This is a genomic window from Spirillospora sp. NPDC048819 (genome assembly GCF_040650055.1).
Lineage (GTDB): Bacteria > Actinomycetota > Actinomycetes > Streptosporangiales > Streptosporangiaceae > Spirillospora.
Genome location: NZ_JBEZGN010000004.1, coordinates 229317 through 286987 on the forward strand (window position 1 = coordinate 229317; position 57671 = coordinate 286987).

General features: G+C 72.4%; 36 protein-coding genes and 1 pseudogene (1 of these 37 only partly in view). 18 read left to right on the plus strand and 19 right to left on the minus strand.

What is annotated here, in order from left to right; genetic code table 11:
* Positions 1–2 precede the first annotated feature (2 nt).
* From AB0C35_RS08885 to AB0C35_RS08895, 3 genes are read left to right on the plus strand one after another with little or no spacing between them, the layout of a single operon-like run.
* Positions 3–647 carry a class II aldolase/adducin family protein gene (locus AB0C35_RS08885; RefSeq protein WP_358452209.1) on the plus strand — a complete coding sequence of 215 codons (645 nt, stop codon included), beginning with the start codon at positions 3–5 and terminating at the stop codon, positions 645–647.
* A gap of 37 nt (positions 648–684) precedes the next feature.
* The gene (locus AB0C35_RS08890) at positions 685–1488 is read left to right on the plus strand and encodes an enoyl-CoA hydratase (RefSeq protein ID WP_358452211.1); all 804 of its coding nucleotides are present in this window, start codon (positions 685–687) and stop codon (positions 1486–1488) included.
* Between the two features lie 31 nt (positions 1489–1519).
* Positions 1520–1939: a TIGR03668 family PPOX class F420-dependent oxidoreductase gene (locus AB0C35_RS08895; protein WP_358452213.1), complete on the plus strand. Its 420-nt coding sequence runs from the start codon at positions 1520–1522 to the stop codon at positions 1937–1939.
* Here AB0C35_RS08895 and AB0C35_RS08900 read toward each other — a convergent pair.
* Positions 1936–2934 (minus strand): ADP-ribosylglycohydrolase family protein, encoded by a 999-nt coding sequence (locus tag AB0C35_RS08900; protein ID WP_358452215.1) that lies wholly within the window; start codon positions 2932–2934, stop codon positions 1936–1938. The two genes, AB0C35_RS08895 and AB0C35_RS08900, sit on opposite strands and share 4 nt — an antisense overlap.
* A gap of 15 nt (positions 2935–2949) precedes the next feature.
* Positions 2950–3756 carry an AraC family transcriptional regulator gene (locus AB0C35_RS08905; RefSeq protein ID WP_358452217.1) on the minus strand — a complete coding sequence of 269 codons (807 nt, stop codon included), beginning with the start codon at positions 3754–3756 and terminating at the stop codon, positions 2950–2952.
* A 63-nt stretch (positions 3757–3819) separates the two neighbouring features.
* Here AB0C35_RS08905 and AB0C35_RS08910 point away from each other — a divergent pair, with 63 nt between their 5' ends.
* The gene (locus tag AB0C35_RS08910; protein ID WP_358452219.1) at positions 3820–4230 is read left to right on the plus strand and encodes a DUF2000 domain-containing protein; all 411 of its coding nucleotides are present in this window, start codon (positions 3820–3822) and stop codon (positions 4228–4230) included.
* Here AB0C35_RS08910 and AB0C35_RS08915 read toward each other — a convergent pair.
* Together AB0C35_RS08915 and AB0C35_RS08920 are read right to left on the minus strand one after the other, a co-directional pair.
* Positions 4205–5302: an acyl-CoA dehydrogenase family protein gene (locus tag AB0C35_RS08915; RefSeq protein WP_358452221.1), complete on the minus strand. Its 1098-nt coding sequence runs from the start codon at positions 5300–5302 to the stop codon at positions 4205–4207. The genes AB0C35_RS08910 and AB0C35_RS08915 overlap by 26 nt on opposite strands.
* Before the next feature lie 92 nt (positions 5303–5394).
* Entirely contained in the window at positions 5395–5637 is a 243-nt protein-coding gene (locus AB0C35_RS08920) for a hypothetical protein (RefSeq protein ID WP_358452223.1), read from the minus strand.
* Positions 5638–5835: 198 nt separating this feature from the next.
* Here AB0C35_RS08920 and AB0C35_RS08925 point away from each other — a divergent pair, with 198 nt between their 5' ends.
* Together AB0C35_RS08925 and AB0C35_RS08930 are read left to right on the plus strand one after the other, a co-directional pair.
* A complete protein-coding gene (locus tag AB0C35_RS08925) occupies positions 5836–6150 on the plus strand; it encodes a metalloregulator ArsR/SmtB family transcription factor (RefSeq protein WP_358452225.1) in 315 nt (104 codons plus the stop codon).
* On the plus strand, positions 6147–6722 hold the full coding sequence (locus AB0C35_RS08930; RefSeq protein ID WP_358452227.1) for an SRPBCC family protein: 576 nt from the start codon (positions 6147–6149) through the stop codon (positions 6720–6722). The genes AB0C35_RS08925 and AB0C35_RS08930 overlap by 4 nt, the downstream gene beginning before the upstream one ends.
* A 12-nt stretch (positions 6723–6734) precedes the next feature.
* Here AB0C35_RS08930 and AB0C35_RS08935 read toward each other — a convergent pair whose 3' ends face one another.
* A complete protein-coding gene (locus AB0C35_RS08935) occupies positions 6735–7394 on the minus strand; it encodes a helix-turn-helix domain-containing protein (RefSeq protein WP_358452433.1) in 660 nt (219 codons plus the stop codon).
* Positions 7395–7582: 188 nt separating this feature from the next.
* On the opposite strand from AB0C35_RS08935, the gene AB0C35_RS08940 reads away from it, so the two are divergent.
* A complete protein-coding gene (locus tag AB0C35_RS08940; RefSeq protein ID WP_358452229.1) occupies positions 7583–8833 on the plus strand; it encodes an oxygenase MpaB family protein in 1251 nt (416 codons plus the stop codon).
* Between the two features lie 84 nt (positions 8834–8917).
* On the opposite strand, the gene AB0C35_RS08945 is transcribed toward AB0C35_RS08940, so the two are convergent.
* Entirely contained in the window at positions 8918–9676 is a 759-nt protein-coding gene (locus AB0C35_RS08945; RefSeq protein WP_358452230.1) for an SDR family oxidoreductase, read from the minus strand.
* 167 nt (positions 9677–9843) lie between these two features.
* On the opposite strand from AB0C35_RS08945, the pseudogene AB0C35_RS08950 reads away from it, so the two are divergent.
* Positions 9844–9960, plus strand: a pseudogene (locus AB0C35_RS08950) (XRE family transcriptional regulator); the annotation flags it as partial.
* A 131-nt stretch (positions 9961–10091) separates the two neighbouring features.
* Positions 10092–10670: a Uma2 family endonuclease gene (locus AB0C35_RS08955; RefSeq protein ID WP_358452232.1), complete on the plus strand. Its 579-nt coding sequence runs from the start codon at positions 10092–10094 to the stop codon at positions 10668–10670.
* Positions 10671–10675: 5 nt separating this feature from the next.
* On the opposite strand, the gene sbnB is transcribed toward AB0C35_RS08955, so the two are convergent.
* Positions 10676–11701 (minus strand): 2,3-diaminopropionate biosynthesis protein SbnB, encoded by a 1026-nt coding sequence (sbnB, locus tag AB0C35_RS08960; RefSeq protein WP_358452234.1) that lies wholly within the window; start codon positions 11699–11701, stop codon positions 10676–10678.
* Between the two features lie 28 nt (positions 11702–11729).
* On the minus strand, positions 11730–12698 hold the full coding sequence (gene sbnA, locus AB0C35_RS08965; protein WP_358452236.1) for a 2,3-diaminopropionate biosynthesis protein SbnA: 969 nt from the start codon (positions 12696–12698) through the stop codon (positions 11730–11732).
* Between the two features lie 233 nt (positions 12699–12931).
* Between sbnA and AB0C35_RS08970 the strand changes: the two genes are divergently transcribed.
* The 7 genes from AB0C35_RS08970 (at position 12932) to AB0C35_RS09000 (ending at position 37955) form a co-directional block, all read left to right on the plus strand.
* Complete coding sequence (locus AB0C35_RS08970; RefSeq protein WP_358452238.1) at positions 12932–14563, plus strand: amino acid adenylation domain-containing protein; 1632 nt, start codon at positions 12932–12934, stop codon at positions 14561–14563.
* Between the two features lie 448 nt (positions 14564–15011).
* Positions 15012–24620, plus strand: a complete 9609-nt coding sequence (locus tag AB0C35_RS08975) for an amino acid adenylation domain-containing protein (protein WP_358452240.1) — start codon at positions 15012–15014, stop codon at positions 24618–24620.
* Positions 24617–32389 (plus strand): amino acid adenylation domain-containing protein, encoded by a 7773-nt coding sequence (locus AB0C35_RS08980; protein WP_358452242.1) that lies wholly within the window; start codon positions 24617–24619, stop codon positions 32387–32389. Before AB0C35_RS08975 ends, AB0C35_RS08980 begins: the two co-directional genes overlap by 4 nt.
* Entirely contained in the window at positions 32386–36348 is a 3963-nt protein-coding gene (locus AB0C35_RS08985) for an amino acid adenylation domain-containing protein (RefSeq protein ID WP_358452243.1), read from the plus strand. The genes AB0C35_RS08980 and AB0C35_RS08985 overlap by 4 nt, the downstream gene beginning before the upstream one ends.
* 11 nt (positions 36349–36359) lie before the next feature.
* Positions 36360–36569 carry an MbtH family protein gene (locus AB0C35_RS08990; protein ID WP_358452245.1) on the plus strand — a complete coding sequence of 70 codons (210 nt, stop codon included), beginning with the start codon at positions 36360–36362 and terminating at the stop codon, positions 36567–36569.
* The gene (locus AB0C35_RS08995) at positions 36562–37221 is read left to right on the plus strand and encodes a GNAT family N-acetyltransferase (RefSeq protein ID WP_358452247.1); all 660 of its coding nucleotides are present in this window, start codon (positions 36562–36564) and stop codon (positions 37219–37221) included. The genes AB0C35_RS08990 and AB0C35_RS08995 overlap by 8 nt, the downstream gene beginning before the upstream one ends.
* Positions 37218–37955 (plus strand): alpha/beta fold hydrolase, encoded by a 738-nt coding sequence (locus AB0C35_RS09000; RefSeq protein ID WP_358452249.1) that lies wholly within the window; start codon positions 37218–37220, stop codon positions 37953–37955. Before AB0C35_RS08995 ends, AB0C35_RS09000 begins: the two co-directional genes overlap by 4 nt.
* A 68-nt stretch (positions 37956–38023) precedes the next feature.
* Here the strand turns inward: AB0C35_RS09000 and AB0C35_RS09005 are convergent, their stop codons facing one another.
* Positions 38024–39079, minus strand: a complete 1056-nt coding sequence (locus AB0C35_RS09005) for a S1 family peptidase (RefSeq protein WP_358452251.1) — start codon at positions 39077–39079, stop codon at positions 38024–38026.
* Positions 39080–39364: 285 nt separating this feature from the next.
* On the minus strand, positions 39365–40432 hold the full coding sequence (locus AB0C35_RS09010) for a S1 family peptidase (RefSeq protein WP_358452253.1): 1068 nt from the start codon (positions 40430–40432) through the stop codon (positions 39365–39367).
* Positions 40433–40706: 274 nt separating this feature from the next.
* On the opposite strand from AB0C35_RS09010, the gene AB0C35_RS09015 reads away from it, so the two are divergent.
* Positions 40707–41696, plus strand: a complete 990-nt coding sequence (locus AB0C35_RS09015; protein WP_358452255.1) for an ATP-binding cassette domain-containing protein — start codon at positions 40707–40709, stop codon at positions 41694–41696.
* A gap of 51 nt (positions 41697–41747) precedes the next feature.
* Here AB0C35_RS09015 and AB0C35_RS09020 read toward each other — a convergent pair whose 3' ends face one another.
* The 9 genes from AB0C35_RS09020 to AB0C35_RS09060 all read right to left on the minus strand — a co-directional run bounded on the left by AB0C35_RS09020 (position 41748) and on the right by AB0C35_RS09060 (position 56661).
* Positions 41748–43352: an alkaline phosphatase D family protein gene (locus AB0C35_RS09020; protein WP_358452257.1), complete on the minus strand. Its 1605-nt coding sequence runs from the start codon at positions 43350–43352 to the stop codon at positions 41748–41750.
* A gap of 93 nt (positions 43353–43445) precedes the next feature.
* Complete coding sequence (locus AB0C35_RS09025) at positions 43446–47126, minus strand: glycosyl hydrolase (RefSeq protein WP_358452259.1); 3681 nt, start codon at positions 47124–47126, stop codon at positions 43446–43448.
* Complete coding sequence (locus AB0C35_RS09030; protein WP_358452261.1) at positions 47123–47950, minus strand: carbohydrate ABC transporter permease; 828 nt, start codon at positions 47948–47950, stop codon at positions 47123–47125. The genes AB0C35_RS09025 and AB0C35_RS09030 overlap by 4 nt, the downstream gene beginning before the upstream one ends.
* Positions 47947–48897: a sugar ABC transporter permease gene (locus tag AB0C35_RS09035; RefSeq protein WP_358452263.1), complete on the minus strand. Its 951-nt coding sequence runs from the start codon at positions 48895–48897 to the stop codon at positions 47947–47949. Before AB0C35_RS09035 ends, AB0C35_RS09030 begins: the two co-directional genes overlap by 4 nt.
* A gap of 2 nt (positions 48898–48899) precedes the next feature.
* Positions 48900–50165 (minus strand): extracellular solute-binding protein, encoded by a 1266-nt coding sequence (locus tag AB0C35_RS09040; RefSeq protein ID WP_358452265.1) that lies wholly within the window; start codon positions 50163–50165, stop codon positions 48900–48902.
* Positions 50166–50308: 143 nt separating this feature from the next.
* The gene (locus AB0C35_RS09045) at positions 50309–53050 is read right to left on the minus strand and encodes a family 78 glycoside hydrolase catalytic domain (protein ID WP_358452267.1); all 2742 of its coding nucleotides are present in this window, start codon (positions 53048–53050) and stop codon (positions 50309–50311) included.
* Positions 53051–53357: 307 nt separating this feature from the next.
* Positions 53358–54782, minus strand: coding sequence for an FGGY-family carbohydrate kinase (locus tag AB0C35_RS09050; RefSeq protein ID WP_358452269.1), 1425 nt, complete (start codon positions 54780–54782; stop codon positions 53358–53360).
* Between the two features lie 38 nt (positions 54783–54820).
* Positions 54821–55828 (minus strand): 2-hydroxyacid dehydrogenase, encoded by a 1008-nt coding sequence (locus tag AB0C35_RS09055; protein ID WP_358452271.1) that lies wholly within the window; start codon positions 55826–55828, stop codon positions 54821–54823.
* A gap of 44 nt (positions 55829–55872) precedes the next feature.
* Positions 55873–56661 carry a DeoR/GlpR family DNA-binding transcription regulator gene (locus AB0C35_RS09060; RefSeq protein ID WP_358452273.1) on the minus strand — a complete coding sequence of 263 codons (789 nt, stop codon included), beginning with the start codon at positions 56659–56661 and terminating at the stop codon, positions 55873–55875.
* Between the two features lie 241 nt (positions 56662–56902).
* Here AB0C35_RS09060 and AB0C35_RS09065 point away from each other — a divergent pair, with 241 nt between their 5' ends.
* A protein-coding gene (locus tag AB0C35_RS09065) for an FGGY family carbohydrate kinase (RefSeq protein WP_358452275.1) crosses the window boundary here: on the plus strand, positions 56903–57671 show its 5' portion. The gene runs 707 nt beyond the window's last position; only the first 769 of its 1476 coding nucleotides appear in the window; its start codon is at positions 56903–56905; its stop codon lies off the right edge, out of view.

Genomic DNA, 57671 nt, shown 5'->3' on the forward strand with positions numbered 1-57671 from the left:
GCATGTTGCTGAAGGACGAGCGGGAGCGACTGTGCGAGGCCGGCCGCCGCCTCGCCGAGACCGGCCTGGTCACCGGCGCGTCGGGGAACATCAGCGTCCGGTCGGGCGACCTGGTCGCGGTCACGCCGGGCGGGATGATGCTCGACCGGATGGAGCCCGCCGACTGCCCGGTCGTGAACATGTCGGCCCGGCTGGTCGAGGGGGACCGGGCGCCGTCGTCCGAGACGCCCATGCACCTGGCCCTGTACGAGGCGACCCCCGCGGCGGCCATCGTCCACACCCACTCCACCTACGGCGCGGTCGTGGCGACGACCATGTCCGAGTTGCCGCCGATCCACTACAACACCCTCCTGCTCGGCGGCGTGGTCAAGGTCGCCGAGTACGCCACCTACGGGACGCCCGAACTCGCGGAGAACGTCCGCACCGCCATGGCCGGAGGGAAGCGCGCCGCGCTGATGGCCAACCACGGCGGCGTCACGATCGGCCGTGACCTGGACGAGGCGTTCGAGAACGCGCGCCTCCTGGAGTGGCTCTGCGGCGTCTACGTCAGGGCCAAGATGATCGGCGAGCCGCGCATCCTGACGGACGGGGAACTCGCGGCCGTCGTCGAGCGGGGCCTCACGCCCCCGGAGTTCCCCCGCGTGTAACCTAACGCTTGCTAGGTCACCGTGTGGGAGGTCCGCTTTGCCCTTCGTCCTGATCGACAAGCCGCGCCCGCACATCACCCTCATCACGCTCAACCGCCCCGAACGCATGAACGCGATGGCCTTCGACGTCATGGTCCCGTTCCGCGAGGCGCTGGAGGAGGTCAGCCGCGACAACGACACCCGCGTCGTCGTCATCACCGGCGCCGGGCGCGGCTTCTGCTCGGGCGCCGACCTGGAGAACCCGGGCGACCTCCCCGGCATCGACGGGCTCACGCTCCCCACCATCGCGCTCCGCTCGATGGAACTGCTCGACGACGTGATCCGCGCGATGCGCCGCGTCCACCAGCCGGTCATCGCCGCGATCAACGGCCCGGCGATCGGAGGCGGGCTGTGCCTGTCCCTCGCCGCCGACATCAGGCTCGGCGCCGACACCGCCCTGTTCCGCGCCGCCGGCATCAACAACGGCCTCACCGCGAGCGAACTCGGCCTCAGCTACCTGCTGCCCCGCGCGATCGGCGCGTCGCGCGCCTTCGAGATGATGCTGTCCGGCCGCGACGTGGACGCCGCCGAAGCCGAACGCGTCGGCCTGCTCTCCCGCGTCGTCCCGTCCGACAAGCTCCTCGACACCTGCTACGAGCTGGCCGAGCGGATCGCGGGGTTCAGCCGTCCCGGCACCGAGCTGACGAAGCGGATGCTGTGGTCCAGCCTGGACGCCGCGAGCATCGACGCCCACATGGGCCAGGAGGGCCTCGCCCAGCTCTACGTCCGCCTCACCACCCACAACTTCGAAGAAGCGATCAAGGCCCGCAAACAGAACCGCCCGCCCGACTTCAAGGACTGACGCGCGGGCGGCGGCGTGACAGGCTGAGGGAGTGCCGAAGCTCTCGCCGGACGACGCGCGCCACCTGCTGACGACCGTCCCCGTCGCGCGCCTGGCGACCGTCGGGGAGGACTCGCGGCCGCACCTCGTCCCCGTGACGTTCGCCGTCCACCGGGGGACCGTCTACACGGCCGTCGACCACAAGCCGAAGAGCACGCGGGATCTGCGGCGGCTGGCCGACATCCGCGCCAATCCGCACGTCGCGCTGCTGGCCGACCACTACGAGGACGACTGGACCCGGCTCTGGTGGGTCCGCGTGGACGGCCACGCGAACATCGTCCGGGAGCCGGAGAGGATGGCCGAGCCCGTCCGGCTGCTCGCCGGCCGCTACGCCCAGTACCGCGACCGGCCCCCCGAGGGCCCGGTCATCGCCATCGTGATCGAGAACTGGACGGGCTGGGCCGCGTCCTAGTCCCAGGCCCCGCCGATCTTCGCGAGGTCGCCCGCGTACTCGATGCGGGCGCGCCACTCGTCCGGCCAGGCGTCCATGCCGAGGTGCGCGCCGGCGAAGGCCCCCGCCAGGCACGCGATCGAGTCGGAGTCGCCGGAACTGGCGGCGCCGCGCCAGATCGCCTCGACGGGTTCGCCGGGGAAGAACAGGAAGCACAACAGGCCGGTGGCGAAAGCCTCCTCCGCGACCCAGCCCGCCCCCGTGATCTCACAGGGATCGGACGCACGGTCGCCGCGGGCTAGGGCCTCGTCCAGCCGGTCGAGGACGTGCAGGCACTCGTCCCAGCCGCGCGCGATGAACGCCTCCGGCGCGTCCATGCCGGGCCGCTGCCACAGGTCCCCGAGCCAGCGCTCGTGGTAGACGGCGCGCTGGTCGTGGCAGCGGTCGCGGAGCGCGGCGGGCAGGTCGGACGGGTCCATCCCGTCGGCCAGCCACCGGACGGCGAACGCGGTCAGCTCGCTGGCGGCCAACCCGGTCGGATGTCCGTGGGTGAGCGCGGCCTGAAGCTGCGCAGCGCCCGCCCGGGTCTCGTCGGTGAGCCCGGGCGCGAGACCGACAGGCGCGACGCGCATGTTGGCGCCGCAACCCTTGGAACCCGCCACGGTGGCCTGCACCCAGGGCTTCCCGGCGGCCAGGCCCTCGCACGCCCGCAGGCACGTGTTGCCCGGGGCCCGGTTGTTGTCGGGGCTGTGGAGCCAGTCGACGAACCGCCGCCGCCACATCGGCGTGATCAGCTCGGGGGTGAACGGCGGGTTCTCCAGCGCGTCCAGAAGGGCGAGGCCGACGGCGATCGCCATCTGCGTGTCGTCGGTGACCAGCGCCGGATCACCGTTGAGCTGCGTCGGCCCGTGCTCGCCGAAACGCCGGTGGATCTGCTTCATCGTGAGGAACTCGGTCGGCGCGCCCAGGGAGTCCCCGTACGCCGAACCGAACATCGCGCCGCTCGCCCGTCTCATGGGCGGCATTCTGCCTCAACCGGTAGAAGCTCCGCGGAAACCGCCGGGCGTCATCCCGTAGCAGCGGACGAACCAGCGCGTCAGATGGCTCTGGTCGGCGAAGCCCGTCGCCGCCGCGACCTCCCCGATCGCGTCGCCGCGCGCCAGCAGCCGGCGCGCCGCGCGCAGCCGCAGCTGACGCTGGTAGTCGCTCGGCGCCATCCCGTAGGCCCGCCGGAACGCCCGGTACAGCGCGAAGCGGCTGCACCCCGCCGCCTCCGCCAGCTCGTCGGCGCCGACGTCGTCCAGATACGACTCCTCAAGCCGCCGCCGGGCCCGTTCCACGACGCCGTTCGCGGACGAGGGGCGCAGCCGCCGCGTCGCGGCCCGGTCGACCATCGCCCCGACCGTCGCGATCAGCGACTCGTCCCGCCGCAGAGCGGACGCGCCGCCGAGCAGCGCGGCGTGCAGGCCGCGCAGATTCCGCGCCAGGACGGGATCGGCCACGACCGGCGACCCGAACAGAGGAAGCCCGGCCGGACGGTCCGTGATGTCGGCCAGCACCCCGGACACCAGCTCCGGCCCGATGTGCACGATCCGGTAGGTGAACCCCAGTTCGTCGGCGGCGTGCCCGTCGTGCGGATCGTCCGGATTGAACGCGATGACCATCCCGGCCGCGCTCGTGTAGGCGTCGCCGCGGCACCGGAACGCCTGATACCCGTCCTCGGTCACGCCGAACGAGTACGTCTCATGGCTGTGCCGGTGATACACGTGCCGCTCGAAATGGGCGTGCATCGCCTCCAGGGGACGGTCGGGGGACCGCCAGTACCGGCTCCATTCCACGTTCCCAGTCTGGCGCACGAGCGTTCAAGACGGTCCCCGGCCGGATCGGGCAATCTGGCGGGCATGCGTTTCGACACCAAGATCGGGATCGTGGTCCGGGACGACCTGGCCGCGTGGCAGCGGCTCAACGTCACCGCGTTCCTCGCGAGCGCCGTCGCCGGCGCCTTCCCCGGCGTCATCGGCGAGCCCTACGAGGACGCCTCGGGCAACACCTACCTGGCGATGTTCCGGCAGCCCGTCCTGGTCTACGAGGCCGGCGCCGAAGCGATCCGCAAGGCCCACGAGCGCGCTCTCGCCCGCGAGATGGACATCGCGGTCTACATCGAGGACATGTTCAAAACCGGCCACGACGAAGCGAACCGCGAGACCGTCCGCGCCGTCACCGCCGACGAGATGCCGCTCGTCGGGTTCTCCGTCCACGGTCCGAAGAACGGCGTGGACAAGGTGCTCAAGGGGCTGCGGCTGCACCCGTGAGCCCGGCCAGCTCGGCGAGCCGCTCACGATGACGCTCCGGCGCCCCGAACAACTGCCGCGACCCCTGGGCCCGCTTGAAGTACAGGTGCGCGTCGTGCTCCCACGTGAACCCGATGCCGCCGTGCAACTGGATCGCCTCGCTCGCCGTGTGGAAGAAGGCGTCCGAGCAGTACGCCTTGGCCAGCGCCGCCGCCGCCGGCAACTCCGCCGGGCTCTCGTCCGCGGCGGCCGCCGCGTTCAGCACCGCCGACCGCGCCGACTCCACCAGCACGAACATGTCCGCGCACCGGTGCTTGATCGCCTGGAACGACCCGATCGGACGCCCGAACTGGTGCCGCACCTTCGCGTACTCGACCGTCATGTCGAGGGTCTTCTGAGCCCCGCCGAGCTGCTCCGCGGCCAACGCCACCGCCGCCACGTCGAGGGCCCGCAGGACGGCGTCCTCCCCGCCCACCTTCCGAGCCGGAACGCCGTCGAACTCGATCCGCGCGAGCTTCCGCGTCTGATCGAGCGTGGGCAGGACCGTCCGGACGAGCCCTGCGACGTCCTCCACCGCGTAGACCCCGACACCGTCCGGGCCCTTGGCCGCCACCAGGATCAGATCGGCGACGTGCCCGTCCAGGACGAAGTCCTTCGCCCCCCGCAGCATCCCGCCCTCGAACGTCGCCGCCAACGCCCCGAGATCCCAGCGTCCGTCCTGCTCGGCCACCGCCAACGTCGCGATGGTCGACCCGTCTGCGATGCCGGCCAGCAGATCATGACCGCCGTCCCCGGCCTCCAGAGCCGCCGCGGCCGTGATCGCGGCGAGGAACGGCGCGCACACCACGGCCCGTCCCATCTCCTCGAACACGACGGCCAGCTCCCGCACCCCGAACCCGGCGCCGCCGTGCTCCTCACCGATCGCGAGGCCCTGCAGCCCGAGCTGCCCGGCCATCTGCGCCCACATCCCGGGGTCGTAGCCCTCGGCCGTCTCCATCAGCCGCCGCACCTCGGCGGAAGGCGACCGGTCGGCGAAGAAGCGCCGCAGCGCGTCCCTCAGCTCCCGCTGTTCCTCGGTGACGACGAGCTGCATTCCGGCGGCCTCCCACACGTGCTCACGCTTGCCCGGTCATCGTGCCGCACGCCCGCCGCCGGGCCGGCCGGCGTTCCCATCCACCGGGACGGTCAGGGCGCCCAGTCGTGCGGGCCGAGCATGTACCCCCGGCTGGTCGAATGCAGGTGGTTGATCGACACCAGATGCCCGAGCGCCGCCCACAGGTCCTCCTCGGGCGCGCCGACGAGCTCCTCGATCGTGTCGAAGTCCGCCGCGCCGCCGCCCTTGTCGATCGTCGCGACGGTCTCGTACACGGTCAGCTCGAAATCCGTCAGCTCCTGAACGTCCCCGCGCCTGTACCTTCGCTCATCCATAGCGAGAACGTGCCCGTTCCCCGGACCTTCTATCTGTCTGTTCGGGAAGACGCTTCCGCTGCCGGAGCCGTTCGGGATCGAGCTGGACACCTCCGGGTTCGCCTGAGTCGACCGGCGCCAGGACGTCGCCGCGCCTTCCATCCCCCTCGGGCAGGTATATGCCTTGACAGGTATATAACGGCGAGAGAATATAGAGCCATGTCCGTCGATACGTTCGCCGTCCTGTCCGAACCGACCCGGCGCCGGATTCTCGACCGGCTCCTGGCGGCCGAGAGCAGCGTGAACGAACTGGTCGAGGCGCTCGACGTCAGTCAGCCCAGGGTGTCCAAGCAGCTGAAGGTGCTCAGGGAAGCCGGTTTCGTCACCTGCCGCACGGAGGCGCAGCGGCGGATCTACCGCGTTCAAGCCGGCCCTTTCCAGGCGCTCGACGACTGGCTTCAGCCGTATCGCGCCCTGTGGGACCGGCATCTCGACGCTCTCGAGCGCCACCTCGACAACCTGGAGGAGTCATGACCACCGACGCATACCGTCCGAGCCCGCTCGCCCGGGCCGACTGCGAGGCGACCGAGGACGGCTGGACGCTCGTCTTCACCCGCGATCTGCGCCACCCGCCCGAGAAGGTGTGGGCCGCGCTCACCGAGCCCGGCCAACTCGCCGCGTGGGCGCCCTACACCGCCGACCGCGATCTCGCGGAGCCGGGAGACGTCACGCTGACGATGATCGACGACGAGAAGCCCGAGGACATGGCGGCCGAGGTCGTCCGCGCCGAACCGCCGGCGCTGCTGGAGCACACCTTCGGCACCGGCCTGCTGCGCTGGGAGCTCGCGGCCACCGGCACCGGCACGCGGCTGACGCTGCGGCACACCGTCGAGGACCGCGACTGGATCCCGAAGGTCGCGGCCGGCTGGCACATCTGCCTCGACGTGGCCGAGAAGCTGCTCGACGGGCGCCCGATCCCGCCGATCCGCGGCGCCGCGGCGGCGGACTTCGGCTGGTCCGAACTCAACGATCGGTACGCGCAGAGGTTCGGCATGCCCAGCACCGGTCTCCCCGAGCATCTGAAGGGCGAGAGCGAGGAGTCCTGACCGGGCGCACGGCTATCGCCGGTCGGCATGGGGTGACTCCAGCATGGGGACGAGGAAACGCCGGGCCACCGCGGCCAGCCGTTCGTCGTCGTCGAGGTCGATGAGGTGGCTGGGGATCGCCAGGAAGGAGGCGGAGACCCGCACCATCATCTCGGCCACCATGTCGACGTCCAGGTCGTCCGAGACGTTTCCGGCGCGTTGTTCGTGGCGGAGTTGGCCCGCGACGAACTGCCGCACCGTGGCGACGGTCCGGCCCCCGTCGTTGATCATGGAGGAGACGAGCAGGTCCGGTTCCGCCGCGATCATGCCGCCGATCAGCGGGTTGCGCTGGATGGCGCGCAACGAGCTCACGAAGCCCAGCACCACACGGTCGGCGACGGTCTCGGCCTGCTGGATGTCGATGAGGAACCGGTCGAAATAGCGGCGGTACTCCCGCAGCACCACCTGTTCGACCAGAGCGTCCTTGGTGGAGAACCGCCGGTAGACCGTGATGCGCGAAACGCCGGCGCGCCGGGCCACGTCCTCCATGGTGGAGCGCTGGATGCCCATCCGGCAGAACTGCTCATGGGCCGCGTCGAGGATGCGCGCACGGGGTTCGTCTGCGTCGTCGACATGGCCGACGGCGTCGGTGTAGGCCCGTTCGAGTAACGATTCCTGGCTCGATGTCGCCATGAGCGCGGACGGTGCAGGTTCCACGTTCTCCTCCCGAAGAGGCCGATTCCGCCTTAAATCACCGACACTCTGGGCCTTGTGATGGCCGACACACTGTGCTGTCATTGCTGCCGTGTCAATGATACGCAGATGCAGGTTGCGTATCACCATATCAGCAAGGCGCGCTCGGCCCGAGGAGGAGCGAAGGCATGGAGAGACCCAGCAGGCGGAACGTGCTGGTGACCGGTGGGACGCTGGGCGTGGTGGGCGCACTGAGCGCCGCCTCGCCCGCGCAGGCGTCCGCACTGTGGACGTGGTCGCCCAAGGGCTCGGTCGCGGGCGCGGGGCAAGGCGCCGACCCGCGGGGGGTGTGGGACGCGGAGGCCGACGAACTCGTCGCCGACCTGATCGACAGCGGTCATGTGGACTTCATCAACGCGCAGCTGCGCCAATGGACCAAGAATGGTCAGTTCCTGCCGCTCCTGCTGCCGTGGGAGCTGCGGAAGTTCATCGAGAAGGCCCGCGAGATGCCGTCGTGGGCCGACGAGAACAAGCTCGAGACCGCGGTGGACTTCAACGAGAAGCGCGGGCTCTACCTCGGCGTCACCTATGGCTTCGCCAGCGGGATGATGAGCACGGTCATTCCGAAGGAGGCGCGCGCGGTCTACTACTCCAAGGGCGGCGCGGACATGCGGGACCGCATCACCAAGACCGCCAAGCTCGGGTACGACATCGGCACGTCGAACGCCTACAAGGACCGCGGCGAGATGATCGTGACGTGCGTCAAGACCCGGCTGGCGCACGCGGGCGTGCGTCACCTGCTGCCGAAGTCCGCGCACTGGTCGAAGGTCGCCGACGAGAAGATCCCGATCAGCCAGGCGGACATGATGGTCACCTGGCACAGCCTGCCCACGACCGTCATGCAGAACCTGCAGAAGTGGAAGGTGCCGATCCCGGCCGGCGAGTCCGAGGCGTTCCTGCACTCGTGGCAGCTGTGCGCGCACATGCTCGGCATCAAGGACGAGTACATCCCCAACTCCTGGGCCGAGGCGAACGCGCAGGCCGCGCAGGTCCTGACGCCGGTCCTGGCGCCGACGCCCGAGGGCGTCAAGCTGGCCGACATGCTGCTCAACCTTGCCACGATCGTCCCGGGCGGCCCCCTCAGGTACGTCACCAAGCCCATCCTCGGCGCACTCACCCGCTACGTCCTCGGCGACGAGATCGCCGAATGGCTGAAGATCCCCCGGGAACCGTTCTGGGACGAGGTCTTCGAGGTCGCCTGGGAGCCCTTCATCGCCGTCCGCGAGGGCCTGCTCGCGCTCGAGGACGCGCCGGGCGCCCTGCAGAAGGCCTACTGGGCCTTCGACGAGATCCTCCGCCTGGCGGCCCTGCTCGTCCTGTCCGGCGGGAACCTGCCGATCAGCATCGAGATCCCGCACACCAACAACCCGCACTACTGACCGGGATCTCGGGCCCGGACTCAGCCGAAGTCCGGGCCCGAAACCGGGATTGCCCCCGCGAATGGTGGGCCAGAGAGTGTGAGGTCACTGGGCGGTCCAGCCGCCGTCGACGGTCAGGAGGGCGCCGGTGATGAAGCTGGACGCGTCCGATGCCAGGAAGGCGACGGCCTCGGCGACCTCCTCGGGGCGGCCGATGCGGCCGATCGGGTGGGCCGCGCCGAAGGAGGCGAGCATCTCGCGGCCGTTCTCGACGACGCCGTCCATGATGTCCGTGTCGATCACGCCGGGGAGGACGGCGTTGGAGCGGATGCCCTTCGGGCCGCCCTCGATGGCCAGCACGCGGGTGATCTGGGCCAGGGCGCCCTTGGACGCGGCGTAGGCCGTCTGGGTCTCGAAGGCGACCATCGAGGAGACGGAGGCGATCGAGATGATGGCGCCGCCGCCGGCGGCCTCCATGACGCGGAAGGCTTCGCGCGCCTGGACGAAATTGCCGCGGGCGTTGACGCGCAGGATGCCGTCGAAGTCGTCGACGGTGGTCTCGGTGACCGGTTTGTTCAGGGTGCGGCCCGCGTTGTTGACGAGGATGTCGAGGCGTCCGAAGCGGTCGGCGGCCAGGCGCATGGTCGATCGCGCGACTTCCTCGTCGGCGACGTCGCCGACGAGCGCGGCGACGTTGCCGGGATCGGCCGCGGCCGGCTTCTCGACGGCCGCGGATCGGTCGGTGACGACCAGGCGGGCGCCGCGGTCGCGCAGGAGGGCGGCGGTGGCGTGGCCGATGCCGCGTGCGGCGCCGGTGACGACGGCGACCTTTCCGGTGAGGTCCCAGGAGGAGGGCATGGTCATACCTTCAGCGTCGGCGGGCCGGGCCCGCGACGATCTCGTTTTGCCGGCCGGCTGGTTCGTTGGCATGACTCCGACGATGGCGGGGCCGGGCGGGAGATGGCAGGGCGGCGTCCTCCTGGGAGTGCCGCACCCAGGAAGCCCGCGGCTCCGCGACCTACGATGAGGGCATGGCTCGTTCCGACCTGGGTGACTACCTCGGTACCCGGCGGGCGCAGGTCACCCCGGAGGCCGTCGGCCTTCCCAGCGGCGGGCACCGCCGGGTGCCGGGCCTGCGGCGTGAAGAGGCGACGGTGCGGTGTCTGCCCTGCGTACGATGCCGCATCGTAAGCTAGGGATGCCTGGCTTGATTACCACGTTCCGTATGCGAAAGGTGGCGCTCTGCTTATAGGCTCGCTCGCGAGGAAAGGAGCAGGGCATGACTGTGATGGTTGATGAGCCTCTGTCGCAGAGAGACCACGGTCTCCTGGACAAATTCCTCGCCCTCGACACTCCCGAGGGACTCCGAGCCGAACTGATCGACAGAAAGATCGTCGTGAGCCCACCCCCCGGCAGCAGGCACGAGCGCACCATCGCCAGGATCAACAGGCAGGTCATGCTGCACAGCGCGACCGCCTTCGACTTCTCCGGCAACATGGGCTTGGTCCTGCCCGGCGCAGGGGGCCTTCCGGAGTACGTGATCCCGGATGGTACGTTCGCCCCCCTCGACCTGGATGTCTATGACAATGATGATTCGTGGTCGGTGGCGGACGGGATCGCCATGGTCGTCGAGGTGACATCGTCTAGGGCAGAGCCGGACCGAAAGGCCAAACGCTACGGGTACGCGCGTGCGGGGATACCGATGTACCTGCTGGTGGACCGCGATGAGGATCGAGTGATCTTGTTCAGCCAACCGGACGGCAAGGATTACGCGCGCACTGATCAGGCGCCTATCGGGAAGGGGCTGGTCATCCCCGAGCCGTTCGGCTTTGAACTGGATACTTCGGACTTCGTCTGACGGCGTCAGCCGTAGCGGTTGAGGTCGTGGAAGAAGCCGGGGACGGTCTGCAGGGCGCCGGAGGCGCTGAGTTCGTTGTAGACGTAGCTCGCCACGGCCAGGTCCAGGACGCCCAGGCCGAAGGGGGAGAAGACGACCGGCCTGCCGGCGGGCGGGGTCGTCTTTCCGGTGAGGACGTCGTAGAGGGTGCCGTCGACGAAGTCGCGGTGGCCGACCTGCTGCTCGGCCAGGTGGGGGGACGTGTTGGCCTTCATGCAGTGCTCGACGTCGTCGACGATGTTGCACGAGCCCAGGATGATCTCGGGGGAGAGGTCGCGCAGGGAGACGTGCAGGACGAGGGGGTTGTGCGCGAACCAGGCCGGGTCGGTGACGTGGGGTTCGCCGGCGACGGTGGCGAAGACGACCAGGTCCGAGGAGCGGATCAGCGACTCGGCCGTGTCGTGGATCGTGATGTGGCCCTTCTCGGTGCGTTCCAGGTAGCCCTTGAACCCCGCGGCGTGCTCCGCCGACAGGTCGTGGACGCCGAGGGCGTCGAAGGTGAAGCCGTTGCCCGCCAGGTAGGTGTGGATGTAGCGGGCGATGAGGCCGGCGCCGATGAAGCCGACGCGGCGGGGGCGGTCGCCGCGCGCGTCGGCGAGGGCGGCGGCGGCGAGCGCGGCGGACGCGGCGGTGCGGGCGGCGCTGATGATGGAGCTTTCCAGGCACGCGAACGGGTAGCCGGTCTCGGCGTCGTTGAGGATCAGCACGGCGGACGCGCGGGGGATGCCGTTCGCGACGTTGCCGGGGAAGCTGGAGATCCACTTGATGCCGTGCACCCCGACGTCGCCCTTGACGGAGGCCGGGAGGGCGATGATCCGGTCGGACGGGCGGTCGGGGAACCGGAGGAAGTAGGAGTCGGGGTTGACGGTCTGCCCCTCGCCGTGCAGCCGGTAGGCGGCCTCGACCATCCCGGTGACCTGCTTCTCCCGCCCGGCGACCGCGTCATGGACCTGGGCGCCGGAGATCACGGCGAATGAGGGGGCCTGTGTCATGGAAAGTGCTCCGTGTTTATCTGGGTGATCAGGCGTCGAGGATATCGGGCAGGTCTGCGCCGAAGTGCTCGCGCAGCCAGCTCTCCTCGTAGATGGAGTCCAGGTAGCGCTCACCGAGGTCGGGGGCGATGGCCACCGCGACCGGGTCCTCGCCGGGGTACTTGGCCTCCAGCCAGCGGGACGCGCCGGACACGACGGTGCCGGTGGAGCCGCCGAACAGGAACCCGCGCGACGACAGGGCGTGCACGGTGCGGATCGTGTCGGGCTCGGCGACGTGCACGACGTCGTCGATGAACGACTCGTCGACGAGGGCGGGCTTGCTGCTGGTGCCGAGGCCGGGCACCATGCGGCGTTCGGGGATGCCGCCGAACGTGACGGAGCCGACCGCGTCGACCGCCACGATCGTGACGGGGCGGTTCCGCTCGCGGAAGTAGCGGGCGCAGCCCATCAGCGTGCCGGTCGTGCCGGCGCCGACGAAGAGAACCTCCAGGTCAGGGAACTCCCGGTCGATGGATGGAGCGGTCCCACGGTAGTGCGCGAGCCAGTTGTTGCGGTTGGCGTACTGGTTGAGCCACACGTACTCGCGGCCCGACTCGCACAGCTCGCGGACGTAGGCGATGCGGCCGCCGAGGTAGCCGCCGTTGGCGTCCCGGTCGGACACGACCCGGACCTCGGCGCCGAGCGCCCGCATCACCCGCATGGACGCTGGGTTGCAGCGCGGGTCGGTGACGCACACGAACTTCAGCCCGCGGCTCGCCGCGATGAGGCTGAGCGCGATGCCGAGGTTGCCGGACGACGACTCGACGATGATCGAGTTCTCGGTGAGGGCGCCCTCCGCCTCGGCCGCCTCCACCATCGCGGCGGCGGCCTTCAATTTGACCGAACCCGCGAAATTGAATCCCTCGCATTTGAGGTAAAGCGGACGGTCGATGACGTGCCGCAGATCGACGTAAAGGTCGTCGACATTGAAATCCTGCGGCGAGGTGATTATCGGCACACTGTCACCCTCAAATGAAGAAACAATTCCCTCATCTTCCCCGATGTTCGCCGCGGGCTCGCGCCTGGCCATGGCGAGGCATCACCGTACCGGCGTGCATCTTCTTCACGCAACCCCCCACTTACCGGCGGGTAGGGGCGAATGCGAGATGCTTCTGTCGTACCACGGATAAGCTATGGCCTCCGCCGTTTTGTTGATGACGGTGGAGAAGTTCTACATCACGGAGAGTAATGATGAATGCTCGCGGACCCGCCGCGGACCGGCTGCTCCCCCTGGCCGGGCTGCCCGCCCTGGACGTGCCCGAGGCACAGGTCCGGCGGGCCAGGGAGCTGGCCGTCCGGCACGGGATGCTCCGCGAGGAGGACGTCGACATCGCCGACCCGGTGATCACGCGCGTGGAGCGGTTCGCCGCCGAGCGGGACGGGACCGCCGTCACCGACGGGACGCGCGCGGTGTCCTACGCCGGGCTGGCCGCCGAGGCCCGCAGGCTGGCGGCGCTGCTGGAGAACGAGGGCGTCGAGCCCGGCACGGTCGTCGGCGTCGGGGGGCCGCGCTCCGCCACCGTCATCGCCGCGTTCCTCGCCATCGAGCTGATCGGCGCCCTCTACGTACCGGCCGACGAGTCGTGGCCCGCCGGGCGCGTTCGCGACGTCCTCGCCCAGGCGGGCGCGTCCGTGCTGGTCATGGCGGACGACGCGGGCGCGCTGGCGGAGGGTGCGGCCGCCGCCGGCTGCCGGGTGGTGCGGGCCGCCGCGGCGGACGGCCTAGCGCCCTGGGCGGGCGAACCTCGCCTGAACACTCTGGACCAGCCCCGGTACGTGCTGTTCACCTCGGGTTCGACGGGCCGTCCCAAGGGCGCGGTCGTCGAGCACCGGGGCATGGTCAACCACCTCTGGGCCAAGATCGGCGACATGGGGCTGACCGGCGCGGACGTCGTGGCGTTCACGGCCCCGCTCGGCTTCGACATCTCGGTCTGGCAGATGCTGTGCCCCCTGCTACTCGGCGGCCGGGTGGACGTCGTCGACGACGAGGTCGGGCACGACCCCGTCGCGTTCGCGCAGGCCGTGGACGAGCGGGGCATCACGATCGTCGAGCTCGTCCCGACCATGGTCAGGCACCTCCTGGACGACCTGACCCCAGAACCCCGCCCTGCCGGGGGGACGACCCCCGAGACTCCCCGGCAACGGCCCGGTCATTCTGGGGGGACGACCCCCCAAACCCCCCGGCAACGGCCCGGTCATTCTGGGGGGACGACCCCCCAGACCCCCGGGCAACGGCCTTTGCAGGGACTCCGCTGGATGATCGCGACCGGCGAGGAGCTGCCCGCCGAGCTGTCGCGGCGCTGGCTGGAGGCGATGCCGCACACGCGCCTGCTCAACGCCTACGGCCCGACCGAGTGCTCCGACGACGTCACCCACCACACCGTGACGGCCGGTGACCTGCGGCTTCTCCGCCTGCCGATCGGAACGCCGGTCGTGAACGCGCGGCTGTACGTGCTGCGGGAAGAGGACGACGGGACCTGGGCCGCCTGCGACGCCGGCGAGACCGGCGAGCTGTTCGTCGGCGGCGCGGTCGTCGGGCGCGGCTACCTGGGCGACGACGAGCGGACCCGCGAGGCGTTCTACCGCGACCCGTTCGGCGACTCCCCGACGGGCCGCCTGTACCGGACGGGCGACGCGGTGCGGCTGCTGCCGGCGGGCGCGGGCGGCGAGGACCGCCCCACCCTGCAGTACCTCGGACGCGTCGACCGGCAGGTCAAGATCGCCGGGGTGCGGATGGAGCTGGGCGAGATCGAGGCGGTGCTGCAGCGGCATCCGTCGGTGGGGGCCGCCGCGGTCATCGTGCACGAGTACCCGGCCGGGTGATTATCACTCTGTGTGATCACGTCGGGTCGAATGTGTTGTGAACTTTTGTCACGCGGTGAGCGTCGCACCACACCGGGTGCAGGTCGCTCATCGGCGGTTTTGTCACTCCTGTTAGCAATGGGGCGGGTCAAGTTCTGCTTTTGGGGGGATTGCGAGGCATGTGACAGGCTGGTTGACTGTGGCTCCGCTACTCCTGAGTAGTGCATGGTCCAGGGCGGTCCCGGGCGAAGGCGGAACGTGGCGGCGCTCTGTATTGACCGGACCACAGGGCGTTGGGTCCCGCATTCATACGGGCCGATCGCGGTTCCGGAAGGGACTCGGGGTGAAAGGGGACGGGGAACAGCCCGATTTCTGTGGTCATTCTCTTTGATTTTCTGCCCGCCGGTGCCGATTCGGCCCCGATCCCGGGCGTAAAGCAAACCCCCTTCGACCGGGAAAGTGCCGCTTGATGTCCACCGAGTACGTTCCTCTTTCGGCCGCTCAGCGGAGCGTCTGGTACGCGCAGCAGTTGGCACCCGAAACGCCGATCCACATCGCGCAGTACATTGAGATCGAGGGCCCGGTCGACCACGAGCTGTTCGACCGGGTGGCGCGCATCGCCGCGCACGAGGCGCTTGCGCAGAACGCCCGGCTGGTCGAAGTGGACGGCGTTCCCCACCAGATTCTCGACCCCGACGCGACCGTGTCGATCCCCCTCGTGGACCTGTCCGGCGAGCCCGACCCGGACGCCGCCGCGCGCGCGTGGATGGCCGAGCGGATGGCCGAGCTGCTGCCGCTGGACGGCGAGCGGCTGTTCCGCACCGCGCTGCTGCGGCTGGCCCCCGATCTGCACCGGTGGTTCGTGCACGCCCACCACGTGGCCCTGGACGGCTACGGCGGCCTGCTGGTCAGCCGCCGCGCCGCCGAGGTGTACACCCTGCTGGCGAACGGCGGCGAGTACGAGCGGGGCGAGCGGGGAGAGCTGGGCGACTTCCGGAAGGTCCTCGCCGACGAGGAGGCCTACCGCGCGTCGGAGAAGTTCGAGCGGGACCGCGCGTACTGGACGGAGCGGTTCGCCGACAAGCCCGTCGCGGTGTCGCTGGCCGACGAGATGGCCGAGCCGACCGCCGACTACCTGAGCCGCATCGGCGTCATCCCCGCGGACGAGGCCGCCGGCCTCGCGGCCGCCGCGCGCCGCCTGCGCACCGCGGTGCCGGCGCTGGCGATCGCCGCGACGGCCGCGTACGTGGCGCGGATGACCGGCACCGAGGACGTCATCCTCGGCCTCGCGGCGGCCTGCCGCACCACCGAGGCCGCACGCGAGACCCCCGCGATGCTGTCGACGGTCCTGCCGCTGCGCGTGCACGTCGCCCCGGACATGACCGTCGAGGAACTGGTCCGGTCGGCGACCCGGGCGAGCGCGCGGGCGCTGCGCCACCAGCGGTACCGGCGCGACGACCTGCTGCGCGACCTGAAGCTGCTCGGCGAGCGCCACCGGCTGTACGGGCCGGTCATCAACATCATGGCGTTCGACTACCGGCTGGACTTCGCGGGCCTGCCGGCGAGGACGCACGCGATGACGACCGGCCCGATCGACGACCTGTCGATCAACATCTACGACAACTTCGACGGCGCCGGCATGCGCGTCGACTTCGAGGCGCACCCCGACCTCTACACCGAGGACGAGGTCTCCGCGCACCTGGACCGTTATGTCGGGTTCCTGCGCGCCCTGGGCGACGCCGATCCGTCCACCCCGCTCCACCAGGTGGACCTGCTGGACGACGCCGAGCGGTTCCGCGTCCTGGAGGAGTGGAACGACACGGCCCTGCCCGTCGCGCCCGGCGTCGTCCCGGACCTGTTCGAGGCCCAGGCCGCCCGGACACCGGACGGGACGGCGGTCGTCGCGGGCGAGACCCGGCTCACCTACGCGGAACTGAACGACCGCGCGAACCGCCTCGCCCGATGCCTGATCGAGCGCGGCGTCGGCCCCGAGGACTTCGTCGCCCTGTCCCTGCCCCGCGACGCCGACCTCGTCGTCGCGACGATGGCCGTCCTGAAGGCGGGCGCGGGCTACCAGCCGATCGACCTGGCGTACCCGCCCGACCGCATCGCCTACATGCTGGAGGACGCGGCCCCCGCCTGCGTCATCACGACCCGCGACGCGGACTTGCCCGGCGGGACGCCCCGCGTCGAACTCGACGCCCTCTCCCTCGACGGCTACTCCGGCGCGGACGTCACCGACGCCGAGCGCGTCCGGCCGCTGCACCCCGCCAACCCGGCGTACATCATCTACACGTCCGGTTCGACGGGCCGCCCCAAGGGCGTCGTCATCTCCCACGCGAACGTCATGGACTTCTGCGCCGAGTCGATGGCGGGCTACGGCCCCGGCCGGATGAGCCGCGTCCTGTTCTCCACGTCGCTGAACTTCGACGTGTCACTGTTCGAGTGGCTGGTGCCGCTCACGATAGGAGGCGAGATCGAGGTCGTGCGCGACCTCCTCGAGATCGCCGAACGCGGCGGCTGGTCCGGGACGCTGATCAGCGGCGTCCCGTCCGCGCTGGCGGTGCTGCTGGCGCGCGGCGGGCTGCGGCTGGACGTGGGCGACATCGCGTTCGGCGGCGAGGCGCTGCCGCCCCAGCTGGTCAAGGACGCCCGCGCGCTGCTGCCGGACGCGCGGATCTCCAACATCTACGGCCCCACCGAGGCGACGATCTTCGTCACCGGCTGGTACGACGACGGCAACCCCGACGGGATCGCCCCGATCGGCCGCCCGATGGCCAACACCCGCCTCTACGTGCTGGACGGGCGGCTCAACCCCGTCCCCGCCGGCGTCCCCGGCGAGCTGTACCTGGCGGGGGACGGGCTGGCGCGCGGGTACCTGCGCCGCGCAGCCCTGACCGCCGACCGGTTCGTGGCGTGCCCGTTCGGCGGGCCGGGCGAGCGGATGTACCGGACGGGCGACCTGGTCCGCTGGAACCGCGCCGGGGAGATCGAGTACCTCGGCCGGCTCGACCACCAGGTGAAGGTCCGCGGGTTCCGGATCGAGCTGGGCGAGATCGAGGCGGCGCTGTCCGCGCACCCGGCCGTGACGCAGAGCGTCGTCGTCGCCCGCCGCGACGCCGTCGGCGACGGCGTCCTCGCCGGCTACGTCGTCGGCGCCGTCGACCCGGGCGAGCTGCGCGCGTTCGTCGCCAGGACGCTGCCCGCCTACATGGTGCCGTCCGCGATCGTCGTGCTGGACGCGATGCCGCTCACCCCGAACGGCAAGCTGGACCGGTCCGCGCTGCCCGAACCGGACTTCGCCGCGTCCGTCACCGCCCGCGGCCCGCGCGACCCCCGCGAGGAGATCCTCTGCGGGATCTTCGCCGGCGTCCTCGGCCTGGACCGGGTCGGCATCGACGACGGCTTCTTCGACCACGGCGGCGACTCCCTGAAGGCGACCCGTGTCGTGGCCCGCGCCCGCGCCGCCCTGAACGTGGAGCTGCCGGTCCGCGCGCTGTTCGAGGCCCCCACGGTCGCGGGCCTGGCCGAGCGCATCGCCTCCGCCTCGGCCGCCGCGCGCCCGGCGCTGCGTCCCGCCGAACGCCCCGTCCCGCTGCCGGTGTCGTCCGCGCAGGAGCGCCTCTGGTTCCTGAACCGGCTCGAAGGGCTCACCGCCACCTACAACGTGCCGATCCCGCTGCGGCTGACCGGCGCGATCGACCACGACGCGATGCGGGACGCGCTGCGCGACGTCGTCGCCCGGCACGAGTCGCTGCGGACGCTGTTCGGCGACGGCGACGGCGAACCGCACCAGGTGATCCTCACTCCCGGCGAGGCCGAACCGCACCTGACGATCGGTGAGACCGACGACGTGCACGGCGCCCTGTTCATGGACGCCACCCGCGGCTTCGATCTGGCGAACGAGCTGCCGATCCGCGCCCACCTGTACCGGCTGGCCGAGAACGAGCACCTCCTCCTGGTCGTCCTGCACCACATCGCCGGGGACGGCTGGTCCCTGGCGCCCCTCGCCCGCGACCTCATCACCGCCTACCTGGCGCGCCGCGACGACCGCGCCCCCGAGTGGGCGCCGCTGGCCGTCCAGTACGCCGACTACGCCCTCTGGCAGCGGGAGCTGCTGGGCTCCGAGAGCGACCCCGGCAGCCTCGCCGCACGCCAGATCGCCTACTGGAAGGACGCCCTCGCCGGGCTGCCCGACCAGATCCGGCTGCCGCACGACCGGCCCCGCCCGGACCGCGCGTCCTACCGGGGCGGGCAGGTCTCCTTCGAGGTCCCGGCGGAGCTGGCGGACGGGCTCGCGGCGCTCGCCCGCGACCACCAGGTCAGCGTGTTCATGGTCCTGCAGGCCGCGCTGGCCGCCCTGCTCACCCGCCTCGGCGGCGGGACCGACGTGCCGATCGGCTCGCCCATCGCGGGCCGCACCGACGCGGCACTGGACGACCTCGTCGGCGTCTTCGTCAACACGCTCGTGCTGAGGACCGACACCTCCGGCGACCCGGCGTTCGCCGAGCTGCTCGCCCGCGTCCGGGAGACCGACCTCGCCGCGTACGCGCACCAGGACGTCCCGTTCGAGCGGCTCGTCGAGGTGCTGAACCCGGCGCGGTCCCTTTCCCGGCACCCGCTGTTCCAGGTCATGCTGACCCTGCAGAACAACCCCGAGGCGTCCGTCGAGCTGCCCGGCCTGAACGTCGCCGTCGAGCCGGTGGACGCCGGGGTCGCCAAGTTCGACCTGGAGTTCCTGCTGGAGGACGCCCGCGACGGCCGCGGCGGCCTCACCGGAACCCTCGAGTACGCCCTGGACCTGTTCGACCGGGAGACCGCCGAGCGGCTCACCCGCTGGTACCGGCGGACCCTGGAGGCCGTCGTCGCCACGAAGGCCGCCGTCACGGTCGACGGCCTCGACCTGCCCGGTCTGGCCGCGGCCGAGCCGGTCGAGGAGGCGGCCGAGGGTCCGCTGGAGAAGCGGCTCGTCGCGTACGTGGTCGCCGCGCCCGGCCAGACGCTCGACACCGAGGAGCTGCGCGCCCACATCCGGGAGAGCCTGCCCGAGTCGATGGTGCCCGCCGCCGTCGTCGTCCTGGACGAGATGCCGCTCACCCCCAACGGCAAGGTCGACGTCAAGGCGCTGCCGAAGCCGGAGCTGACGATCGCCCCGGCGACCGCCTACCGCGCGCCGTCCGGGGAGACGGAGGAGGCCGTCGCCGCCGTGTTCGCCGACCTGCTCGGCGCCGCCCGGGTCGGCGCCGACGACGACTTCTTCGCGCTCGGCGGCAACTCGCTCATCGCGATGCGGGTCGTCAGCCGCATCCGCCGCGTCCTGGACACCGAACTGCCCGTCCGCGCGCTGTTCGAGGCCCCGACCGCCGCGAGCCTCGCCGCCCTCCTCCGCGGCGGCGCCGGCGGGGAGCCGGGCCGTCCCGCGCTGGAGCCGCGCGAGCGTCCCGGCGTGATCCCGCCGTCGTACGCGCAGCAGCGGCTCTGGTTCCTCAACCGGTTCGAGGGCCCGTCCGCCACCTACAACATGCCGCTGGCGCTGCGCGTCCGCGGCCCCCTTGACGTGGACGCCCTCCGCGCCGCCGTCGGCGACCTCGTCGGACGGCACGAGACGCTCCGCACGATCCTGCCCGACAGCGGGGGAGTGCCGCGCCAGCTGATCCTGAGCCCGGCCGCGGCCCGCCCCGAACTGGAGGTCGTCGGCACGACGGAGGCGGAGCTGCCGACCCGGCTCGCCATGGCCGCCGGGTACGCCTTCGACATCTCCGCCGAGCCGCCGCTGCGCACCCACCTGTTCCGGGCCGCGCCGCAGGAGCACGTCGTGCTGCTGCTCATGCACCACATCGGCGGCGACGGCTGGTCGCTGGCGCCGCTGGCGCGCGACCTCATCACCGCCTACGCGGCCCGCGCCGGCGGTAAGGCGCCGCAGTGGGCGCCGCTGCCGGTCCAGTACGCCGACTACACGCTCTGGCAGCGCGAGCTGTTCGGTTCCGAGGACGACCCCGCCAGCCTGATCTCCAAGCAGATCGCGTACTGGCGGGACGCTCTGGCGGGGCTGCCGGAGGAACTGCCGCTGCCCGCGGACCGGCCGCGTCCGGCGGAGGCGTCCTACCGCGGCGCGACGGCCCGCTTCCGTCTCGGCGCGGACGTCCACAAGGCGCTGCTGGGCCTGGCCCGCGACACCGGCGCCAGCCCGTTCATGGTCGCTCAGGCCGCGTTCGCCGCGCTGCTCACCAAGCTCGGCGCCGGGACGGACGTGCCGATCGGGTCGCCCATCGCGGGCCGCACCGACGAGGCGCTCGACGACCTCGTCGGCATGTTCGTCAACATGCTCGTCTTCCGCACCGACACGTCCGGGGACCCGTCGTTCCGCGAGCTGGTCGGGCGGGTGAGGGAGACCGACCTCGCCGCCTACGCGCACCAGGACGTCCCGTTCGAGCGGCTCGTCGAGGTCCTGAACCCGCCGCGGCACCTGGCCCGGCACCCGCTGTTCCAGGTCGGCCTGACGTTCCAGAACAACCCCGAGGCGCGGCTGGAGATGCCCGGTTTCAGCGCCGAGGTGGAGCCGCTGACCGCCGGCGTCGCGCGCTTCGACCTCCTGATGATCCTCACCGAGCGGGAGGACGGGCTCGACGGCGAACTGGAGTACGCGCTCGACCTCTACGACCCGTCCACCGCGCGGCGGCTCATCGAGCGCTTCGAGCGGTACCTGTCCTCGTTGCTCGCCGACCCCGACGCGTCCATCTCCGCCGCCGACGCCCTCTCCCCGGAGGAGCGCGCCACGATCCTCGGCGACTGGGCCGGAGGCAAGGGCGGCGACGTCGAGCGGGCTACGATTCCGGCGCTGTTCGAGGCGCAGGCGGCGGCCCGTCCGGATGCGCCGGCGGTGACGTTCGACGGTGTGTCGTGGACGTACGGTGAGGTGAACGCGAAGGCGAACCGTCTCGCGCGCCGGCTGGTCGAGCAGGGTGCGGGGCCGGAGCGGTTCGTGGCGTTGTCGTTGCCGCGTTCGGCTGATCTGGTCGTGGCGGTCTTGGCGGTGCTGAAGGCGGGTGCGGCGTATCTTCCGATCGATCCGGATTATCCCGAGGATCGGGTCGCGTACATGGTCGAGGATGCCGGGCCGGCCCTCACCCTCGGCCCGGACGACCTGGACGCAACCGGATACGACGACACCAACCCCGGCATCGCCCTCGATCCGGACCACCCGGCGTATGTGATCTACACGTCGGGTTCGACGGGTCGCCCCAAGGGTGTGGTGGTTCCGCATCAGAACGTGGTGCGGCTGCTGCGCTCGACGGAGAGATGGTTCGACTTCGGTCCGGATGACGTGTGGACGCTGTTCCACTCCTATGCGTTCGACTTCTCGGTGTGGGAGTTGTGGGGTCCGCTGCTGTACGGCGGTCGTCTGGTTGTTGTGCCGTACCTGACGTCGCGTTCGCCGCAGGAGTTCTTGAAGCTGCTGTCGGACGAGCGTGTGACGGTGTTGAACCAGACGCCGTCGGCGTTCTACCAGCTGATGGCGGCCGACAAGGAGAACCCGGGCACCGACCTTGCGCTGCGCTACGTCGTGTTCGGCGGCGAGGCCTTGGAACCGGGCCGCCTTGAGGACTGGTACTCGCGCCACCCCGAGGACGCGCCGACGCTCGTCAACATGTACGGGATCACCGAGACCACGGTGCACGTGTCCTACGTGGCCCTGGACCGGGCTTTGGCGGCGACCGCGCCCGGTAGCGTCATCGGCACCGGCATCCCCGACCTGCGCATCTACGTTTTGGACGATCGCCTCCAGCCCGCACCGCCTGGCGTGGCCGGTGAGCTGTACGTCGCGGGCGCGGGGCTGGCGCGCGGTTATCTGAACCGTCCGGGCCTGTCCGCCGAGCGGTTCGTCGCCGACCCGTTCGGTGCGGCGGGCACGCGGATGTACCGGACGGGCGACGTCGGGCGCTGGCTCAACGACGGCCGCCTCGAATACCTCGGCCGCAGCGACCAGCAGGTGCAGCTGCGCGGCTTCCGGATCGAGCCGGGCGAGATCGAGTCGGCTCTGGCGCGGCACGACGCGGTCTCCGATGTCGCCGTGATCGTCCGGGACGAGCGTCTGGTCGCCTACGTGGTCGGCGGCGGCGTCGACTCCGCCGAGCTGCGCCGCTTCGCCGGGCGGGACCTTCCCGACTACATGGTCCCCGCCGTGGTCGTCGAGCTGGACGCCCTCCCGCTCACCGTCAACGGCAAACTCGACCGCAAGGCGCTGCCCGCGCCGGACTTCGCGGCGAAGGTGTCGTCGCGCGGGCCGCGCACGTCGGAGGAGGAGATCCTCGCGGGCCTGTTCGCGGAGGTCCTCGGCCTGGAGCGGGTCGGGGTCGACGACGGGTTCTTCGACCTCGGCGGCGACTCCATCATCGCGATCCAGCTCGTCTCCCGCGCCCGCCAGTCCGGACTGGTCATCACGCCGCGGGACGTGTTCCAGCACCAGACCGTCGAGGAACTGGCCGCGACCGCGCAGCCGGTCGGCGAGGGCGAGGAGATCGAGGCCGAGGCGCCCGGCGCCGGCGTCGGCCCGGTCCCGGTCACCCCGATCGTCGCGTGGCTGCGCGACCGGGTGGGCGGCGACCCCGCGCTCATCAGAGGCTTCCACCAGTCGACGCTGCTGCGCACACCGCCGGACCTCGGCATGGACAGGCTGACGGCCGCGCTCCAGACCCTCCTGGACCACCACGACATCCTCCGCCTCCGCCTGGACGTGAACGGCGGGCGGGCTGAGGGACGAAGGCCGGACGCCGAGGCCGAGGGCTCGCAGGCCGCGATGAACAGGGCGGGGGACGACTGGCAGCCCGTCGTCCGGCAGCCCGGCTCCTCCGGCGCCGCCGACCTCGTCACCCGCGTCGACGTCGCCGGGCTGGACACCGACAAGCTCCGCGCCGTCATCACCGAGCAGGCCACCGCCGCCCGCGACCGCCTCGACCCCGAGGCCGGGACGGTCGCGCAGCTCGTCTGGTTCGACGCGGGCCGGGACCAGGGACGCCTCCTCGTCGCGCTGCACCACCTCGTCGTGGACGGCGTGTCCTGGCGCATCCTGCTGCCCGACCTCGTCACGGCCTGGGCCGGGGGAGAGCTCCAGCCGGTCGGGACGTCGTTCCGCCGCTGGGCGCAGAAGCTCACCGCGTCCGGCGGGGACGCCGGGGAACTGGACGACTGGCTCGACATCGTCGACGGCCCGGACCAGAAACTCGCCGGCCGCGTCCTCGACCCGCGCGTCGACATCGCCGCACGCGCCCGGTCGCTCACCCTCGATCTGCCCGCCGGCATCACGGGCCCGCTGCTCACCGACGTTCCCGCCGCGTTCCACGGCCGCGCCAACGACGTGCTCCTCACCGGCCTGGCCCTCGCGGTCTCGCAGTGGCGGCGGCACCACGGCGGCCGCGGCACCGACGTCCTCATCGACCTGGAGGGCCACGGCCGGGAGGACGTCGTGCCCGGCGTCGACATCTCCCGCACCGCCGGCTGGTTCACCTCGATCCACCCCGTCCGGCTGGACGCGGGGAACACCGACTGGGCCGAGGTCCGCGACGGCGGCTCGGTCGTCGGCACCGCCGTCAAGAAGGTCAAGGAGCAGCTCAGGGCCGTTCCGGAAGGCGGGCTCGGCTACGGCCTCCTGCGCTACGGCGGCGGCGACGCCGCCGAGGAGCTGGCCGAGGCGCCGGCCGCGCAGATCGCCTTCAACTACCTCGGCCGGGTCGACGGCGGCGAGGGCGGCGACTGGACGCTGGCGCCCGAGGAGCCGCCCGCCGGGGAGGACCCCAGGATGCCGATGGCGCACGTCCTGGAGATCAACGCCGTCACCCGCGACCTGCCCGGCGGCCCCGTGCTGTCCGCGACGTGGACGTGGCCCGGCGGGCTGATGGACTCCCGCGACGTCCGGGAACTGGCCGAGAGCTGGTTCGCGGCCCTGCGCGGCCTCGTCGCGCACGTCGCCTCGGGCGACCGGGACGGGACGGCGGGCGGGTTCACCCCCTCCGACCTGCTCGTCGACCTGGACCAGGGCGAGATCGACAAGCTACAGGACGCGTGGAGGCGGCAACCGTGAACCGGGGGGACCTAGAGGACATCCTGCCGCTGTCGCCGCTGCAGCAGGGGTTCTTCTTCCACGCCCTTTTCGACGCTGGCGACAGCGATGTCTACACGGCGCAGCTCGTCATCGACCTCGAGGGGCCGCTGGACGCCGCCGCGCTGCGGACCGCCGCCGGGACCCTGCTGCGCCGCCACCCGAACCTGCGCGCGGCGTTCTGGCACGAGGATCTGTCGCGTCCCGTCCAGGTCGTTCCCCGCACGGTCGAACTGCCGTGGGAAGAAGTCAGCGCATCCGCGGGCGCCGAGGCGGACGCCGTCGTCGCGCGGGAGCGGGCGCGCGGCTTCGACATGACCGCGCCGCCGCTGCTGCGGTTCGTCCTCGTCCGGATGGGCGCGGCACGGCACCGCCTGATCTTCACCAACCACCACATCCTGCTGGACGGCTGGTCGACGCCGATCATGGCGACCGAGCTGTTCATGCTCTACATGCAGGGCGGCCACGACACGGGGATGCCGCGCGTCACCCCGTACAAGAACTACCTGGCCTGGCTCGCCAAGCAGGACCGCGCCGCCGCCGAGGAGGCCTGGCGCCGCGCTCTCGACGGCGTGGACGAACCCAGCCTCGTCGCCCCCGAGGCCGCCGGACGCGCACCGGAGCCGCCGAAGCGGACCATCACCGAACTCGACGAGCGCACCACCAGGAAGCTCACGCGCGCGGCCCGGCGGCACGGGGTCACGCTGAGCACCGTCTTGCAAGGCGCGTGGGGACTGGTCCTCGGGCGGCTGCTCGGCTCGAACGACGTGGTGTTCGGCGCGACCGTGTCGGGCCGTCCGCCGGAACTGCCCGGCATCGAGCAGATGATCGGCCTGTTCATCAACACGCTGCCGATCCGCGTCCGCTACCGGATGGACGAGTCGCTGGGCACGCTGCTGGAGCGGCTCCAGGACGAGCAGACCGAACTCCTCGCCCACCACCACCTGGGTCTCACCGACATCCAGCGCGTGGCGGGGCACGGCGGCGCGCTGTTCGACACGATGACGGTGCTGGAGAACTACCCGTTCGACCCGGCCTCGATGGACAGCTCCCTCAACGGCGTCCGCATCGCCGCCGCCGACTCCTACGACGCGACCCACTTCCCCCTGTCGTTCGTCGTCGCGCCCGGGGAGAGGCTGTCGCTGCGGCTGCACTACCGGCCCGACGTGTACGAACAGGCCGTCGTCGAGGCGCTCCTGGCCCGTGTCCGCCGCTTCCTGGAGGCGTTCGCCGAGGACGCGGAGCGGCTGATCGGCGCGGTGGACCTCCCCACGGACGCCGAACGCGCGGCCCTCGCCGCCTGGAACGGCACCGGCGGCGACATCGCGTCCGGCACGCTCCCGGCCATGCTGGAGCGGCAGGCCGCCCGCATCCCCGGCGAAACGGCCCTCGTCTGCGGCGACGCACGTCTCACCTACGCGGAGCTGAACGAGCGCGCCAACCGCCTCGCACACGAGCTCATCGCACGCGGGATCGGCCCGGAGGACCGCGTCGCGCTCGTCCTCCCGCGCACGCCCGAGATCGTCGTGGCGATCCTGGGCGTGCTGAAGGCCGGCGCCGCCTACGTCCCGGTCGATCCGGAGTACCCGTCCGACCGCATCGCCTACATGCTGGACGACTGCCGCCCGGCTCTCACCATCAGGGCCGGCGACTTCCCGGACACGGCCGGACGGCCCGCGCACGACCCGGCCGACGCCGACCGGGTGAGGCCGCTGCGAAGCGGCAACGCCGCCTATGTCATCTACACATCGGGGTCGACCGGCCGCCCCAAGGGCGTGACCATTCCGCACGCGGGCGTGCTGAACTACTTCGAGACGCACCGGGACGCGTTCATCGACCCCGCGATCGAGGCCGCCGGCGGGCGCAGGATGCGGTTCGCGCACCTGGCGTCGTTCTCGTTCGACACGTCCTGGATGGGCCTGCTGTGGATGATGTACGGCCACGAGCTGCACCTCATCGACGACGAAACCCGCCGCGATGTCGAGGCGTACACCGCGTACGTGGCGCGCGCGCAGATCGACCTGGTGAACACCACCCCGTCGCACTTCAGCTCGCTGCGCGAAGCGGGCCTGCTGAACGATGACGGACGGCACCTGCCGACGCACCTCCTCATCGGCGGTGAGGCCATCGGCGACGCCCTGTGGGCGGACCTGCGCGCGATTCCCGGCCTCACCACGCGCAACCTCTACGGGCCGACCGAGTCGACGATCGACACCATGAACCAGGTCGTCGCGGACAGCGAGCGCCCGTCGGTCGGCGGCCCCTACCGCAACGTCCGCTGCTACGTCCTGGACACCGCGCTCCAGCCCGCCCCGGCCGGCGTTCCCGGCGAGTTGTACCTCGCGGGCGCGCAGCTCGCCCGCGGCTACCTCGGCCGGCCCGGCCTGACCGCCGAGCGGTTCGCCGCCGACCCGTTCGGCGCGCCCGGCGACCGCATGTACCGCACCGGCGACCTGGCCCGATGGCTCCCGGACGGGACGATCGAGTACCTCGGCCGCACCGACGACCAGGTCAAGATCCGCGGCTTCCGGGTCGAGCCCGGCGAGATCGAGAACGTCCTCGCCGGATGCGCCGGCGTCGCGCAGGCAGCCGTCGTCGTCCGCGAGGACCGTCCCGGCGACAGACGCCTCGCCGCCTACCTCGTCGGCGCCGCCGCCGGCGGCGGCATCGACGTCGCGGCGGTGCGGCGGTTCGCGGCGGAACGGCTGCCCGACTACATGGTCCCCTCGTTCACCGTCCTGGACGCGCTGCCGCTCACCGTGAACGGCAAGCTGGACCGGGCCGCGCTCCCCGCGCCCGAGACCGGCGCGTCCGTCAGCCGCGCGCCGCGCTCCCCGCAGGAGGAGATCCTCTGCGGCCTGTTCGCCGAGATCCTCGGCGTGCCGAGGGTCGGCGTGGACGACGGGTTCTTCGACCTCGGCGGCGACTCGCTCACCGCCACCCGCCTGGTCAGCAGGATCCGCACCGCGCTGGGCGCGGAACTGCCCGTCCGCGCCCTGTTCGAGGCCCCGACCGCCGCGGGCCTCGCCGAACGGCTCGCGGACGCGGCCGGCGACGTGCGCCCGCCGCTGGTCCGGGCCGAGCGGCCCGACGTCGTGCCGCTGTCGTACGCGCAGCAGCGGCTCTGGTTCCTCAACCGCCTCGAAGGCGCCTCCGCGACGTTCAACATGCCCATCGCGCTGCGGCTCGACGGGGCCCTCGACCTCGACGCGCTCCGCGCCGCGCTCGCCGACGTGACGGCCCGGCACGAGTCGCTCCGCACGATCTTCCCGGACGGGTCGGGCAGCGCCCGGCAGCTCGTCCTGGACCCGGCCGCCGCCCGCCCCCGCCTCGACGTCTCCGAAACCGGCGAGGCCGCGCTGCCGATGGCGCTCGCCGCCGCCGTCGGGCAGGGCTTCGACCTGTCCGTCGAGCCGCCGCTGCGGGCCCGGCTGTTCGCGCTCGGCGCGGACTCCCACGTCCTGATGCTCGTCCTGCACCACATCGCGGCGGACGGCTGGTCGATGGCGCCGCTCGCCCGCGACGTGATCCTCGCGTACGCGGCCCGCGCGCAGGGACGGGAACCGCAGTGGGCGCCGCTGCCGGTCCAGTACGCCGACTACACGCTCTGGCAGCGCGAGCTGTTCGGCTCCGAGGACGACCCCGCCAGCCTGATCTCCAAGCAGATCGCCTACTGGCGGGACGCTCTCGCCGGGCTCCCGGAGGAACTCGCGCTGCCCGCCGACCGGCCGCGTCCGCCGGAGGCGACCTACCGGGGCGCGACGCACGCGTTCGAACTGGACGCCGGACTCCATGCCGGGCTGCTGGGCCTGGCCCGCGAGAGCGGCGCGAGCCTGTTCATGGTCATGCAGGCCGCCTACGCCGCGCTCCTCACCCGCCTCGGCGCCGGGACGGACGTGCCGATCGGGTCGCCCATCGCGGGCCGCACCGACGAGGCGCTCGACGACCTCGTCGGCATGTTCGTGAACATGCTCGTCCTGCGCACCGACACGTCCGGGGACCCGTCGTTCCGCGACCTGATCGGGCGGGTGAAGGAGACCGACCTCGCCGCGTACGGGCACCAGGACCTTCCGTTCGAGCGGCTCGTCGAGGTGCTCAACCCGGCCAGGTCGATGGCCCGGCACCCGCTGTTCCAGGTCGTCCTGTCGTTCCAGAACAACCCCGAGGCCCGTCTTGAGCTGGACGGGCTCAGCGGAGGCGCCGAACCCCTCGGATCGGGCGCCGCCAAGTACGACCTGTCCCTCTACCTGGAGGAACGGCACGGCGACGACGGCGCGCCCGGCGGGATCGAGGCCGGCCTCGAATACGCCCTCGACCTCTTCGACCCCGCCACCGCCGAGACCATCGCGGACCGGTTCGAACGGCTCGTCCGCGAACTGATCGCCGCCCCGGACGCGCCCATCGGCGCCGCCGAGATCCTGAGCAGCGGCGAGCGCCGGACGCTGCTGCGCAGATGGGCCGGAGGCAAGGGCGGCGACGTCGAGCGGGCTACGATTCCGGCGCTGTTCGAGGCGCAGGCGGCGGCCCGTCCGGATGCGCCGGCGGTGACGTTCGACGGCGTGTCGTGGACGTACGGTGAGGTGAACGCGAAGGCGAACCGTCTCGCGCATCGCCTCATCGAGGAGGGCGTCGGGCCAGAACAGTTCGTGGCGTTGTCGTTGCCGCGTTCGGCTGATCTGGTCGTGGCGGTCCTGGCGGTGCTGAAGGCGGGTGCGGCGTATCTTCCGATCGATCCGGATTATCCCGAGGACCGTGTCGCGTACATGGTCGAGGATGCCGAGCCGGCCCTCACCCTCGGCCCGGACGACCTGGACGCGACCGGCCGCCCCGACACCAACCCCGGCGTCGCCCTCGATCCGGACCACCCGGCGTATGTGATCTACACGTCGGGCTCGACGGGCCGCCCGAAGGGTGTGGTGATCCCGCATCAGAACGTGGTGCGGTTGCTGCGCTCGACGGAGGGGTGGTTCGGCTTCGGTCCGGATGACGTGTGGACGTTGTTCCACTCTTACGCGTTCGACTTCTCGGTGTGGGAGTTGTGGGGTCCGCTGTTGTACGGCGGTCGTCTGGTTGTTGTGCCGTACCTGACGTCGCGTTCGCCGCAGGAGTTTTTGAAGCTGCTGTCGGACGAGCGTGTGACGGTGTTGAACCAGACGCCGTCGGCGTTCTACCAGTTGATGGCGGCCGACAAGGAGAACCCGGGCACCGACCTGGCGCTGCGCCACGTCGTGTTCGGCGGCGAAGCCCTCGACCTGGGACGTCTCGAAGACTGGTACTCGCGCCACCCAGAGGACAGCCCGACGCTTGTCAACATGTACGGGATCACCGAGACCACGGTGCACGTGTCCTACGTCGCCCTGGACCGGGCTTTGGCGGCGACCGCGCCGGGCAGCGTCATCGGCACCGGAATCCCCGACCTGAAGGTGTACGTCCTGGACGATCGCCTCCAGCCCGCCCCGCCCGGTGTGGCCGGTGAGCTGTACGTCGCGGGCGCGGGCCTGGCGCGCGGTTACCTGAACCGTCCGGGCCTGTCCGCCGAGCGGTTCGTCGCCGACCCGCACGGCAGGCCCGGCACCCGCATGTACCGGACCGGCGACCTCGGCCGCTGGCGTCGCGACGGGACGCTCGAATACCTGGGACGCGCCGACCAGCAGGTGCAGCTGCGCGGCTTCCGGATCGAGCTGGGCGAGATCCAGGCGGTGCTGACCAGGCACGAGGCCGTCCGGGACGCCGCGGTCGTCGTCCGCGACGACCGCCTGGTCGCCTACGTCGCCGGTGCCGGTGCCGGTGTCGACGCGGCCGAGCTGCGCCGCTTCGCCGGCGGGTATCTGCCCGACTACATGGTCCCGGCGGCCGTCGTCGAACTGGACGCCCTGCCGCTGACGTCCAACGGCAAGCTCGACCGCAAGGCGCTGCCGGCGCCGGACTTCGCGGCGAAGGTGTCGTCGCGCGGGCCGCGCACGTCCGAGGAGGAGATCCTCGCGGGCCTGTTCGCGGAGGTCCTCGGCCTGGAGCGGGTCGGGGTCGACGACGGGTTCTTCGACCTCGGCGGCGACTCCATCATCGCGATCCAGCTCGTCTCCCGCGCCCGCCAGTCCGGCCTGGTCATCACGCCGCGCGAGGTGTTCCAGCACCAGACCGTCGAGGAACTGGCGGCGGTGTCGCGTCCGGTCGGCGAAGGTGAGCGGGTCGACGCCGAGGCGCCCGGCACCGGCATCGGCCAGGTCCCGGCCACCCCGATCCTGCGCTGGTTCCAGGACCTGAACGGCCCGGTCGGCGGCTACAGCCAGCGAATGCTGCTCCAGGTCCCACCGGACCTGGGCGTGGACAGGCTGGCGGCCGCGCTTCAGACCGTCCTGGACCACCACGACATGCTCCGGCTCCGCGTGCGGAGCGGTGGGCGGACCGAGGGACGAAAGCCGCACGCCGAGGGCTCGCAGGCCGCGGTGAACGGGAGCACCGAGTTCGAGGTCGCCGAGCCCGGCACGGTCGACGCGGCGGAACTCGTCCGCCGCGTGGACGTCGCCGGCCTGGACACCGGCGCGCTCCGCGCCGTCCTCGCCGCCGAGTCCGAGGCCGCCCGCCGCCGCCTCGACCCGGCCGCCGGGACGATGGCGCAGCTGGTCTGGTTCGACGCCGGCCCCGCCGAGTCCGGACGCCTCCTGCTCACCCTCCACCACCTCGCCGTGGACGGCGTGTCGTGGCGGATCCTCCTCCCCGACCTGGTCACCGCGTGGGCCGGGGAAGAACTCGACCCCGTCCCGACCTCGTTCCGCCGCTGGGCGCAGCGCCTGGCCGCCGAGGCGTCCGACCCGGCCCGCACGGCGGAGCTGCCGCTGTGGGACGACATCCTCGCCACCCCCGACCCGGTCCTCGGCACCCGCCCGCTCGACCCCGGGGCCGACACCTTCGGGACGGCGCGGCACCGCACGCTCGACCTGCCCGCCGACGTCACCGCGCCGCTCCTCGCCGACGTCCCGGCCGCCTTCCACGGACGGGTCAACGACGTGCTGCTCACCGGCCTCGCCCTGGCCGTCGCCGAGTGGCGGCGCGACCGCGGCACCTGCGACGAGACGGCCGTCCTCATCGACCTCGAAGGACACGGCCGCGAGGAGATCGTCCCCGGCGTGGACCTGTCGCGCACCGCCGGCTGGTTCACCTCGATCTACCCGGTGCGGCTCGACGCCGGATGGGTCGAGCCCGCCGACGTCCGCGAGGGCGGCCAGGCCGTCGGGACCGCGCTGAAGCGGGTCAAGGAGCAGCTCCGCGAGATCCCCGACAACGGCATCGGGTACGGCCTCCTGCGCTACCTCAACCCCGCGGCGGGCGCGCGCCTCGCGGGGCGCCCGCAGATCGCGTTCAACTACCTCGGCCGGTCCGCCGCGCCCGAGGCCACCGACTGGGGACCGGCCGGCCAGGCCGACGGCGACGCCCTCGCCGCCGGGCAGGACGACGCGCTCGGCCTCGTCCACGCCATCGAGGTCAACGCGCACACCCGCGACCTGCCGGACGGCCCCGAGCTGTCCGCGACGTGGACGTGGGCGGGCGGCCTGTTCGACGAGGCCGCGATCGAGGACCTCGCCGAGCGCTGGTACACGGCGCTGCGCGGCCTGGTCGCGCACGTCGTGGACGGCGCGTCCGACGGGCCCGTCGGCGGGTTCACCCCGTCCGACCTGTCGCTGGTGGACGTCAGCCAGGACGAGATCGACGAGCTCGCCGCCGAGCTCGACGGTGAATGGGAGCTGGATTGAGCAAGTCGCAGCTTGAGGACATCCTCCCGCTGTCCCCGTTGCAGCAGGGGCTCTTCTTCCACGCGCTGTACGACGCGGGGCAGGCGAGCGCGACCAGAGGGGACGTCTACACCGCGCAGATCGTGTTCGACCTGCGCGGCCCCCTCGACGTGGACGCCCTGAAGGCCGCCGCCGCGACGCTCCTGCGGCGGCACGCCAACCTGCGGGCCGGGTTCCGGCAGCGCAAGGAGGGATCACCGGTCCAGGTCGTCCACCGCGAGGTACACCTCCCGTGGGACGACGCCGACCTGTCCGCCATGCCCGGGGCCGAGCGCGAGGCGAAGGCGGCGGAGCTGGCCGTCGCCGAACGCGCCCGGCCGTTCGACATGACGCGACCGCCGCTGCTGCGCTTCCTGCTGATCAAGCTCGCGGACGGCCTGCACCGCATGGTGTTCACCAACCACCACATCCTGCTGGACGGCTGGTCAACGCCCATCCTGCAAACGGAACTGTTCGCGCTCTACCTGGCCGGCGGCGACGACACCGGGATGCCGCGCGTCACCCCGTACAAGAACTACCTGGCGTGGCTCGCCGCCCAGGACCGTCCCGCCGCCGAGGACGCCTGGCGCCGCTCCCTCGACGGCTTGGACGAACCCACCCTCGTCGCGCCGGGCGCACCCGAGCCCGGCGCGGACACACCCGGACGGGTCCGGACCCGCCTCACCGAAGACCTCACCGCGGCGCTCAGCGCGCGCGCCCGCGCCCAGGGCGTCACCCTCAACACCGTCCTGCAACTCGCCTGGGGGACGCTGCTCGGCCGTCTCACCGGCTCGACCGACGTCGTGTTCGGCGCCGCCGTGTCCGGCCGCCCACCGGAGCTCCCGGGTGTCGAGCAGATGATCGGCCTGTTCATCAACACGCTGCCGATCCGCGTCCGCGTCCGCCCCGCCGACACCGTCGCCGAGGCGCTCATCCGCCTCCAGGACGAGCAGGCCGCGCTGATGCCGCACCACCACCTCGGCCTGGCCGACATCCAGCGCCTCAGCGGCACCGGCACCCTCTTCGACACGATGACCGTGCTGGAGAACTACCCGTTCGACCCGGACGCCGCCGGCGCCGACCTCGGCGGCCTGTCCCTGCACGACGTGGACGGCTACGACGCGTCCCACTACCCGCTGACCTTCGCCGCCGTCCCGGGCCGCGGCCTGTCCCTGCGGATCGACCACCGCGCCGACCTGTTCACCGAGGACGACGCGCAACGCCTGATGCGCCGCTTCGTCCGCATCCTGGAGGCCGTCGCCTACCGCCCCGACCTCCCGCTCGGCCGCATCGACGTCCTGGACGGCGACGAACGCGACCACGTCCTGGAGACGTGGCAGGGACCGGCGACGGACCGCGTGCCGGGCACCGTCACAAGCCGCTTCGCGGAGCAGCTGGCGCGCACGCCCGGCGCCGCGGCCGTCCGGGCGGGCGGGGAGACGGTCACCTACGCCGAGCTGGACGCGCGGGCGAACCGGCTGGCGCGCCGCCTCATCGGGCTCGGCGTCGCGGCGGAGACACCGGTCGCCGTCCTCCTAGAAAGGTCCGCCGCCGTCGCCGCGGTGTCGCTCGCGATCCTCAAGGCGGGCGGCGCTTACGCGCCGATCCACCACGGCTACCCGCCGGAGCGGATGGCGTGGGCGGTCGCCGAGGTCGGCGCGCCCGTCCTGGTCGTCGACTCGGCCATGCGCGACCGCGTCGCCGGACTCGACACGGCGGCGCGGATCCTCGTCGTGGACGACGACCCCGAGACGGCCGCGCTTCCCGGCACCGACCCGGGCGTGCAGTGCCATCCCGAAAACCTCGCCTGCGTGCTGTTCACGTCCGGCTCGACGGGCGTGCCCAAGGGCGTCATGCTCCGCCACCGCGACGCCGTCGACCTCGCCACCGACGGCCGGCTCAGGGGCGGGGCGCACGACCGGGTGCTCGTCCACTCGCCGCACGCGTTCGACGCGTCCGTCTACGAGCTGTGGACGCCGCTGCTGCACGGCGGCACGGCCGTGTTCGCGCCACCCGGGCACCTGAACGGCGAGGCCCTCGAAAAGGTCGTCACCGACGAGGAACTCACCGGCCTCTTCCTCACCACGACCCTGTTCAACCTGGTCGCGGACGAGCGCCCGCACGCGTTCGCGGGGCTCCGCGAGGTGCTGACCGGCGGGGAGGCCGGATCACCGGCCGCGATGCGCAAGGTCCTCGCCGCGTGCCCGGACACCGAGGTCGGCCACGTGTACGGGCCCACCGAGGCCACCACCTACACGACCCACTCCGCGCAGCGCGCCCCGCTCGCCGACCCGTCCGAGACGACCCCGGCGCTGGGCCGCCCCCTCGACGACATGCGCGTGTACGTGCTGGACCAGGGGCTGCGTCCCGTCCCGCCCGGCGTGGTCGGCGAGGCCTACATCGCCGGCGCGGGCCTTGGCCGCGGCTACCTGCGGCGGCCCTCCCTGACCGGCGAACGCTTCGTCGCCGACCCGTTCGGCGCGCCCGGCGGCCGCATGTACCGCACCGGCGACCTCGTCCGGTGGCGGCCGGACGGCGCCCTCGAATACGTCGACCGCGTCGACTTCCAGGTCAAGGTCCGCGGCTTCCGGATCGAGCTCGGCGAGATCGAGGCCGCCGTCGCCGCCCACCCCGCCGTCGCGAACGTCGCCGTCATCGCCCGCGAGGACATCCCCGGCGTCAAGACCCTGGTGGCCTACGTCATCGCACCGGCTCTGCCGTCCGGTGGGGACGAGTCCCCCGAGCCCGCCGGTGACGTGCGGGGTGCGGCGGGGCTGCGGGAGTTCGTCGCCGAGCGCGTGCCCGAGTACATGGTGCCCGCCGCGTTCGTCCGGCTCGACACGTTCCCCGTCGGCCCGACCGGCAAGCTCGACCGGCGCGCCCTGCCCGCGCCCGACTACGGCGAGGCCGCCGCCGGACGCGATCCCCGCACGCCCGAGGAGGAGCGGCTGTGCGCCATCGTCGCCGACGTCCTCGGCCTCGAACGCGTCGGCGCCGACGTCAGCTTCTTCGACCTCGGCGGCGACAGCATCGCCGCCCTGAAGCTCGTCACACGCGCCCGGCAGGCGGACATCGAGCTGACCCCCCGCGACGTGTTCACCCACCAGACGGTCGAGGCCCTCACGCGGGTCGGCGAGCCCGAAGACCGGCTCGGCTTCGAGATGCTCCTGCCCATCCGGACGGCCGGGGCCCGGGCGCCGGTCTTCTTCGTCCACCCGGCCGGCGGCCTGTCGTGGAGCTACCTGCAGTTCCAGCGGCACCTCGCCCCCGACCAGCCGATCTACGGGCTCCAGGCCGCCGGGTTCACGCGGCCGGAGCTGCCCGGCTCCGTCGAGGAGACGGCCGGGGACTATCTGGAGCAGATCCGCGCCGTCCAGCCGTCCGGCCCCTACAACCTCGCCGGCTGGTCGCTCGGCGGGCTCATCGCCTACGAGATGGCCGTGCGGCTCCAGGCCGCCGGCGAACGGGTCGGGCTGCTCGCCCTCATCGACGCGTACCACACCCAGGACCTCGAATCGGAGCGGCGCGAGATCCTCCCCGAGCTTCTGGAGAGCATCGGCATCGACGCCGGCATGATCGCCGCCGACGGCAACCCCGACATGGAGCAGATCATGGCGGTGCTCGCCGCACGCGACGACGCCCTCGCGACCCTCGGCGAGGACGACCTGGTCAACGTCTACCGCAACTACGAGAACGGCCTCCGGCAGGCCGAGGAGTACCGGCCCGGACGGTTCCGCGGCGACATCGTCTTCTTCACCGCGCTCCAGGGCCGCACCGGCGACTCGCCGACCGCACGCTCGAACTGGGGTCCCCTCGTCGAGGGCGAGATCGAGGACTACCCCCTCGACGTCGACCACCACCTGCTCATGGAGCCGGGCCCGGCCGCCGAGATGGGCGCCGTCCTGGCCGCCAAACTCGACAAACTACAGAGCACGCAGTGAAAGGGACGCAGATGACCAACCCCTTCGAGGACCCCGACGGCACCTACGTCGTCCTCGTCAACGACGAGGGCCAGCACTCGCTGTGGCCGTCGTTCGCCGAGGTCCCCGCCGGCTGGACGGTGGCCAAGGACGAGGACACCCGGCAGGCGTGCCTGGACTACATCAACGAGAACTGGACGGACATGCGCCCCAAGAGCCTCATCGAGGCCATGGGTGAATGACGGCGGCCCGCCGGCGCTCCGCGGGGACGCGATCGAGATCCCCGCGGTCACCGAGTGGACGATGGAGATGCTGGACGCGGCGGACCTGCGCCCCGCGCCGCTGCCCGGCGTCGAGATGACGTTCACGCTGGCCGGGCAGCCGTCCCCCGAGGTCAACCGCGCCATGTACGCGGCCGTCGGCGCCCCCGTCTGCTGGACGGACCGGTTCCCGTGGACGCACGCGGACTGGCGGGCGTGGGTGGAACGCTCCGAGCTGTCCACGTGGATCGCCATGGCCGAGGGCACCATCGCGGGCTTCTTCGAGATCGAGGCGCAGCCCGGCGGGGACACCGAGATCCACCTGGTGGGCCTCACCCACGCGTTCGTCGGCCGCGGCTACGGCGGGTACCTCGTCGAGCAGTGCACCCGCCGCGCCTGGCAGCGCGGCGAGCTGTGGGCCCGGGGCAGCGGCCCCGCCACCCGGGTGTGGCTGCGCACCAGCAGCCTCGACCATCCGAACGCGATCGCCAACTACCGGCGCCGGGGCTTTAAGGTGGCCGCGGAGACCACCGCGTCCAAGCTCGTCCCGGACCCGCGGGTCGCGCCGTGGCCGCTGCCGCACGATCCGCGCGTGGCCTCCCGCCGCCACGAGGAGGAGGAGTTGATCACGTGACCTGGTTCCGCTGCCCCGAGAACCGTCCCTGGGCGTCGATGCGGCTGTTCTGCCTGCCGCACGCGGGCGGGTCGGCGGTGTTCTACCGGACGTGGGCCAAGGAGATCAGCCCGGCCGTCGAGGTGCACGCCGTCCAGTACCCGGGCCGCGCCGACCGGATGGCCGACGCGATGGTCACCGACGCCCACCAGCTCGCCCGCCTCGTCGCCGGTGCGATGGCGCCGCTGATGGACCGTCCCGCCGCCCTGTTCGGGCACAGCATGGGCGCCGTCCTGGCCTACGAGGTGGCGCGGCTGCTGCAGGAGCGCGGCAGCGCCCCGGTGCACGTGTTCGCCTCCGGCGCCCGCCCGCCGCACGACCGCGGCGACGACCGCGTCGCCGACAGGGACGACGACGGCGTGGTCGCCGAGATGGTGAACCTCGGCGGCAGCGACGCCGAGGCCCTGCGGGACCCCGAGCTCCGCGAGCTCGTCCTGCCGTACGTGCGCAACGACTTCCGGCTGATCGAGGACTACGCCCACCGGCCCGGCACGCGGCTGACCGTCCCGATCACCACGATCATCGGGGACGCCGACCCGCACGTGTCCGAGGAGCAGGCCGCCGGCTGGGCGCGGGCGACCGACGGGCGCTTCGCGCTCAGGATCCTGCCGGGCGGCCACTTCTACCTGACCGAACGGCAGCCGGACGTCATCGCGGAGATCCAGCGCACCCTCGAAGTCCCCGCCGTCCCCTGAGCCCGGACGGCGGCGGGCCGCCCCGCGGGAGTCATGGATCCGGGGCGGCCCGCCTTCTCGGGTATCGGTCAGTAGACGCTCAGGCCGTACCGGTTGAGCACCTCGGTGACGGGCTGGAAGAACGTCGTCCCGCCCCAGCTGCAGTTGCCGCTGCCGCCGGAGGTCAGGCCGAGCGCCGTGTTGGGAGCGAACAGGGGGCCGCCGCTGTCGCCGGGCTCGGCGCACACGGTGGTGCGGATCAGGCCGGACACCGACCCCTGGGAGTAGTTGACGGTCTGGTTGAGCGCGGTGACCCGGCCGTTGTGCAGGCCGGTGGTGCTGCCGCTGCGGTACACGGTCTGCCCGACCGTGGCGTTCCCGGAGCGGGTGATGTCGTGGGTGCCGCTGTACAGGCTGACGGCGCCGCGCGTGTCGGTGGGCGTCGAGCTGTACTGCACGACCCCGTAGTCGTTGCCGGGGAAGCTGCTGGCCACGGTCCGGCCCAGCGTCCGCCCCGAACTGTCGGTCCAGGTCGAGCTGATGTTGGTGCAGTGCCCGGCGGTGACGAAGTAGTACGTGCCTCCGCTCCGGACGTTGAAGCCCAGCGAGCAGCGGGAGCCGCCGCCGTAGATGGCCTCGCCGCCGAGGGTGAACTTCTGGAACGTCCCGGCGACCCGCTCGGTGCGGACGGCCGCGCCGTGCTTGGCGGCGGCGGCCTGCACCTTCTTGAGCTTGGCGCCCTTGACGGTGCTGTCCATCGTGAGCAGGACCTGGTTGGTGGCCGGGTCGATGGCCCAGGCGGTGCCCGGGATGGTCGCGTCGCGCTTGAGCGCGGCCATGACCTGCTTCAGGTCGGAGCCGCTGCGCGCGACGGTCTTCGGAACGGCGCCGGCGGCGCGCACGGCCTGTGCGGCCTTGGCGCCGGTCACGGTCACGACCAGCTTGCCGCCCTTGAGGTAGGAGCCGGCGGTCTGGGAGCCGAGCTGGTGCGCGAGCGACGACGCGACCGCGCCGTGGTCGGCGGGTGCGGCGGGTGCCGCCGGGCTGGCGAACGCGGCGGGTGCGGTGGCCAGGGTGGCGGTCACCACTGCAGCGGTCGCCGTGGTGACGGCGACGGCGCCGACGCGCCTGTGACGGATCTTCACTTGTGCCTCCACGGGGGGATGGGCGCACCCGAATGGTGCACCGGAGGTCACCGACATGGTGTAAGAACCGTCAATGCGGGCGTAAGACGCAGAAGGTGACTAATTCGGGACGATGTGATTGGCACCCTGACAATGGTCCGGTGGTCAGACCATGAAATGCCTTCATGTTGTGGATCAACCGCCCGCGAACCGGCCCCGGTCCCCCCGCGTGGGGAACCGGGGCCGGGGCGCGGCCTCCCGCCGCCTGGGAGCTCCGGCGGGCCGCCGATGCGACTCGCGGGGCGGCTAGTAGACGTCCACCCCGAACACCGAGAGCACCTCGGTCACGGGCTGGAAGAACGTGACGCCTCCGGACGAGCAGTTGCCGCTGCCCCCGGACGTCAGCCCGAGCGCGATGGACCCGGCGAACAGCGGGCCGCCGCTGTCGCCCGGCTCGGCGCACACGTTGGTGCGGATCAGGCCGCTGACGCTGCCCTGCTGGTAGTTCACCGTCTGGTTGAGCGCGGTGACCTGCCCGCTGTGGACGCCGGTGGTGCTGCCGCTGCGGGTCACGGTCTGCCCGACCGTGGGGTTCCCGGCGTCGGTGATGTCCTGGAAGCCGCCGGGGCCCCTGACGCCGCCCTGCGTGTCCTCCGGTGTGGAGGAGTACCGGACGATGCCGTAGTCGTTGCCGGGGAAGCTGCTGCCGGCGTTGCCGCCGAGCGTCGTCCCCGACTCGTCGGTCCAGGTCGAGCCCGCTTCGGTGCAGTGCCCCGCCGTCAGGAAGAAGTAGTCGGTTCCGTTCGTGACGTTGAAGCCCAGCGAGCAGCGGGAGCCGCCGGAGTAGATGGGGTCACCTCCAATGACGTACGGGCGGAACTTCCCGGCGACGCGCTCGGTGCGGACGGCCGCTCCCTGCTCGGCGGCCGCGGCCTTCACCTCCTTCAGCTCGGCGCCCTTGACCGTGCTGTCCATGGTCAGCACGACCTGGTTGGCGGCCGGGTCGACGGCCCAGGCGGTGCCCGGGACGGTGGCGTCGCGCTTGAGCGCGGCCATGACCTGCTTCAGGTCGGAGCCGCTGCGCGCGACGGTCTTCGGGACGGCGCCGGCGGCGCGCACGGCCTGTGCGGCCTTGGCGTCGGTGACCGTGACCACGAGCCGGCGCGTGGCCTGGTCGAGGTAGGCGCCGGCGGTGCGGGAGCCGAGTTGCCCCGCCAGCTTCGCGGCCACCCCGCCCGTGTCGGACGTCGTGGCGACGGGCGCGCTGGCCGCGTCGAGCGACGCGTTCGCGGCGGGAGCGGCGACCAGCGCGGTCGCCAGCAGCCCGGACGCGGCCAGGGCGGCGGCGCCGACGCGCCTGTGACGGATCTTCACTTGTGCCTCCAGGGGGGATTGGGCGCGCCCGGATTGGCACGCCGGAGGTCACGGGACATGCTGGAAGAAACCTGAATGCGGGCGTAAGGGAACAAAGTGACTAATCGGTCGGCCACGTATTGTCACACCGGGTACGGAATCCGTGGTCGTCCCTCGATGGACGACGCGTCCAATGGGCCTCCCCGGCGGGCGAACCGCGACGTACAGTCGAGGCGACGGGGGGCCGGACATAAGCTGCGGATCCCCCGCTCCCGGTTCCCGCACGGGAGTGCCCATGGGTGTCGAGATCCGGGTGGAAGGGCTCAGGAAGTCGTTCGGGCGGCAGGTCATCTGGGAGGACGTGTCCCTGACCATTCCGGCGGGTGAGATCTCCGCACTGCTGGGGCCGTCCGGGACCGGGAAGTCGGTGTTCCTCAAGAACCTCGTCGGGCTGCTGCGTCCCGACCGGGGCCACGTGTACGTGGGCGGCGGCGACGTCCCGCGGCTGCGCGAGAGCGACCTCTACGAGCTGCGCCGCCACTTCGGGGTGCTGTTCCAGGACGGTGCCCTGTTCGGCTCCATGAACCTCTACGACAACATCGCCTTCCCGCTGCGCGAGCACACCAAGAAAGGCGAGTCGGAGATCCGGCGCATCGTGCTGGAGAAGATGGAGATGGTCGGCCTGTCCGGCTCGGAGGACAAGCTGCCGGGCGAGATCTCCGGCGGGATGAAGAAGCGCGCCGGACTGGCCCGCGCCCTCGTCCTCGACCCGGAGATCATCCTGGCGGACGAGCCCGACTCCGGCCTCGACCCCGTCCGCACCGCGTACCTCAACCAGCTGTTCGTCGACCTGAACACCCAGCTCGGCGCGACGTTCCTGATCGTCACGCACGACATCGGCACCGCCCGCGTCCTGCCCGACAACCTCGGCCTGCTGTTCCGCCGCGGCCTGGTGATGTTCGGGCCGCGGGAGATGGTGCTGTCCAGCACGCACCCCGCGGTGAACCAGTTCTTCAACGCGCGCCGGCAGGGCCCGATCGGGATGGCGGAGGAGAAGGACCTCGCCGAGGTCGCGAGCGAGTCCGCGCCGCAGACGATGCCCGCGCCGATCCCGCCGCAGCTCATGCCGAGCGACGGCGGCCTGCGCCCCTCGATGCGACGCCCCGGTGCGTGGCTGGCCGAGCACCGCGTGACCCCGCCGCCGGGCTCGTTCATCGACGACGAGGGCCGCAACTGGCTCACCGACTGGGACTCCCTGGCCGCACAGCGCCAGTGGCGCCCCTAGGACGGCCAGGGCCGCGGCATCGCCGGCGGCCCTGGCCGGGAGCCCTCGGCGTCAGGCGGACTGGAGGCCGGGGTTGCCGTTCTCGGTGACGAAGGAGGTGCGGGTACTGATCGGCGCGCCCGGCCGGGTCACGTAGGGCAGGACCCGGAAGTCGGTGCGGAACGTCTCGTCGTCGAGCGTGCAGCGCAGGTAGCCGCGCTGGTAGCTGGTGAACTTGATGTGCTCGTTGGCGTCCAGCAGGTTCCGGCCGCCCTGGTCGAGGTCCTCGCCGTCCATCTTGGTGGAGATGGAGGTGGCGACGAACTCGACGCCGATCGTGCGGGAGCGCGGGTCGTCGAAGTCCAGCTTGAGGTCGGCGGCCATGTGGCGGTGCATGTCGCCGGTCAGCACGACCGGGTTGCGCACACCGCGGTCGACGAACTCGGCGAACAGCTGGTCGCGGGCCGGTTTGTAGCCGTCCCAGAAGTCCATGACGAACTTGCGCCCGTCGCCGGGGACGGTGTCGACCTGGGTCACCGGGATCTGCTGGGGGATGACGTTCCAGGTGGCGCGGGATTCGCCGAGCCCCTCGTACAGCCACTTCTCCTGCTCCGGGCCGAGCACCGTGCGGCCGGGGGCGAGCCGGTCGGCGCAGTCGCTGGTGCGGTCGCCGCACGCCTGGTCGGCGCGGTACTGCCGGGTGTCGAGGACGTGGAAGTCGGCGAGCCTGCCGTAGCGCAGCCTGCGGTACAGGCGGGTGTGCGACCCCTGCGGCCTGCCGGGACCGCGCAGCGGCAGGTTCTCGTAGTACGCCTGGGCGGCGGCGGCCTTGCGGCGGCGGAACACCGCCGGGTCCGTGTCGGGTTCGCCGTCGGCCTTGGAGATGTCGCCGACCCAGTTGTCCTCGATCTCGTGGTCGTCCCAGACCAGGACGAACGGGTGCGCCTGGTGCGCGGCGATGATGTCGGGGTCGAAGCGGTGCAGGGCGTGCCGCAGGCGGTACTGCGTCAGGTCGGTGGGCTCGACCTGGATCTCCGGGGGAACGGCGACGTTGCGGATTCCGCCGGTGGGGCTGATCTGGTTCTCGTAGATGTAGTCGCCCAAGTGGAAGACGACCGCCACGTCCTCTTCGGCCATGTGGCGGTAGGCGGTGTAGAAGCCCTCGAACCACGCCTGGCAGGACGCCACGGCGAAGCTCAGCCTCCGGGTCCTCGCCCAGGGTTCGGGGGCGGTCCTGGTGCGGCCGACCGGGCTCAGGGCGCCCCGGACCCGGAAGCGGTAGAAGTACTCGCGGTCCGGCTGCAGTCCGCGCAACTCGACGTGCACGGAGTGCCCCAGTTCCGGGACGGCGAAGGCGTTGCCGCGGCGGACGACCTTGCGGAAGCGCTCGTCGGCGGCCACCTCCCAGCCGACCTCGACCTTGCGGGCGGGCATGCCGCCGGAGCCGTCCAGAGCCAGCGGCTCGGGCGCGAGCCTCGTCCACAGGACGACGCCGTCCGGCCAAGGGTCGCCGGAGGCCAGCCCGAGGGCGAAGGGGTCGTCCTGGAACACCGGGGCGCCCCAGGCCGGGGCGGCGGAGACGCCGGCCACGGCGGCGCCCACTCCGAGGGCGCCGCCCGCCAGGAGTAGTCCGCGCCGTCCGATGATCGGGCTGTTCAGGGCAGGGGGCTGGGTCATGCGCTCTCCCGGGGGGGATGGCCGCGCTCACGCGCGTGGGCTGCACATCTGGCAGTCGGGGGACATCGGGCTAGGTCACGGGGACGTGGCCGGTCAGGTCGGGAAGGTCTTCAGGACCACCGGGCCGAGGAGCCCGGAGGTGCGCTGGCCGGGGAAGACGAAGTGGGTGGGGCTGGTCTCGTCGAGGTGGGGGGCCAGGGTGCCGTAGACGACGATCTCGATCTCGTTGGGGCCGGCGCGCAGGGCGGGGCCGAGGTCGAAGGTGTACGGGGCGCAGATCCGCACGCCCGCCGCCTGCCCGTTCACCGTCACCTCGGCGGTGCCGCGGACGCGGCCGAGATCGAGCTCGGCGGGCCCGGGAGCCGCCGCCAGGTCCAGGACGCGCCGGTAGCGGACGCCGCCGCTGTAGCCGGCCAGGCCCGCGTCATCCCAGTCGCCCAGCTCGATCGTGCCCGCCCCGATGGCGAACTGGACCGGCCCCGCCAGCGCCGCGCCCTCCCGGTGCTCGGGCCGGGTCCGCAGCCGCAGCTCGGCCGTCCCTGCCGGCCGTGCACGGCCGGGGAGTTCGACGTCGAAGCGGCCGCCGCCGTCGTGCGCGGCGCCGAGCGGAACGCCGTCGAGAAGGATGCCGGTGACCTCGCCCCGTGCGGTGAACCGCATCCGCGTCGCGCCGGGCGGCACCGCGAAGCGCAGCCGCTCGGCCCTGGGCAGGGCGCCGGGCCCGGCGAAGGACGCGGGCAGGACGGTGCCGTCGTCCACGTCGTCCTCCAGCCAGTGCGCGCCGGGCAGGGGGTGCGGGCGGCGCCGCAGGTGGAGGGCGGCGGGGTCGCCGATCTGCGCCCGCCTGGGAACGACGGGCGCGGCGGCGTCGTCGCGCGCGGCGTGCCAGCCGGCGCCGGACACGAGCGGCCCGTCCACCAGGACCGCCGCCGGGGTGTCGCCTTCCGTGAGGACGAGGGTGAGCCGCGCGCCGGGCGCGTCCGGCAGGTCGTAGCGGCCGACGCGGGGGGCCTCCTGCTCGGCGTAGGGGTCGAAGCCGCCCTGCCGGCCGATCTCCGCGCCGTCGACCAGGACCCGGCACGGGCATGCGGACGCGACCTGGAGGACGGCCGGGCCGGTGACGCGCGGGAGTTCGGCGGTGAAGGCCACCGGCGCACCCGGGCGCGCGGTTCCCCCGGCGGTGATCCACTCGGGCCGGACGCACCGGGCGGGCTCGGTCACGACGGACAGGTGGCCGCGCAGCCGCACGTCCTCACCGGGCACCAGGCGGATCTCCAGCGTGTGCTCGCCCGGCGGAAGCGCCGCGGTACCGACCGCCAGGTAGCCGCGGTCGTCGAGCGGGACCTCGGTTCCGTCCGCCAGGAGCGTCTTGGCGGCGGGGAAGCCGAGCACCGGGAACCCGCCGGGAGCGGGCACGCTCACGCGGGTGCGCAGGGTGATCCGCTCTCCCGCCGCGGCCTCGCCGAAGTCGAGGAACTCCTCGGGGACGTGCCCCTTGGGTCCGAGCACCGCCCGGTGGACCGGATCCTTGCGGATGCCCCGGCTGTCGGAGTAGACGACCGGCCGCCACCGGTCCCCGGCGCCGGACCACAGCCCGTGAGGGCCGAACGTCGCGTAGGCCGGGGCCCATTCGGCGGACGGGTCCTCGTCCGCCCGGTGCCAGAGCCGCCACCGCTCCAGCGGCGCCATGGCACCGGCCGGACGGGCGAAATCCCCCCAGGTGTTGTCGAGCGTCGGCACGAGTTCCATGTCCCAGGTGGAGCCGAGGTCCAGCTCGGCTGTGGGACGCCGCGGCGCGGCCGGCGCGTCCTGCTCCGGACGGGCCGCATCCGGGAACACCAGCAGCGCGGCGGGGCCGTCATCGAACGGGACGACGACCTCCGCCCCCGACGGCACGGACGTGACGGGCAGTTCCCGGGGCGGGCCGCCGAACGGGCTCACCAGGTAGGCCGGGCCCGTCACGCCGTTGACGCGGATCCGCATGTCGCGGTGGTAGCGGCCGGGGTCGAAGTCGTAGGTCACGTCCAGCCAGCCCAGGTCGATGCCCCGCTCGTCCGGGCGCCCGACCGATACGCGGCTGGCCATGGACTCCGCCGCCGCCACGAACACCACCGTCGCGCCGTCGACCTCGCGGACCAGCGCGGGGACCGGCGCCTCGACCCGCCGGGAGCCGTCCAGCAGGGGGCCGAGCGCGCCGGTGTCCGGGACGGTCTCCAGCAGCGGCGCCAGCCTGGCCACGGCCTCGCCGGCGGCCGGGTCGCCGACGCCGAGCCGGGGCGGCGGGCCGACGGCGACCACGCGGCCGCCTCCCTCGATCAGCGAGGTCAGCCGCCTGGCGGTGTCCCCTTCGAGGACGGTGCAGGCGGGCAGCAGGACCGTCCCGTACGACTCGTCCGCGACGTTCAGCCGCCCGCCCGCCACCGTGGCCCGCAGGACGGAGTCGTCGTCGATGACGTCGGCGTCGACGCGGAGCCGGTCGAGGGCGCCGGGGACCATCTGGAACCACGCCATGTCGCCCACCAGCGCCCGGTAGGTGTCCTGCGCGAGCGCGGCGGACGCGTCGACGCCGTCGAGCCGGGTGCCCGCCTGCGCGGTCGACGTCGGGAACAGCACGGCCACGTCGCAGACGTGGCGGCCCAGCGACAGGGCCGCGCACAGCCGCGTCACGGCGTCGGCGAAGACCCGGTGGTGCGCCCAGTAGGGCTGCCGCCAGTCGGTCGAGGGCGGCGCCCACTCCCACCAGCCGGCCTTGGTCGTGTAGTAGACCGCGTGCGGGTTGTAGAGGGTCGCGCCTGCGCGCAGCCACGGAAGCAGCCAGTCGAAGGTCTCCTCCAGCGTTCCGCCCCACCCGCTGGAGTGGAACGCCTCGATCCACACGCGGTCCCGGCCGTACAGGTGGGCCAGGGACGAGTGGATCCGGGCGTCGCCGTGGTGGTCCGAGCCCGGCGCGCCGAACCAGCGGTGGGTGCGGGCGTAGTCGGCGTACAGCCGCACCCCGTCCGCCGGCCGCCCGGCGCGGGCCGGGTCCTGCTGGTCGCAGCCGTGCAGCAGCCCGTGCCGCTCGTGCCATCCGGCGAGCGGCCGGAAGAACGCCTCCTCGGCCAGCTCCGCGCGGGTGAGGTGGTAGTCGCGGCGGAACTCGCCCGCCTCGTCGCCGCCGCCCTTCCACAGGGACGGCAGGTGCGGGGCCGGGTCGTAGCCGCGGCGGGCGGCGAACTCCTCGGCGAACCCCTCGGTCCAGGTCGGCAGCGCGGGCAGCTCGTCTTGGAAGGAGCCGACGATCACGTTGCCGAGACGGTGCCCGAGGCGCCGCTCGAACTCACCGTGGACGCGGTCGAGCAGCGCCGCGCACGCCCGCGCCGACAGGTAGTCGAAGCCGCGCACGGACGTGCCGCCGTCCGGCTCCAGCCACCGCCCGGCGAACCCGGGGACGTCGCGCACCAGCCGCGCCTGGATGTCGGCGCCGGAGAACCCGAGCTGGTCGTAGAACCACAGCGACACCCCGAGCCGCGCGGCGTCCTCGCAGACCCCGTCGAGCAGCTCCCACCAGGCGTCGGTGAAGAACGCGGGCGCGTCGGCGTCGGCGCCGAACATCGGGCCGGACGGCGCGAGGTTCAGGATCACCAGGTTGTACACGCCGCCCTCGGCGAAGCGTTCGAGCTGGTCGCGCAGCCGCCGCCGGTCCAGCCGCTCGCCGCTCCACCACCAGATGGGCGCGGGGGAGTACGCGCGCGGCGGCGCGTCCAGCACCGCCCGGAGCCGGTCCGGGATCATCCCTTGAGTCCGCTCGCGAAGCCCTTGATGACGTACCGCTGCAGCAGCAGGAACACGACCAGGATCGGCAGCGAGGCCAGCACCAGCCCGGCGAACACGAGCCCGTTGTCCGAGACGTACTGGCCGACGAAGGAGAAGATCCGCACCGGCACCGTCTCGCGGGTCGAGCCGCCCAGATACAGCAGGGGAGTGAAGAAGTCGTTCCAGATGAACACCGCGTTGAGGATCAGCACGGTGCCGGTGACGGGACGCAGCAGCGGGAACACCACCCGGGTGAACGCCTGGAAGTGGCCGGCGCCGTCGATCAGCGCGGCGTGCGCGTAGTCGCCCGGCAGCGCCCGGATGAACCCCGTGTAGAGGAAGATCGTGAAGGGCAGCTGGATCCCGGTGTAGAAGACGATCATGCCCTGGTAGGTGCCGAGCAGCCCCGCCCCGTCCACCATCTTGAACAGCGGGATCATCCCGAGCTGGAACGGCAGCACGATGCCCAGCAGGAACAGCACGTACAGCCCGTAGCCCAGCCGGGACGCGCGGCGCGACAGGAAGTAGGCGGCGAACGAGCCGATCGCGATCAGCGCCAGCAGGCTCACCACCGTGATCACCGTGCTGTTCAGCAGCGCCGGGCCGAGCTCCGCGCGCGTCCAGGCGGCGGAGTAGTTGTCCAGCGCCGGGCTCGACGGCGGCGCCAGCGGCGACTCGGCGACCTGCCGCTGGTCCTTGAGCGACAGCGTGACCAGCGCGTACACGGGGAACAGGAAGGCGACGGCGGCGGCGACCATCACCATCTCCAGCCCGAACGTCCGCAGCCCGTACCGCATGTTCATGTGCTCACCTCCCGGCTCCGCAGGTAGTGGATCTGCACCATCGACACCGCCGCGACGAACAACGCCAGCACCAGCGCGATCGCGGTGCTGTAGCCGAAGTTGCCGAAGACGAACGCCTGCTTGTAGAGCACCGTGGACAGCGTCTCGCTCGCGTGGCCGGGACCGCCGCTGGTCGCGGCGTAGACCTGGTCGAACAGCTTGAGCCCGCCGATGGTCGACAGCATCATGTTGATGGTGACCGCGGGCGCCAGCATCGGCCACGTCACGTTGCGGAACCGCTGGAACCGGCCCGCGCCGTCGATCATCGCGGCCTCGTGCAGCTCGACGGGCACCCCCTCCAGCCCGGCCAGGAAGATCACCATCGAGTATCCGGCGAACTGCCAGATCACCATGCCCGCGACCGACCACAGCGCCAGTGAAGGGTCGCCCAGCCAGTCCTGCCGCAGGGAACCCAGCCCGACCGCGCCGAGGATGCCGTTGAGCCCGGCGCCGGGCGCCGGGTTGTAGATGTACTTCCACAGGAACGCCACCATCACCGGGCTGACCACGGCCGGGGCGAAGAACACGACCCGCAGCACCGTCCGCGACTTGATCTTGGCGTGCACGCCGAGCGCCAGCAGCAGCCCGATCCCGTTCTGGACGAACACGATCGCCACGGTCAGCAGCAGCGTGTTGACCAGCGAGCCGCGCGCGGCCTCGTCGCGGAACAACTGCGTGAAGTTGCCGAGGCCGATGAAGTTCCGCTCGCCCAGGCCGTTCCAGTCGGTGAAGGCGTACACGACGCCGCTGAGGCTCGGGTACAGCACCACCAGGGCGTAGACGGCCAGGGCGGGCGCCGCGAACCACCACGGCGGCGACAGGAAGCGGGCGCCCCGCCGCCGGCGGCGGCCCGCGGCGTCCGGCCGGACGGGCCGTTTCACCGGGGCGGGGCGGGTGGTCGACGTCACGATCAATTCTTCCGGTAGGTCTCGTCCAGCTTCTTCAGCGCGGCGTCCACCGTCGTCTTGCCGCCGAGCAGTTCCTGGACCGCCGCGAAGTGGGCGGGCTGGACCTCGGCGTTCGGCCACGCCTGGTCCATGAACGGCACGGCCTTGTTGCCGTCGATGAACGGCAGGAACGAATCGAGCACCGGGTCGATCTTGGAGTTGGCGTCGCGGCTGAGCGGAACGCACGCGATGGCCTCGGCCCAGCGGTTCATGTTCTTCTGCTCCCCGAGGAACTCGATGAACGCCTTGGCCTCGTCCAGGTGCTTGCCGCGCGCGCTGACGCCGAGGCCGACGACCACGCCCGCCGGGATCCACACCTGGTTCGCGTCGTCCGCGCCGGGCACCGGGAACATGCCCAGGGCGTCGGCACTCGCGGCGGACTTGCGGAAGTCGGGCAGGACCGCCGACACCTGGATCGCCATCGCGGCCTTGCCGGTGGCGACCATCGAGGTCTGCTGCTCGAACGTCGTGCCGTTGGGGTTGTCGTTGAAGTACCCGCGCTTCTGCAGGTCCAGGTACATCTCCAGCGCCTCGGTCCAGCCCGAGCCGGCGAAGCTCGCCGAGCCCGCCTTCATCCGCTCGTCGAAATCCGGGTTCTTCGCGTAGACCGTGGACGGGACGAGGGCGTAGGTGATCAGCTGGGTGACCCACTGGGTCTGGGCGCCCAGCGCGATCGGCACCTTGCCCTTCTTCTTGATCTTCTCGCAGACCTCCAGGAACCCCGACCAGGTCGTGGGCGGCTCGACGTCGGCCTCCTCGAAGACCTTCTTGTTGTAGATGGCGCCGATGACGCTGGACCCGGCGGAGTAGATGTAGGTCTTGCCGTTGTTCTGGAACGCGGGCTTCAGCCCGGCGGGGATCCGCTTCGTCCAGGACTGCCCGCTCAGGTCGGCCAGCAGGCCGGCCTCGGAGATCTGCTTCATGCTCATCGCCGAGCCGTCGCCGGGGTACACCACGTGCACGTCGGGGGCGTTGCCCGCGCCGAGCTGGGTGCGCACCGAGGTCTGCACCTGGTCGGTGGGCGCGAAGGAGGCGTTGAACTTGGTCTTGGTGTACTCCTTGAGCAGCAGGTCGAGCGGCTTCTGCTGGTCGGCGACACCGACCAGCCGCAGCGTCCCGCCGCCGCCCGACCCGGACGTCCCGCCACAGGCCGCGAGCGCGCCCATGGCGGCGACGCCGCCGGTCAGCCCCAGAAAGCCGCGGCGGCTGAGCCCCGTCGACGATGTCATGAGTCCTCCTCGAAACGCGGCTCGGGCGCCGCGATGGTCCTTCGCGGCCGGGGCCGCCATGGGTGCTGCGGCCGGGGCCGCCGTCGGTGCGGCCGGGGGGCCGCCACGAGTTCTGCGGCCGGGGCCGCGGGTGCCGTCCGCCATCAGGGGACGGCGGCCGATGGATCTTCCGCGGTGAAGCGGTAGTCCCCCGAGGTCACCCGGCACAGGAGCGCGCCGGGTTCGGTGCCGATGATCTGGATCCCGGCGGCGCCGGCCACCGGGACCCCGCTCTCGCGCACGCCGCCGGGATCGCCGGTGGGCACGTGCACGATCGCGGTGGCCCCCGGTGGCACGCTCACCTCGAGCCGCAGCTCGCCGTCCGCCCGTGCCCATCCGGTCCGGACGGTGCCGCGGACCGACTCGTAGGCGGCGCGCGCCCACGTCAGCGTGCCGGGCCGGGGGCGGATCAGCAGTTCGCGGTAGCCGGTGGAGCCGGGCGCCTGGCTCAGCCCGGCGACGCCCTGGTAGAGCCATTCGCCGATCGAGCCGAGCGCGTAGTGGTTGAAGGAGTTCATCGCCGCGGCCTGGAAGCCGCGTTCCTCGGTGTAGCCGTCCCAGCGCTCCCAGATCGTGGTCGCGCCGTGCCGCAGCGGGTACAGCCAGGACGGCGGGCCGGTCCTGCGCAGCAGCGCGTGCGCCAGGTCGGGCCGCCCGCAGGCGTCCAGCACCGGGGCGGCGAGGCCCACGCCGAGGAATCCGGTGGTGAGGGCGGGGCCGGCCGCCTCGACCAGTTCGGCCAGGCGGCCGGCTGCGTGCGGCACGAGGTCGTCCGGCAGCAGGCCGAACGCCAGGGCCAGCAGGTAGGCGGTCTGGGTGTCGCCGGAGATCCGGCCGCCGGGCGTGGCGAAGCGTTCGGCGAAGGTCTTGCGGATGTGCCCGGCGAGGGTGCCGTACCGCCGCGCGGCGTCGCCCCGGCCGAGGATCTCGGCGGCGCGGGCGGTGAGGTCGGCGCTGCGGGCGAAGTAGGCGGTGGCGACGACCTCGCGCGGCGTCGGTTCCGGGGCGAGCCAGTCGGCGAAGTGCGGGCCGACGCGGTGCCGCCACACCAGGTCGGGGTTGTGCCGGTGGACGTGGTCGACCCAGGCGCACATCGCGTCGAGGTTGCGTTCCAGGAACCGCTCGTCTCCGTACACGCGGTACAGGTGCCAGGGCACCAGGACGCCGGCGTCGCCCCAGCCGGGCGCGCCCTCGTCGGCGACGCCGGTCAGCCTCGGCGCCACGTTGGTGAAGGCGCCGCCGGGAGACTGGGCGCCGCGCACCTCCCGCAGCCAGCCGGTGAAGAAGGCCGCGACGTCGGCGTTGAGGCAGGCGGTGGGGAGGAACACCTGCGCGTCGGCGAGCCAGCCGAGCCGCTCGTCGCGCTGCGGGCAGTCGGTGGGGACGCTGACGAAGTTGGAGCGCTGGCCCCAGCGGATGGCCTGGTACAGGCGCTCGACGTCCGGGTCGGAGCAGGCGAAGTCGCCCGCCCAGGGGGTGTCGTTGTGCAGGACGACGCCGGTGATGTCGGCGGCGTCCAAGTCCTGAAGGCCGGTGACCTCGGCGTAGCGGAAACCGTGGTAGGTGAAGCGCGGCTCGAACACGACCTCGGGGTCGTCGCCCGCGATGAGCACGTCCGTCGCGTCGGCGGTGCGCAGGTTGTCGGTGTAGAGCGCGCCGTCGTCGTCGAGGGCCTCGGCGTGCCGGATCACCACGCGGGCGCCCGGGGTCAGTCCGCGGGCGGTGAGGCGGACGCGGCCGGCGAAGTTCTGGCCGAAGTCCACCAGGTGACGGTCGCCGCCGGTGCGGGTGATGCCGCGGGCGGGCAGTTCCTCGACGGCGCGGACCGGCGGGGCCACGGAGGCGGTGAGAAGGTCGTGGTCGGTGCCGGTGACCTGCGCGGGACGCCAGCCGCCCGTGTCGGCGAACGCGGGGCGGTCCCAGCCGGGGGTGTCGCGGCGCAGGTCGTGGCACTCGCCCTTCAGCAGGTCGGCGTACCGGACGGGGGAGCGGCGGGTCCGCCACGTCGCGTCGGTGGCGATGACCTCGTGACTCCCGTCGGCGTGGTCGAGGTGCAGTTCCGCCAGCAGTTGCGGGAACGCTCCATAGTGGGCGCCGAGGCGGCGCGGGTCGAAGCCCGCGTAGCCGCTCCACCAGCCGTCGGCGAGGGTCGCGGCGAGGACGTTCTCGCCCGCGCCGACGAGCGCGGTCACGTCGAGGACCTGGTAGTCGATGCGGTCGCGGTAGTCGGTCCAGCCCGGCGCGAGTTCGGCGTCGCCTGCGCGCCGCCCGTTCAGCCGCATCTCGTAGAGCCCGCGGGCGGTGACGTAAAGACGTGCGCGGACGGGTGCGGCGGAGGTCTCGAACGTGCGCCGGAGCCGGACGGCGGGCTGGAGGCCGTGGTCGGCGAGCGCGAGTTCCCCCTCTTCGGGCGCGTCGACCACGTCGAGGTCGGCGGTGTCGTGGGTGATCCAGGAGGCCCGCCAGGCCGACGGGCGGAGCATCCCCGTCTCGAACCAGGAGGCCGCCACTGCGGTCGCGCCGTCCTCGGCGGTGACGGCGACCTCCCAGTGGTAGCGCGTGCGGGGGCTCAGCGGCGCGCCCGTGTAGCGGACGGACACCGCGGCCGCGTCTCTCACCTCGCCGGTGTCCCAGACCGGCGCGCCGGTCACGGCGGGGGCATCGGCGGGGGCATTGGCGGGAGCGGCCCACATCCGCACCCGGTGACGGGCGGGCGCGTCGCCCCGGCGGGGGGAGGAGAGGCGCCACGACAGCAGCGGGGCGGGCTCGTCGATGCCCAGCGGCTCGGCCAGGTGCTCGCAGCGAAGGCCGTGGGGCACCAGCGCCGCGGTGGGATGGCCGGTCATGGGCCCGCCTCCGATCGCTTGCATCCTCATGCGGTTAATTAACACTTCTGAGTGTGAGATTGAGGGTAGAGATACCGGGATTGAGTGTCAATATGGCGCACAGATCACGTTACAGCGTGGCCTGCGGCGTGCCGGATCGACCTCCGTTCCGGCCGTATCCGGGGACCGGCCTCCTCGTCTGCAACGGTCACGGTACCCGTGGCCGGGCATTACCGGCGAAAGTGGGCACCGGGGGCCCGCAGAGCCGTCCCTCAGGGGCCTGTGGCGGGACGGGAGGTCATGGATGCGATAACAACATGATCGAACGTTATGAAGTCGTGCGCCAGCGTTCGCGGGCCGTCTCCACCCGCGCCAGATAGGCCCGGTGTTCCTCGTCGTGGAACACGGCCGGGGCCGGGTCCGGGTCGCGGACGGAGACCGGACGGGTCCACGCCGCCGCGTCCAGCCCGTGACCCCCGGCGAGCACCGCCCCCCGCGCCCCGGCCTCCTCCGCCGCGACCCGCAGCGGCCGGCCCAGCACATCGGCGAACAGCTGCAGCCAGCGGTCGCTGCGGGTGCCGCCGCCCGCCACCGACAGCGCGCCGCGCAACCCGGCGGCGTCCAGGCAGTGCCGCGCCGCGTGGGCGATGCCCTCGCACGTCGCCCGCACCAGATCGGCGGTGGTGGTCTCCAGGCTCACCCCGGTGATCTCGGCCCGCGCCGCCGGCTCGACGAACGGCGCGCGTTCCCCGGAGGGCGAGAAGAACGGCAGCACCCGCACCCCGCGCGCGCCCGGCGGCGACGCCGCCAGCAGGTCGTCCAGGTCGCGATGGGACGCGCCCACCCTCGCCAGCACCCATTCCAGCGCCGCCGTGCCGACCATCGCGGGCATGCCGCGCAGCCACCGGTCCGGCCGCCCGGTGGCGAAGCAGAACCCGGTCGGCTCACCGTCCAGCGCGGGTTCGTCCACCACGGCCAGGCAGGCCAGCGTCGTGCCGATGATCAGCAGCCCGTCGCCGGTCTCGGTCACCCCGGCCCCGAGGGCGCAGGCGGGCACGTCGAAGGGGCCGGCGGTGACCGGCGTGCCGGCCGGCAGCGGCCCCCCGGCGAGCAGCCCGCCCCGCGGCAGCGGCTCGGCGACCGGTGCCAGCAGATCCGCCCGGTGCGACAGGCCGCAGGCCGCGAGGGAGCGGGCGTCGTAGGTCCGCGTGCGGGGATCCAGGAACGGCACCGAGGCGTCGCTCGCGTCGGTCGCGCGCACCCCGGTGAGGCGCTGGAACACGACGTCCTTGCAGTAGGCGGCGGTGGCGGCGGCGTCGAGGGCGGCGGGCTCGTGCCGGTCCAGCCAGGCCAGCAGCGGGGCCGGGCAGCCGGGGAACATGGCGTTCCCGGTGCGCGCGAAGACCTCCGCCGCGACGCCGCCCGCCGTCCACTCGGTGACGATCTCCGCGGCCCTGCCGTCCATCCAGGAGATCGCGGGACGGACCGGCCGGGCCCGCCCGTCCACCAGCCACACGCCGTCGCCCTGGCCCGTCACGCCGACGGCATGCGGGGCGGCGAAGCGGGGGTGCCGCGCGGCCAGCGCGCCGAGCACCTGCCCGGCGGCCGACACGACCTCCTCAGTGTCCTGCTCGACCCGGGCGTCGCCGCGCAGCGTGCGCGCCGGACGCGACTCGGCCGCCAGGGCCCGGCCGTCCTCGTCGAACGCCGCGGCCTTCACCACGGACGTTCCCACGTCGATCCCGACGTACATCGTGAACTTCCTCGTCTGTTCCCGGCGGGGCCGGCGGATCAGGCTGGGTTGAGGCAGTGCGCCAGAGGCTCGCCCCGGTGCAGCCGCCCGACCTCTGCGGCGACGATGCGGGCCGCCTTCTCGGCCACGGCTCGGCTCGCGCCGCCAAGGTGCGGGGTCATCACCACGCCGGGCATGCCGAACAGGCGCGAGTCCGCGGGCGGCGGCTCAACGGCGAAGGTGTCCAGGCCCGCGCCGAGCAGATGGCCCGAATCCAGCGCGTCGCACAGCGCGTCCTCGTCCAGCAGCGGACCCCGGGCGCAGTTGACGAGCACCGAGCCGGGCGGCATCAGGGCCAGCTCCCTGGCGCCGATCATGGCCCGGTTGTCAGCGGTGAGCCGGGCGTGCAGGGAGACGACGCGGGAGCGGCGCAGCAGATCGTCCAGGCTCGCGGCGCCGCCGCCGTCCGGCAGGTACGGGTCGTAGACCTGGACGTCGGCGCCGAAACCCGCGAGGATCCGGGCGACCCGGCTGCCGACGGCCCCGCCGCCGACCAGCCCGACGGGCGTTCCCTCGAGCTCGAGACCGGTGGACTCGTAGGTGTAGTACCGCCCGCCCCACTCGCGCCGCCCGGCCAGCGCGGCGTGGGTTTCGGGGATTCGGCGCAGCACGGCGAGCATCAGCCCGACGGTGTACTCGGCGGTCGCGGTCGCGTTGCGTCCCGGCGCGTAGCAGACCCGCACGCCGCGTTCGCTGGCCGCCGCCACGTCGACGTTGACGGGGCCGCCCCGCGCGACGGCCACCAGCCGCAGACCGGGCGCGTTGTCCAGGATCTTCGCGGTGACGGGGGCCATCTGGGTCACGCACGCCTCGGCGCCGTCCAGCGCGTCGATCATGGTGTCCTCGTCGCCGGACGCCTCGTCGACCTCGGCCACCGGGCCGAACGGCACCACCGGCCACGGCAGTTCCAGGCGGCGGACGTCGGCCGCGCCGCCGAGCTCGGCGTCCAGCGCGCCGGCCAGCAGCTCCGGCAGGACGAAGCGGTCTCCCGCGGCCAGCACTCTCATCGGATCTCTCTCGTCGGGTCGTAGGGCGGGCACGGGCCCCGGGCTCAGGTGACGGCAACCTCGTAGGCGACCTTGTGCTCGTCCAGCTCGCGCAGCACCTCGGCGCCCGCGCCGTCGTCGACGATGACGCGCTCGAACGCCGACAGCGGCGCCACCCGGTGCAGCGCGACGCGGCCGAGCTTGGAGTGGTCCACGAGCAGCACGTTGCGCGCTGCGGCGTCGAGCATGGCCCGCTTGACCGACACGATGTGCTGCTCCTGGTGGTAGGCGTACCCGCCGGAGACGGCGGAGGTCGACACGAAGCACAGGTCGACGTGGAGCGCCGTGACGGCGTCCACGCAGGAGACCCCCAGGAAGGAGTCGTGCAGCGAGTCGTACTCCCCGCCGAGCGCCATCAGCCGGATGCCGCGCTCGCGGGCCAGCAGGTTCGTGGTCTCCAGGAAGTTGGTGATCACCGTCAGCGGGGTGACGCCGGCCAGCCTGCGGGCCAGCGCCAGCGTGGTCGTGGAGTCGTCGAGCATCACCGCCATGCCGGGTTCGACCAGCTCGGCGGCCTTCGCCGCGATGGCGTCCTTGGCGGGCCGCATCGACTTCATGCGGTAGGCGACGTTGCTCTCGAACACGCCCGAGGGCTGCGCGGTGACGCCGCCCCGGTACTTGCGGACGATGCCCTGCCGTTCGAGGTCGTCCAGGTCGCGGTGGATCGTCATGAGGCTGACGCCGAAGCGCTCGGCGAGGTCCCCGGCGGTGACCGAGCCCACGGACAGCACATGGTCGGCGATGGCCTGGCGCCTTGCGTCAGGTCCGCGCCTGCCGCTCATCTCCTTGGTCATGCTGCGATCCTCTCGTGGCCGCTCGCCGGCGGAGGGGTGATCGGCCACCCGAACTGCGATACCGGGGTTCGTGATGTTAACAACCCTCACCCCAGCGCCATCGAGCTTGTAACAACGGGACCTCCCACGTCAACCCGTACCGTCGTCGTCGGGGACCCGCTGAGACGGTAACAAGTGATTGATATGCTGCCTCGGCATTATAAGTTCACATCTTGAAGTGATAAATCTAGGGAGTCCTATCGTGCGAGCTGGCTCGTCCGGGCCGCTGTGGGTCGGCGTGGACGTCGGGACCCAGGGGGTGCGGACGCTCGCCGTCACCGCCGACGGCCGGGTGGCCGGCCGCGGTTCCGCCCCGCTGACCGGACGGCGCGACGGCGTGCGGCACGAGCAGCGGCCCGGCGACTGGTGGACGGCCGTCACCCTGGCCACCCGGGCGGCACTGCGGGACTCGGCCCCGGAGGCGGTGCGCGGCCTGGCGGTGTGCGCCACCTCCGGGACCGTCCTGCTCACCGACCCGGACGGGCGGCCGCTGACCGAGGGCGTCATGTACGACGACGCGCGGGCGTCCGCCGAGGCGCGGCTGGCGCAGGCGGCCGGGGCGCCGCTGTGGGAGCGGCTCGGGCATCGCATCCAGCCTTCCTGGGCGCTGGCCAAGGTGCTGTGGCTGGCCCGCGACCGTCCCGGCGTCCTGTCGCGCGCCCGTATCGCCCACCAGTCCGACCTGATCACCGGGCGGCTGGTGGGGGAGCCGGTGGCGACCGACTCCAGCCACGCCCTCAAGACGGGATACGACCTCCTGGGCGAGCGGTGGCCGCACGATCTGCACGACCGGCTCGGGCTGCCCGCCGCGCTCTTCCCCGAGGTCGTCCGGCCCGGAACGGTCCTGGGCGAGGTCGGCGCCGAGGCCGCCGGGCAGACCGGGCTGAAGGCCGGGACACCGGTGATCGCGGGGATGACCGACGGGTGCGCCGCGCAGCTCGGCTCGGGCACGCTGCGGCCGGGCCGGTGGA

Excerpts from the sequence above, each read along its gene's own strand:
- AB0C35_RS09050 (WP_358452269.1), bottom strand. The coding sequence starts at position 54,782 with ATGTACGTCGGGATCGACGTGGGAACGTCCGTGGTGAAGGCCGCGGCG.
- AB0C35_RS08910 (WP_358452219.1), top strand. The coding sequence starts at position 3,820 with ATGCGTTTCGACACCAAGATCGGGATCGTGGTCCGGGACGACCTGGCC.
- AB0C35_RS08920 (WP_358452223.1), bottom strand. The coding sequence starts at position 5,637 with ATGGATGAGCGAAGGTACAGGCGCGGGGACGTTCAGGAGCTGACGGAT.
- AB0C35_RS08940 (WP_358452229.1), top strand. The coding sequence starts at position 7,583 with ATGGAGAGACCCAGCAGGCGGAACGTGCTGGTGACCGGTGGGACGCTG.
- AB0C35_RS08955 (WP_358452232.1), top strand. The coding sequence starts at position 10,092 with ATGACTGTGATGGTTGATGAGCCTCTGTCGCAGAGAGACCACGGTCTC.
- AB0C35_RS08990 (WP_358452245.1), top strand. The coding sequence starts at position 36,360 with ATGACCAACCCCTTCGAGGACCCCGACGGCACCTACGTCGTCCTCGTC.
- AB0C35_RS09030 (WP_358452261.1), bottom strand. The coding sequence starts at position 47,950 with ATGAACATGCGGTACGGGCTGCGGACGTTCGGGCTGGAGATGGTGATG.
- AB0C35_RS08930 (WP_358452227.1), top strand. The coding sequence starts at position 6,147 with ATGACCACCGACGCATACCGTCCGAGCCCGCTCGCCCGGGCCGACTGC.
- AB0C35_RS08945 (WP_358452230.1), bottom strand. The coding sequence starts at position 9,676 with ATGACCATGCCCTCCTCCTGGGACCTCACCGGAAAGGTCGCCGTCGTC.
- AB0C35_RS08915 (WP_358452221.1), bottom strand. The coding sequence starts at position 5,302 with ATGCAGCTCGTCGTCACCGAGGAACAGCGGGAGCTGAGGGACGCGCTG.
- AB0C35_RS09040 (WP_358452265.1), bottom strand. The coding sequence starts at position 50,165 with ATGACATCGTCGACGGGGCTCAGCCGCCGCGGCTTTCTGGGGCTGACC.
- AB0C35_RS09025 (WP_358452259.1), bottom strand. The coding sequence starts at position 47,126 with ATGATCCCGGACCGGCTCCGGGCGGTGCTGGACGCGCCGCCGCGCGCG.
- AB0C35_RS09020 (WP_358452257.1), bottom strand. The coding sequence starts at position 43,352 with ATGACCCAGCCCCCTGCCCTGAACAGCCCGATCATCGGACGGCGCGGA.
- AB0C35_RS08975 (WP_358452240.1), top strand. The coding sequence starts at position 15,012 with ATGTCCACCGAGTACGTTCCTCTTTCGGCCGCTCAGCGGAGCGTCTGG.
- AB0C35_RS08935 (WP_358452433.1), bottom strand. The coding sequence starts at position 7,394 with ATGGCGACATCGAGCCAGGAATCGTTACTCGAACGGGCCTACACCGAC.
- AB0C35_RS09060 (WP_358452273.1), bottom strand. The coding sequence starts at position 56,661 with ATGACCAAGGAGATGAGCGGCAGGCGCGGACCTGACGCAAGGCGCCAG.
- AB0C35_RS08900 (WP_358452215.1), bottom strand. The coding sequence starts at position 2,934 with ATGAGACGGGCGAGCGGCGCGATGTTCGGTTCGGCGTACGGGGACTCC.
- AB0C35_RS09045 (WP_358452267.1), bottom strand. The coding sequence starts at position 53,050 with ATGACCGGCCATCCCACCGCGGCGCTGGTGCCCCACGGCCTTCGCTGC.
- AB0C35_RS09055 (WP_358452271.1), bottom strand. The coding sequence starts at position 55,828 with ATGAGAGTGCTGGCCGCGGGAGACCGCTTCGTCCTGCCGGAGCTGCTG.
- sbnB (WP_358452234.1), bottom strand. The coding sequence starts at position 11,701 with ATGACACAGGCCCCCTCATTCGCCGTGATCTCCGGCGCCCAGGTCCAT.
- AB0C35_RS08885 (WP_358452209.1), top strand. The coding sequence starts at position 3 with ATGTTGCTGAAGGACGAGCGGGAGCGACTGTGCGAGGCCGGCCGCCGC.
- AB0C35_RS08970 (WP_358452238.1), top strand. The coding sequence starts at position 12,932 with ATGAATGCTCGCGGACCCGCCGCGGACCGGCTGCTCCCCCTGGCCGGG.
- AB0C35_RS09015 (WP_358452255.1), top strand. The coding sequence starts at position 40,707 with ATGGGTGTCGAGATCCGGGTGGAAGGGCTCAGGAAGTCGTTCGGGCGG.
- AB0C35_RS08925 (WP_358452225.1), top strand. The coding sequence starts at position 5,836 with ATGTCCGTCGATACGTTCGCCGTCCTGTCCGAACCGACCCGGCGCCGG.